The organism is Streptomyces sp. NPDC031497 (genome assembly GCF_055580905.1).
This window is the reverse complement of the sequence record NZ_JBVIKO010000042.1, coordinates 1-57,671: the sequence shown is the minus strand read 5'-3', so window position 1 is coordinate 57,671 and position 57,671 is coordinate 1. Positions and strand designations below refer to the sequence as shown.

At 70.9% G+C, this 57,671-nt stretch carries 45 protein-coding genes and 2 pseudogenes; 36 read left to right on the top strand and 11 right to left on the bottom strand.

Translation table 11 applies throughout. The features are described from left to right. Positions 1-73 precede the first annotated feature (73 nt). The 6 genes and pseudogenes from ACZ5K7_RS45850 to ACZ5K7_RS45825 all read left to right on the top strand — a co-directional run bounded on the left by ACZ5K7_RS45850 (position 74) and on the right by ACZ5K7_RS45825 (position 5,926). Positions 74-397: a hypothetical protein gene (locus tag ACZ5K7_RS45850; RefSeq protein ID WP_468924087.1), complete on the top strand. Its 324-nt coding sequence runs from the start codon at positions 74-76 to the stop codon at positions 395-397. After that, positions 396-767: pseudogene (locus ACZ5K7_RS45845) on the top strand (MMPL family transporter); the annotation flags it as partial. The gene ACZ5K7_RS45850 and the pseudogene ACZ5K7_RS45845, both read left to right, overlap by 2 nt. Continuing rightward, positions 745-1,320, top strand: a complete 576-nt coding sequence (locus ACZ5K7_RS45840) for a GNAT family N-acetyltransferase (RefSeq protein WP_468924084.1) — start codon at positions 745-747, stop codon at positions 1,318-1,320. The pseudogene ACZ5K7_RS45845 and the gene ACZ5K7_RS45840, both read left to right, overlap by 23 nt. A gap of 35 nt (positions 1,321-1,355) precedes the next feature. Then, positions 1,356-2,006, top strand: coding sequence for a hypothetical protein (locus ACZ5K7_RS45835; RefSeq protein WP_351711006.1), 651 nt, complete (start codon positions 1,356-1,358; stop codon positions 2,004-2,006). Between the two features lie 198 nt (positions 2,007-2,204). Then, positions 2,205-2,396 (top strand): hypothetical protein, encoded by a 192-nt coding sequence (locus ACZ5K7_RS45830; protein ID WP_351711008.1) that lies wholly within the window; start codon positions 2,205-2,207, stop codon positions 2,394-2,396. Between the two features lie 440 nt (positions 2,397-2,836). Further along, positions 2,837-5,926, top strand: a complete 3,090-nt coding sequence (locus ACZ5K7_RS45825) for a helix-turn-helix transcriptional regulator (protein WP_468924079.1) — start codon at positions 2,837-2,839, stop codon at positions 5,924-5,926. On the opposite strand, the gene ACZ5K7_RS45820 is transcribed toward ACZ5K7_RS45825, so the two are convergent. Both ACZ5K7_RS45820 and ACZ5K7_RS45815 read right to left on the bottom strand, forming a co-directional pair. Further along, positions 5,914-7,083 (bottom strand): PQQ-dependent sugar dehydrogenase, encoded by a 1,170-nt coding sequence (locus ACZ5K7_RS45820; RefSeq protein WP_468924076.1) that lies wholly within the window; start codon positions 7,081-7,083, stop codon positions 5,914-5,916. The two genes, ACZ5K7_RS45825 and ACZ5K7_RS45820, sit on opposite strands and share 13 nt — an antisense overlap. 132 nt (positions 7,084-7,215) lie before the next feature. Further along, on the bottom strand, positions 7,216-8,217 hold the full coding sequence (locus ACZ5K7_RS45815; RefSeq protein WP_468924073.1) for an aldo/keto reductase: 1,002 nt from the start codon (positions 8,215-8,217) through the stop codon (positions 7,216-7,218). A gap of 72 nt (positions 8,218-8,289) precedes the next feature. Here ACZ5K7_RS45815 and ACZ5K7_RS45810 point away from each other — a divergent pair, with 72 nt between their 5' ends. From ACZ5K7_RS45810 to serA, 6 genes are all read left to right on the top strand, one after another. Beyond that, complete coding sequence (locus tag ACZ5K7_RS45810) at positions 8,290-9,240, top strand: 2-hydroxyacid dehydrogenase (protein WP_468924070.1); 951 nt, start codon at positions 8,290-8,292, stop codon at positions 9,238-9,240. Between the two features lie 222 nt (positions 9,241-9,462). Continuing rightward, positions 9,463-12,681 (top strand): putative bifunctional diguanylate cyclase/phosphodiesterase, encoded by a 3,219-nt coding sequence (locus ACZ5K7_RS45805; RefSeq protein WP_468924067.1) that lies wholly within the window; start codon positions 9,463-9,465, stop codon positions 12,679-12,681. Positions 12,682-12,923: 242 nt separating this feature from the next. Continuing rightward, positions 12,924-14,774 carry an acetolactate synthase large subunit gene (locus ACZ5K7_RS45800; RefSeq protein WP_351711020.1) on the top strand — a complete coding sequence of 617 codons (1,851 nt, stop codon included), beginning with the start codon at positions 12,924-12,926 and terminating at the stop codon, positions 14,772-14,774. Positions 14,775-14,795: 21 nt separating this feature from the next. Further along, positions 14,796-15,320, top strand: a complete 525-nt coding sequence (ilvN, locus tag ACZ5K7_RS45795; protein WP_123973946.1) for an acetolactate synthase small subunit — start codon at positions 14,796-14,798, stop codon at positions 15,318-15,320. Positions 15,321-15,439: 119 nt separating this feature from the next. Next, complete coding sequence (ilvC, locus tag ACZ5K7_RS45790; protein ID WP_351711022.1) at positions 15,440-16,438, top strand: ketol-acid reductoisomerase; 999 nt, start codon at positions 15,440-15,442, stop codon at positions 16,436-16,438. A gap of 230 nt (positions 16,439-16,668) precedes the next feature. Further along, positions 16,669-18,258: a phosphoglycerate dehydrogenase gene (gene serA, locus ACZ5K7_RS45785; protein WP_351711024.1), complete on the top strand. Its 1,590-nt coding sequence runs from the start codon at positions 16,669-16,671 to the stop codon at positions 18,256-18,258. A 56-nt stretch (positions 18,259-18,314) separates the two neighbouring features. On the opposite strand, the pseudogene ACZ5K7_RS45780 reads toward serA, so the two are convergent. Next, positions 18,315-19,875: pseudogene (locus tag ACZ5K7_RS45780) on the bottom strand (MFS transporter). 98 nt (positions 19,876-19,973) lie between these two features. Between ACZ5K7_RS45780 and ACZ5K7_RS45775 the strand changes: the two are divergent. Together ACZ5K7_RS45775 and ACZ5K7_RS45770 are read left to right on the top strand one after the other, a co-directional pair. Beyond that, a complete protein-coding gene (locus ACZ5K7_RS45775) occupies positions 19,974-20,549 on the top strand; it encodes a TetR/AcrR family transcriptional regulator (RefSeq protein ID WP_351711028.1) in 576 nt (191 codons plus the stop codon). Between the two features lie 358 nt (positions 20,550-20,907). After that, a complete protein-coding gene (locus ACZ5K7_RS45770; protein WP_468924059.1) occupies positions 20,908-21,981 on the top strand; it encodes a hypothetical protein in 1,074 nt (357 codons plus the stop codon). 7 nt (positions 21,982-21,988) lie between these two features. On the opposite strand, the gene ACZ5K7_RS45765 is transcribed toward ACZ5K7_RS45770, so the two are convergent. Beyond that, a complete protein-coding gene (locus ACZ5K7_RS45765) occupies positions 21,989-23,284 on the bottom strand; it encodes a PucR family transcriptional regulator (protein WP_468924056.1) in 1,296 nt (431 codons plus the stop codon). Between the two features lie 142 nt (positions 23,285-23,426). Between ACZ5K7_RS45765 and ACZ5K7_RS45760 the strand changes: the two genes are divergently transcribed. From ACZ5K7_RS45760 to ACZ5K7_RS45745, 4 genes are all read left to right on the top strand, one after another. Beyond that, positions 23,427-24,353, top strand: a complete 927-nt coding sequence (locus ACZ5K7_RS45760; protein WP_351711034.1) for a proline dehydrogenase family protein — start codon at positions 23,427-23,429, stop codon at positions 24,351-24,353. Positions 24,354-24,427: 74 nt separating this feature from the next. After that, positions 24,428-26,059, top strand: a complete 1,632-nt coding sequence (gene pruA, locus ACZ5K7_RS45755) for an L-glutamate gamma-semialdehyde dehydrogenase (RefSeq protein ID WP_351711036.1) — start codon at positions 24,428-24,430, stop codon at positions 26,057-26,059. A gap of 105 nt (positions 26,060-26,164) precedes the next feature. Beyond that, on the top strand, positions 26,165-26,704 hold the full coding sequence (locus ACZ5K7_RS45750; RefSeq protein ID WP_351711038.1) for a GNAT family N-acetyltransferase: 540 nt from the start codon (positions 26,165-26,167) through the stop codon (positions 26,702-26,704). A 305-nt stretch (positions 26,705-27,009) separates the two neighbouring features. After that, the gene (locus ACZ5K7_RS45745) at positions 27,010-27,141 is read left to right on the top strand and encodes a hypothetical protein (protein WP_089098576.1); all 132 of its coding nucleotides are present in this window, start codon (positions 27,010-27,012) and stop codon (positions 27,139-27,141) included. A gap of 128 nt (positions 27,142-27,269) precedes the next feature. Here ACZ5K7_RS45745 and ACZ5K7_RS45740 read toward each other — a convergent pair whose 3' ends face one another. Then, positions 27,270-28,862 carry a purple acid phosphatase family protein gene (locus ACZ5K7_RS45740; protein ID WP_468924050.1) on the bottom strand — a complete coding sequence of 531 codons (1,593 nt, stop codon included), beginning with the start codon at positions 28,860-28,862 and terminating at the stop codon, positions 27,270-27,272. Between the two features lie 132 nt (positions 28,863-28,994). On the opposite strand from ACZ5K7_RS45740, the gene ACZ5K7_RS45735 reads away from it, so the two are divergent. The 4 genes from ACZ5K7_RS45735 (at position 28,995) to ACZ5K7_RS45720 (ending at position 33,849) form a co-directional block, all read left to right on the top strand. After that, complete coding sequence (locus ACZ5K7_RS45735; RefSeq protein WP_468924047.1) at positions 28,995-30,038, top strand: 3-isopropylmalate dehydrogenase; 1,044 nt, start codon at positions 28,995-28,997, stop codon at positions 30,036-30,038. Between the two features lie 250 nt (positions 30,039-30,288). Then, complete coding sequence (locus ACZ5K7_RS45730; RefSeq protein ID WP_351711044.1) at positions 30,289-31,377, top strand: branched-chain amino acid aminotransferase; 1,089 nt, start codon at positions 30,289-30,291, stop codon at positions 31,375-31,377. Positions 31,378-31,458: 81 nt separating this feature from the next. Further along, the gene (locus tag ACZ5K7_RS45725) at positions 31,459-32,532 is read left to right on the top strand and encodes a hypothetical protein (RefSeq protein WP_468924043.1); all 1,074 of its coding nucleotides are present in this window, start codon (positions 31,459-31,461) and stop codon (positions 32,530-32,532) included. Between the two features lie 15 nt (positions 32,533-32,547). After that, positions 32,548-33,849, top strand: a complete 1,302-nt coding sequence (locus ACZ5K7_RS45720) for a KamA family radical SAM protein (RefSeq protein WP_351711048.1) — start codon at positions 32,548-32,550, stop codon at positions 33,847-33,849. Here the strand turns inward: ACZ5K7_RS45720 and ACZ5K7_RS45715 are convergent. Next, positions 33,797-35,239 (bottom strand): cytosine permease, encoded by a 1,443-nt coding sequence (locus tag ACZ5K7_RS45715; RefSeq protein WP_468924039.1) that lies wholly within the window; start codon positions 35,237-35,239, stop codon positions 33,797-33,799. The genes ACZ5K7_RS45720 and ACZ5K7_RS45715 overlap by 53 nt on opposite strands. Before the next feature lie 156 nt (positions 35,240-35,395). Between ACZ5K7_RS45715 and ureA the strand changes: the two genes are divergently transcribed. The 8 genes from ureA to cimA all read left to right on the top strand — a co-directional run bounded on the left by ureA (position 35,396) and on the right by cimA (position 45,416). After that, a complete protein-coding gene (ureA, locus tag ACZ5K7_RS45710) occupies positions 35,396-36,103 on the top strand; it encodes an urease subunit gamma (protein ID WP_351711052.1) in 708 nt (235 codons plus the stop codon). After that, positions 36,100-37,812, top strand: a complete 1,713-nt coding sequence (locus ACZ5K7_RS45705; protein ID WP_468924034.1) for an urease subunit alpha — start codon at positions 36,100-36,102, stop codon at positions 37,810-37,812. The genes ureA and ACZ5K7_RS45705 overlap by 4 nt, the downstream gene beginning before the upstream one ends. Positions 37,813-37,839: 27 nt before the next feature. Then, the gene (locus ACZ5K7_RS45700; RefSeq protein WP_468924031.1) at positions 37,840-38,877 is read left to right on the top strand and encodes an agmatine deiminase family protein; all 1,038 of its coding nucleotides are present in this window, start codon (positions 37,840-37,842) and stop codon (positions 38,875-38,877) included. An 18-nt stretch (positions 38,878-38,895) separates the two neighbouring features. Next, positions 38,896-39,495: a TetR/AcrR family transcriptional regulator gene (locus ACZ5K7_RS45695; protein ID WP_351711058.1), complete on the top strand. Its 600-nt coding sequence runs from the start codon at positions 38,896-38,898 to the stop codon at positions 39,493-39,495. A gap of 121 nt (positions 39,496-39,616) precedes the next feature. Then, the gene (locus ACZ5K7_RS45690) at positions 39,617-40,906 is read left to right on the top strand and encodes a TolB family protein (RefSeq protein ID WP_468924027.1); all 1,290 of its coding nucleotides are present in this window, start codon (positions 39,617-39,619) and stop codon (positions 40,904-40,906) included. Between the two features lie 146 nt (positions 40,907-41,052). After that, positions 41,053-42,183, top strand: coding sequence for a TolB family protein (locus ACZ5K7_RS45685; RefSeq protein ID WP_468924024.1), 1,131 nt, complete (start codon positions 41,053-41,055; stop codon positions 42,181-42,183). A 37-nt stretch (positions 42,184-42,220) separates the two neighbouring features. Beyond that, a complete protein-coding gene (locus ACZ5K7_RS45680) occupies positions 42,221-43,522 on the top strand; it encodes an MFS transporter (protein WP_468924021.1) in 1,302 nt (433 codons plus the stop codon). 283 nt (positions 43,523-43,805) lie between these two features. Continuing rightward, on the top strand, positions 43,806-45,416 hold the full coding sequence (gene cimA / locus ACZ5K7_RS45675) for a citramalate synthase (RefSeq protein WP_468924018.1): 1,611 nt from the start codon (positions 43,806-43,808) through the stop codon (positions 45,414-45,416). Between the two features lie 56 nt (positions 45,417-45,472). On the opposite strand, the gene ACZ5K7_RS45670 is transcribed toward cimA, so the two are convergent. Further along, a complete protein-coding gene (locus tag ACZ5K7_RS45670) occupies positions 45,473-47,338 on the bottom strand; it encodes a ricin-type beta-trefoil lectin domain protein (protein ID WP_351711068.1) in 1,866 nt (621 codons plus the stop codon). A gap of 126 nt (positions 47,339-47,464) precedes the next feature. On the opposite strand from ACZ5K7_RS45670, the gene ACZ5K7_RS45665 reads away from it, so the two are divergent. Both ACZ5K7_RS45665 and ACZ5K7_RS45660 read left to right on the top strand, forming a co-directional pair. After that, positions 47,465-50,479, top strand: a complete 3,015-nt coding sequence (locus tag ACZ5K7_RS45665) for a glycoside hydrolase family 3 protein (protein WP_468924014.1) — start codon at positions 47,465-47,467, stop codon at positions 50,477-50,479. Between the two features lie 41 nt (positions 50,480-50,520). Continuing rightward, positions 50,521-51,888: a hypothetical protein gene (locus tag ACZ5K7_RS45660; RefSeq protein WP_468924011.1), complete on the top strand. Its 1,368-nt coding sequence runs from the start codon at positions 50,521-50,523 to the stop codon at positions 51,886-51,888. Positions 51,889-51,984: 96 nt separating this feature from the next. Here the strand turns inward: ACZ5K7_RS45660 and ACZ5K7_RS45655 are convergent, their stop codons facing one another. The 3 genes from ACZ5K7_RS45655 to ACZ5K7_RS45645 form a co-directional block, all read right to left on the bottom strand. Beyond that, positions 51,985-52,767: a serine protease gene (locus tag ACZ5K7_RS45655; RefSeq protein WP_351711074.1), complete on the bottom strand. Its 783-nt coding sequence runs from the start codon at positions 52,765-52,767 to the stop codon at positions 51,985-51,987. Positions 52,768-53,214: 447 nt separating this feature from the next. After that, on the bottom strand, positions 53,215-53,400 hold the full coding sequence (locus ACZ5K7_RS45650; protein ID WP_393841340.1) for a DUF397 domain-containing protein: 186 nt from the start codon (positions 53,398-53,400) through the stop codon (positions 53,215-53,217). Further along, on the bottom strand, positions 53,397-54,218 hold the full coding sequence (locus ACZ5K7_RS45645) for a helix-turn-helix domain-containing protein (protein ID WP_468924006.1): 822 nt from the start codon (positions 54,216-54,218) through the stop codon (positions 53,397-53,399). Before ACZ5K7_RS45645 ends, ACZ5K7_RS45650 begins: the two co-directional genes overlap by 4 nt. A gap of 112 nt (positions 54,219-54,330) precedes the next feature. Between ACZ5K7_RS45645 and ACZ5K7_RS45640 the strand changes: the two genes are divergently transcribed. The 3 genes from ACZ5K7_RS45640 to ACZ5K7_RS45630 all read left to right on the top strand — a co-directional run bounded on the left by ACZ5K7_RS45640 (position 54,331) and on the right by ACZ5K7_RS45630 (position 56,263). Beyond that, positions 54,331-54,738 (top strand): ATP-binding protein, encoded by a 408-nt coding sequence (locus ACZ5K7_RS45640; protein ID WP_468924003.1) that lies wholly within the window; start codon positions 54,331-54,333, stop codon positions 54,736-54,738. Positions 54,739-55,195: 457 nt separating this feature from the next. Further along, the gene (locus tag ACZ5K7_RS45635; protein WP_450973504.1) at positions 55,196-55,522 is read left to right on the top strand and encodes a hypothetical protein; all 327 of its coding nucleotides are present in this window, start codon (positions 55,196-55,198) and stop codon (positions 55,520-55,522) included. Between the two features lie 57 nt (positions 55,523-55,579). Beyond that, positions 55,580-56,263, top strand: a complete 684-nt coding sequence (locus ACZ5K7_RS45630) for a DUF899 family protein (RefSeq protein WP_468923998.1) — start codon at positions 55,580-55,582, stop codon at positions 56,261-56,263. Positions 56,264-56,373: 110 nt separating this feature from the next. On the opposite strand, the gene ACZ5K7_RS45625 is transcribed toward ACZ5K7_RS45630, so the two are convergent. Further along, the gene (locus tag ACZ5K7_RS45625; protein WP_468923995.1) at positions 56,374-56,973 is read right to left on the bottom strand and encodes a YceI family protein; all 600 of its coding nucleotides are present in this window, start codon (positions 56,971-56,973) and stop codon (positions 56,374-56,376) included. A gap of 493 nt (positions 56,974-57,466) precedes the next feature. Here ACZ5K7_RS45625 and ACZ5K7_RS45620 point away from each other — a divergent pair. Further along, on the top strand, positions 57,467-57,671 hold a 205-nt coding region (locus tag ACZ5K7_RS45620), incomplete at its 3' end, for a carboxyl transferase domain-containing protein (RefSeq protein WP_468923992.1).

The window sequence follows — 57,671 nt, the reverse complement described above, 5'->3', positions numbered from 1 at the left end:
CCAGCGGAAGCTAGCAGTTGTCGACATCGTTCGCAGCTGGTTTCCTCAGGTGCGGGCACTACGCTCGCCCGCCATGACCGGACACCCGGAATCCGACACCGCACCGGAGACAACCGAGGTGGAGGCCGCGGAGGACGAAGAGGATCCCTACGAGGACGCCCGTCGGGCCCGCTGGACCGCCACCGCGACCGGGGCCCTGCTGACCCTGATGGGCCTGACCGCCTCCCTGATGAGACTGGGCGGCGGCGTGCCCGCGCTGGTGCCGACGGCCTATGCCGTGGGCTCCGCCGTCTGTGTGGCCGCGGGGGCACTCGGGGCCCGGGGCCGTACCCGCAGAGCCCTGTGGCTGATGATCCTGGGGGTCATGGTCATGGCTCTCGGAGACCAGTTCGACTGAGGAGTGGCCGGCGACCGGCGGCGGGCGTACGCGGCGGGCGGCGGGCGTACGCCTCGGGTTCGCCGAGACCAGCCGGGTGATCGACTCGGCGGCCGTGATCATGATCTCGGTCCTCCTCGCCTTCGTACTCAGCGGCGACCGGATGATCCCCATGTCCGGCAGCGCGCCCGCCTCCGCCGTCGCCCTCGACGCCTTCGTGCCGCGCACCCTGGACGGCGCCAACCGGAGGCTGCCCCACACACCGGACCGCCGGCCGCCCCGGATCGGCATCGGGCCGCCCGAGTGCCGCGCCGCGCATGAGAGGCTCGAAGGGCTGGTCGAAGACGTGGTGGAACTGGAGAAGCACGATGTACGCGATATCCCTGGGTGACGACGGCGCCGAACTGCGCCCGCTGGAGCCCTGGCACGCCGAGGAGTTCCTGGCCCACCTGGAACGCGGGCGGGAGTTCATCGGACGGTTCATCGCCTTCGGCTCCAGGGAGACGGACGTGCCCTCCGCGCGGGCCATGCTCCAGCGGTACGCCGACCTGCGCGCCGCCGACACCGGCTCCCTGCACGGCCTGTGGCTCGACGGCACGCTCGTCGGCGGGGTGCTCTTCCTGAACTTCGACGCGGAGCACGGGAACTGCGAGGTCGGCTGCTGGCTGGAGCCGGCCGGCACCGGACGCGGACTCGTCACGCGCGCGATGCGGGTACTGATCGACTTCGCGGTCGAGCAGCGCGGCATCCACCGGATCGAGTGGGTCGCCGCCTCGGGCAACGTGCCCAGCCTGAACGTGGCCCGGCGGCTGGGGATGACCCGCGATGGCGTACGCCGCCAGGCGCACCCCTATGGTGGCCTACGGCACGACCTGGAGGTGTGGTCGATCCTCGCCCCGGAATGGCGTGAAGCACGCGCGCGTGCCGTAGAGAACGATCATTAAGAGACCTCTCAGACAGGATCCGTACGGTGCCGGACATGGGAACCAAGACAGCTGACGAGACCGGTGCCGAGACGGGCACCGAGGCCACGACCGACGAGGAGAAGGTGAGCGTCACCAAGGACGCCGACGATGTGACGGAGTCCAAGCCCGAGGCCGACGCCGGGGCCGAGCCGGAGGCGGCGGCCGCCGGGACCGAGGCCGACGGCGGCACGGACGCCGACCTCGACGCGGAGGACCTGGAGGACGACGCCGACTTTGCCGGAGAGCCGGCCGAGGACGAGGCCGAGGGCCCGTCAGGGGTCGGCCTGGGCGCCGCCGCCGTCGTCTCCGTGGTGCTCGGCCTGGTCTCCCTCACGGGTGGCTGGATCGGTACGGTGGCCGCCGCCCGCGAGACCCTCGTCGGCCAGCTCCAGACCTCGTCGACCGCGAGCGTCGCCACGCAGGTCAAGGAGGTCTACGGCGACGCCTGGCAGACCACCGCGCTGTGGGCCGGCGCGTTCGCGCTGGTGGCGCTGATCACCGGCGTCGTGGTGCTCGCCCGGCCCGCCTTCGGTGCCCCCGGCAGGCCGCAGGCGCCGTGGATCAAGTCTGTCGCCTGGGCGGGTGTCGCGCTTGGTGTCATCGGCCTGCTGCTGGCCGTCCTCAAGTACTCCGACGCGCTGCTCGGACTGCCCTCGACCAGCTGAGACAGCCCAGGTCGGAAGGGGCCTTAGGACGTCCGTAAGCACCTTATGGACGACCTGAGGCCCCTTACGCGCGTCCGGGGGCCGGCGGCCGTCCGAAGATGCGGAACTCTCCCGATGTGGCGGACCCCTCTGGGAGACGAAGGTGGAGACATCGCAAGAAGCGAAGCCCAACCACCGTCTGTCACAAGGGGAACCGCCATGTTCGAGCTCGAACTCCACGAGATCCGCGCCGCCGAACTGCGCCGGCGGGCCGACGACGCCCGTCTGGTCCGCGAGGCCGTCCGCTCCCGCCGGGCCGCCCGCCGCGAGGAGGCGGCCCGCCAGGCCGCCGTGCCGGAAGAAGTCCATACCGGCCGCCCCAGCCGACGCCGACTCCCGGGCACGGTGTGACCAGGAAGCCGGCCGGCACCGCCCACCCGGCAACCCAGAACCCGCCCGGGGACCCGACTGCGGGCTTGTCCGGGGACCCGACCGGGGGCTCGACCGGGGGTGTGGTCGGGGACCCGACGGCGGCCTCGGCTGGGGACCCGCCCGGGGACTCGACCCGGGGGCCGGCCGGGGACCCGGAGACCGGTGGCCGTACGGGGGTCGGCCACCGGTTTGCGGGACTGCCGTCGGCTCGCACGGCTTCGGGGCGTCTGCCGGTGGGCGGGACGCTGTCGGGGCGTGTGCCGGGGGAGGGCGGGCCGTCGGGGCGTGAGCCGGGGGGTGGGATGCCGTCGGGTGGTGTGCCCGTGGGGCGTTCGCCGCTGGGTGGCGCGTCTTGGGGTCGTATGACAAGCGCACCGGGGGTGTGGAAAACCGCTGCCGTCCGCTCCGAGCCGCATGCGATGCTCTGGCCTGTGGAAACCAGGTCCGTGAGTCCCGTGTTCGTAGGCCGCAGCGACGAGTTGGGGACGTTGAACGACGCGCTGGCCCGTGCCGAGGCCGCCGAGCCGCAGGCGCTGCTGCTCGGCGGTGAGGCCGGGGTCGGCAAGACCCGGCTGGTCGAGGAGTTCGCCGCGGCCGCCTGCCGCCGGGGTGCGGTCGTCGCGCTCGGCGGCTGCGTGGAGATCGGCGCCGACGGGCTGCCGTTCGCCCCCTTCTCCACCGCGCTGCGCGCGCTGCGGGCCGCGCTGCCCGACGAACTGGCCGCGGCCGCCGCAGGGCAGGAGGACGAGCTGGCCCGGCTGCTGCCGGAGTTCGGCGAGGCCTCCTCCGGTCGTCACGACGAGCAGGGCATGGCCCGCCTCTTCGAGCTGACCGCACGGCTGCTGGAACGGGTCGCCGCCGACCGCACGGTGGTCGTCGCCCTAGAGGACCTGCACTGGGCCGACGCCTCCACCCGCCACCTCCTCTCCTATCTGCTGCGCACCCTGCGCACCGGCCGGCTCGTCGTCCTCGCCACCTACCGCACCGACGACATCCACCGCCGCCACCCGATGCGCCCGCTCCTCGCCGAACTCGACCGGCTGCGTACCGTCCGGCGTATCGAACTCGCCCGTTTCAACCGGGAGGAGGTCGGCCGCCAGATCGCCGGCATCCTCGCCGCCGAACCCGACCCCGCCCAGGTCGACGAGATCTTCGAGCGCTCCGACGGCAACGCCTTCTTCGTAGAGGAACTCGCCGTCGCCGGGGCCGAGGGCTGCTGTACCGGGCTCACCGACTCACTGCGCGATCTGCTGCTGGTGCGGGTGGAGGCGCTGTCCGAGAGCGCCCAACGGGTCGCCCGGATCGTCGCCGAGGGCGGCTCCACCGTCGAGTACCGGCTCCTCGCCGCCGTCGCCCAGCTCGCCGAGGACGACCTGATCGAGGCGCTGCGGGCCGCCGTCGGCGCCAACATCCTCACCGTCACGCCCGCCGGCGACGGCTACCGCTTCCGGCACTCCCTGGTCCGCGAGGCCGTCGCCGACGACCTGCTCCCCGGCGAACGCTCCCGGCTCAACCGGCGCTACGCCGAGGCCCTGGAGTCGGACCCCGGGCTGGTGCCGGCCGACGCGCGCGTGACCCGCCTGGCCAGCTACTGGTACCAGGCCCACGACCCGGCCAAGGCGCTGCCCGCGGTCCTCCACGCCTCCGTCGTGGCCCGCCGCCGGCACGCCTACAGCGAGCAACTGCGGCTCCTGGAGCGGGCGATGGAGCTGTGGGACCCCGCTCCCGAGGAGATCCGCGCCGCCCTGCGCCCCGTCGACTACACCGACGTCTACCCTCCTTGCGGCTGCGATCCGGCCACCACACCGCTGCGCTATCTCGACCTGATGGCGGAGGCGGCGGTCGCGGGCCGCTTCTGCGGGGAGCGCGAACGCGCCCTGAAGATCACCAAGAGGGCGCTGCGGATGGTCGAGGACGAGGGGGATCCCCTGCGCGCGGCCTGGTTCTGGGTGCAGCGTTCCCGCCTGGTCCAGGATCTGGCCCGGGGCGACGGCTGGCAGGAACTCGGCAATGCCCAGGAGCTGGTGCGCGGCCTGCCGCCCTCGGAGGTGCACGCCGATGTGCTGGCCAACGTCGCCAACTGGTCCATGCTCCACGAACCCGGCCCCGAGGCCTTCGCCGCCGCCGAACGGGCCGTGGAGTACGCGCGGATGGTGGGCGCCCGGGAGATCGAGCTGAACGCCCGCATCACCGTGGGCTGTCTCATGGTCGACGCGGGCGATGTCGAGAACGGGATGGCGGAACTGCGCCGGGTCAAGGAGGCCGCCCTTCGGGAGGGCGCGGCCGGGGTCGCGGGCCGCGCCTACGTGAACCTGCCCTCCGAGCTGGACTCGGTCGGCCGCAGCGCGGAGGCGGTGCCCATCCTGCAGGAGGGCCTCGTCTTCGCCCGCAGGCACGGCCTGCTGGACTCCGAGGTGTGGATCTGGGGCAACCTCTCCGACTCGCTGTACGCGCTCGGCCAGTGGGACGAGGCCGCCGAAGCCGCGGCGGGCGCCCTCGGCTCGGCCGCCAGCGCCAAGCCCCGGGGCGCCGGCGCTCTGCGTCTCGCCAAAATCGCCCTCGCCCGTGGAGACGCCGCCGAGGCCGCCCGCCAACTCGCCATCGCCCACGAGCACTACGGCACCCACGACCCGATGCCCCAGGCGCTGCTTCCCGTCGCCCGGATCGCGATCGGCGTCGCCGCCGAGGAGGGCCGGTTCCTCGACGCCCGCGCCGAGCTGGACCGCGCCCTGGGGCGCGGCTTCCCGCCGGGCACCCAGCGCTACGGCTGGCCCCTGCTGCTGGCCGCCGCCGCTGCCGAGGCCGACGCACGCGCCCTGCCCGCGGGCGCCGACGGCCGGGCCGAGTTCCTCGACCGGCTCACCGAGGCCGTCCGCAAACTCACCACCGGTGCGCCCCTCTGGCTGGCGTACGAACGCTGGACCCGGGCCGAACTGCACCGTGCCCGGGGCACCGACACCGCCGCGCTCTGGTCGGACGTGGTCACCGACTTCGAGCGCCTGGACCGCCCCTACGACCTCGCCCGGGTCCGCCGCCGCCTCGCCCAGGTCCTGCTCGAGGAGGCGTCCGGCGAAGACGAGCGCGACCGCGCGACCGAACTGCTCCGGCTGGCCGGGGCGGTCGCCGGCCACCTGGGCGCCCGCCCGCTCGCCGACGCCGTCGCCCTGCTCGCCCAGCGCGCCCGGCTCAGCCTCACCACCGGCAGTCCACGCCGGGCCCTGGACCCCGCCGAGAGCCTCGGCCTCACCAGCCGGGAGCGGGACGTCCTGCGGCTGGTCTCGGCGGGCCGTACCAACCGCCAGATAGCCGAGGAGCTCTTCATCTCCCCGAAGACCGCCAGCGTCCACGTCTCCAACATCCTGGGCAAGCTCGGCGTCTCGGGGCGGGGAGAGGCGGCGGCGGTGGCCCACCGCCTGGAGCTGTTCCCGCCCGACCGCACCGACCGCACGGACCGGACCGACCGCACGGACCGCACGGACCGCGGTGCCACCGCCGGTCAGCGCACCTGAAGCTCCAGGATCCGGTCGTCGCCCGGCTTCGGCTTGCCGCGCCCGTCGGTGTTGCTGGTCACCAGCCACACCTTGTCGCCGCCCGCCGCGACGACCGTGCGCAGCCGGCCGTACTCGCCCTTGAGGAAGGACTGGGGTTCGGCGCCCGCGACGGTGCCCTTCAGCGGGATGCGCCACAGCCGCTGACCCTTGAGCCCGGCCATCCAGATCACGCCGTCGACATAGGCGATGCCGCTCGGGGAGGCGTCGTCGGTGTGCCACTGGGCGATCGGGTTCACGTACTTGGCGTCGGAGGACCGGCCCTCCGCGTTCGGCCAGCCGTAGTCGCCGCCGGGCTTGATGGCGTTCAGCTCGTCCCAGGTGTCCTGGCCGAACTCCGAGGCGAACAGCCGTTGGTCGTCGTCCCAGGCCAGGCCCTGCACATTGCGGTGGCCATAGGTGTAGACGGGAGAGTCGGGGAAGGGGTTGCCGGGGGCCGGTTCGCCCTCCGGGGTGAGCCGCAGGATCTTGCCGCCGAGGGAGTCCTTGTCCTGGGCGAGGCCCCGCTGCCCGCTCTCGCCGGTGCCGGCGTAGAGCATGCCGTCGGGGCCGAAGGCGATCCGGCCGCCGTTGTGGATGAACCCCTTGGGGATGCCCTTGAAGATCGTGTCGGGGGCGCCCAGCTGCTCCCCGGCCGGCTTGCCCTCGTCCCAGAGCATGCGTACGACGCGGTTGTCGGAGGCCGAGGTGAAGTACGCGTAGATCATGTGGTCCGAGGCGAAGTCGGGGGAGAGGGCGATGCCCAGCAGACCCCCCTCACCGGCCGCGGACACCCCGGAGACGGTGCCCAGCTCGGTCTTCTTCCCGGTCTTCTCGTCGACCTTGCTGATCGTCCCGTCGTCACGGTCGGAGACGAGCAGCCCGGAACCGTCCGGCAGCGGCGCGAGCCCCCACGGCGACTTCAGCCCCTCGGCGACCGTGCGCACCACCTTCACCGACCCCGTCGCGGGCGCGGCCGACTCGCTCGCCCCGGCGGACGCGGAGGCGCTCGCGGACGTACCCCGGGCCCAGGACGGCGCGGGCAGTTCCCCACCCCCGCCGCCGGAGGAACACCCCGCCACCAGCAGGAGCCCGGCAGCAACGAACACGGCGGTCACACCTCGACGTTGCACGATCATGATCCCTTCGACACACTCCACCGGCTCCTCCCTGCCGACGGTAGTGCAGCGCCCTATCAGGGGCGCGGGGAACTGCGCGACCAGCCACAACGCCGCCGCACCGAACCACGGGCAGATCACGGCAATTGACTGCTAATCCCACGATCCCTGTGCGGGAGGCAGCGAGCCCAGCTCGGCGACATCCTCTGCAGTCAGCCGAACATCCACCGCCCCGGCGTTCTCGGCCACCCACCGCCCCTGCTTCGCCCCCGGCACCGGCACCACATGCCGCCCCTGCGCCAGCACCCACGCCAGCGCCACCTGAGCCGCGGTGACACCGTCGCCCCCCTGCCGGCCCGCAACCCTCCGCAGCCCCGCCACGATCGGCTGGTTCGCCGCCATCATCTCCGCGGTGAAGCGAGGGTGCCGCGCCCGCAGATCGTCGGGCTCGAACCCCTCACCCGGCGTGAGCGTCCCGGTCAGGAAGCCGTTGCCCAGCGGCATCGCCGCCAGGAAACCCACGCCCCGCGCCTTGCACCACGGCAGCAGCGCCTCCAGCGCCTCCGGCGACCACACCGACAGCTCCGCCTGCACCGCGCTCACCGGAAACACCTGCTGCACCCGCTGCAACTGGCGCAGGGTCGCGTCGTGCAGCCGCGCGCCGGACCTGCGCCCCCCGCGCGCCCCCAGGGCGCACAGCCCCAGCGCGCGCACCTTCCCCGCCTGCACCAGCTCTGCCATCGCGCCCCAGGTCTCCTCGACGGGGACCTCGGGATCGGCGCGGTGCAGTTGGTAGAGGTCGATGACGTCGGTCTGGAGCCGCCGCAGGGACGCGTCGCAGGCGCGCCTCACATAACCGGGCCGGCCGTTCGCCACGATGTGCTGGTCGCCGACCAGCAGGCCCACCTTGGTCGACACGAAGGCCTCGGCGCGCCGCTCCTTGAGCACCCGCCCCAGCAGCAGCTCATTGGTGAACGGGCCGTACATGTCCGCGGTGTCCAGCAGCGTCACGCCCAGGTCCAGCGCCCGGTGCACCGCCCTCACCGACTCGTCACCGCGCTGCCGCGACCCGCTGTAGGCCCAGCTCATCGGCATGCACCCGAGTCCGACGGCCCCCACCGCGAGCGCCCCCGCGCCGATCGTCCTGCGCTCCACCAGCTCGTGAACCTCCTTCTAGAGCCCCCAACCTAACCTCTGCGCGCGCACTCCCTGACATAGCCTCCTGGCATGACCCAAGACGCATGGCTCCCCATCCCGCTGAAGGAGTTCCAGGGGCTCCCCGACGGGCTCAACTATCTCTTCTGGGACGGGGACCAGGACTTTCCCGGTGATCCCGCCGACTGCGCCGTGTATGTCGTCCCCTACACGAAGCCGCAGGAGGTGCGAGCGCGGCCGCTGCCGGAGATGCGCAACCTGCGCTTCATCCAGACCCTCACCGCCGGTGTCGACGACATGATCGCGGCCCGCGCCCTCATCGTCCCCGGCGTGCCGCTGTGCAACGCGCGCGGGGTGCACGAGGCGAGCACGGCCGAGCTCGCGCTCACCCTGACCCTGGCGTCCCTGCGCGGTGTCCCGGGGTTCGTGCGGGCCCAGCAGCAGGAGCACTGGGAGGGCGGCTTCCACCCCGCCCTCGCCGACAAGACCGTCCTCATCGTCGGTTACGGCGCCATCGGTTCGGCCATCGAGGACCGGCTCGTGCCGTTCGAGGTTGCGCGGGTGGCGCGCGTCGCGCGCTCCGGGCGCGCTTCGGCGCGCGGTCCTGTGCATCCGCTCACCGAACTGCCGCAACTGCTTCCGGAAGCCGATGTCGTCATCCTCGCCACACCGCTCACGGACACCACGCGTGGCCTGGTCAACGCGGAGTTCCTCGCGCGGATGAAGGACGGCGCACTGCTCGTGAACATCGCGCGCGGGCCCGTCGTGGACACCAAGGCGCTCCTCGCCGAGTTGGAGAGAGGCCGCCTCACCGCCGCCCTGGACGTCACCGATCCTGAGCCGCTGCCGGCCGGACATCCCTTGTGGCAGGCGCCCGGCGTGCTGATCAGCCCTCATGTCGGCGGTCCCACCTCGGCCTTCCTGCCGCGCGCCAAGCGGCTCGTCACCGACCAGTTGAACCGCTTCGTGAACCGAGAGCCGTTGCGAAACGTGATCCTTACGACGGGATCCACCGACAACTGACAATCGCAGCAACACGCGTGTAATCCGCTTCCGGTACGGTCCGCGACCTTCCGGGCGCGGTGTGTACGCGCGCAGCCGCTGATCGTCACGGAGCGTAGAGAAGCTATGTCCCTGAGTGACGAGACTGGTGTATCGTCCCGACAGGGGCTGCGCCGCGCACCGTTCGGCGCCGGGGATGGACATTTCAGATTTGTGAGGGGGGCGACGGGCGATGCACGGCCTATGGACGAACGATCCGACGCGGCGGAGCCGCCGGCGGCGACCCTGGCGCACAGCTGCGCGCAGACGCGGCCACCACACCAGCCATCACCACCACCGCAGGCACAGCGCACGCAGGAGGCACGCTCACCCAGCGCACCGGGACCCGAGGGATCCGGGAGCGGCGCGGACCGGGAGCATCCGGTGACAGCGTCGACACCTGTGACGACCACCCTCCCCGGAGCGCTGCGGGCACAGCCTCCGGCGGGGGCGCCGCACTCCCGGCCGCCGGCCACCGGCGGCGGGACCGGCGTGGTCCGCCAACTCGTCCTGGCCCTGCTCTGCGCGGGATACGCCGTCGGTTCCGCGTTCGACTGGGGCTCGAACCAAATCGCCCTGTTCATGGGCGACTTCGGTCTGACCGCGGCCGCCGGCACCGCCGCCGTGTCGTGCTTCTGCTACGCCCGCTGCCCACGGGTCCGCTTTCGACCCGCGTGGCTGCTGTTCGCCCTCTCCTCGGCGATGGCGGCCCTGGGCAACGCGGTCTGGGGGTGGTACGAGGTCGTGCTCCAGCGGCCCGTGCCCAGCCCCAGCTACGCCGACCTGTTCTTCCTGTGCTTCGCGCCGCCCGCCATCGTCGGTCTGCTGGTACTGGCCAAGCGGCCGATGACCAAGGCCGGGTGGATCTGCCTGGGCCTGGACGCCTGGCTGATCGGCGGCTCGCTGCTCACCCTGTCGTGGAGCCTCGCGCTCGCCCAGGCCGCCCGGCTCGACGGGCCCAGCGTCGCGCACACCGCGCTCTCGCTGGCCTACCCGCTGCTGGACATCGCCCTGGTCAGCATGGTGCTCGCGCTGCACTTCCGGCGCTCGCCGGGCAACCGCACCGCGGTGAACACCGCGATCGGCGCGCTCGCCCTGACCGTGATGTGCGACGCCCTGTTCACCTCGCCGCTGCTGCACAGCAGTTACCGCTCCGGCCAGCTGCTGGACGCGGGCTGGTTCGCCGGCTCGCTGCTGCTGGCGTACGCGCCCTGGGCCGCGCCCCGGCCGACGGGGGAGCCCGAGGGGCACACCCGCGTGGTCCACGAGCACGTGCCCGGCGGACGGGCCACGGTACCCAGGCAGGCGTCCGTCCCGGGCGGCGAGCCGGGCCGGTACCCGGCGGGCCGCCCCCTGGCCGGCTCGCTGGCCGCGCTCACCCCCTACCTGGCCGCCGCCGTGTGCACCCTGGGCATCCTCTACAACGTGCTGAACGGCCGCAGCCCGGACCATGTCGTCCTGATCACCGCCGGCTGTGTGGTCCTCGCGCTCGTGGTGCGCCAGGGCATCATGCTGCTCGACAACATCACCCTCACCCAGGAACTGGCGCATCAGGAGAACCACTTCCGCTCCCTGGTGCAGGGCTCCAGCGACGTCATCATGATCGCCGCACCCAACGGCATCCTCCGGTACGTCTCCCCGGCCGCCGCCGGGGTCTACGGACGGCCCGCCGAGGAGCTGGTCGGCTCCGAACTGGGCAACCTCATCCACCCGGAGGACCTGGGCTGCGTGGTGCACGAGGTGCGCCGCTTCCTCGCCACCGGCCCCCTGGAGGAGGCCACCACCCGTATCGAGTGCCGTTTCCGGTCCGGCGACGGCGGCTGGCTCAACGTCGAGTCCACCGTCAACCGGCACCACGGCGGCCTCATCTTCAACAGCCGGGACGTGACCGAGCGAGTGCGGCTGCAGGCGCAGCTCCAGCACAACGCCGAGCACGACCCGCTCACCGACCTGCCCAACCGCGCCCTGTTCACCCGGCGGGTGCAGCAGGCCCTGTCCGGCCGCCGTTCCTCCGACCGGGGCCCCGCCCTGCGGAACACGGCCGTGCTCTTCATCGACCTGGACGGGTTCAAGGCCGTCAACGACACGATCGGGCACCAGGCCGGCGACGAACTGCTCGTCCAGGCCGCGCGCAGACTCCAGGACGCGGTCCGCCACGGCGACACCGCCTCCCGGCTGGGCGGCGACGAGTTCGCGGCGCTGATCGTCGGTGACGGCACCCGTGACCGCAGTGCCCGGGAGCGGCACATCCTGGAGCTCGCCGACCGCCTCAGGGCCACCCTCTCGCAGCCGTACGCCATTGACGGCAACGATGTCCGTGTCAACGCGTCCATCGGTGTCGCCTTCGCCGAACCAGGTCTCGGCGCCGGGGAGCTGCTGCGCAACGCCGACCTGGCGATGTACCGCGCCAAGTCGGCCGGAAAGGGCCGCGTCGAGCTGTACAAGCCGCAGATGCAGCAGGACGTCGTACGCAAGGCGGAGCTGGCCACCCGGCTGCGGGCCGCACTGCACGACGGCGAGTTCGCGCTGCTGCACCAGCCCGTGGTGTGCCTGGAGAGCGGCCGGATCGACTCGGTCTCCGCACAGGCGCGCTGGCGCTCCTCGCAGGGGGTGCTGTTCACGCCGGCCGAGTTCCTGCGGGTCGCCGAGGACAGCGACAAGACCTCCGAACTGGACCGCTGGATCCTCCAGGAGGCGGTCGAACAGGCCGCCGAGCGGGCCGCCAACGGGCTCGTGGTGCCGGTCGCCGTCCGGACGTCCGCCCGGCGGCTGCTCGACCGGTCCTCGCCGCTCGGCTCCGTGGAGGCCCTGCTGACCCGGCACGGGCTGCCGTCGGGGGCGCTGGTCCTGGAGCTGTCCGACACCGACCCCAGGGTTCCGCTGGACGAGCTGGAGCGGCGCCTGACCGCGCTCAGCCGGCACGGTGTCCGGATCGCGCTGGACGGCTTCGGCAGCGGCTACGCGGCGATCACGGCCCTGCGGAAGCTCCCCGTCGACCTGCTCAAGCTCGACCGCAGCCTGGTCGAGGGGGTCGTCGAGTCGCCCCGGCTGCACAAGATCACCAGTGGGCTGCTGCGGATCGCCGGCGATCTCGGGCTCCAGTCGGTGGCCGAGGGCGTGGACCTGCCCGAGCAGGTCACGGCGCTGCGCGAGATGGGGTGCACGCACGGGATGGGCATGGCCTTCTCCGGCCCGGTGGACGAGTACCGGCTGCGCCGGGCCCTCGGTTCCGGTCACTATCCGGTGCCGCACGGACCGGCCGAGCCGGCGTTCGCGGGCGCCGCCGGTGGCGAACGGGCCATGGACAGGGGCGCGGGGGTGTACACCGGTGGTGTGCCCGCGGTCGCCGGCGGGATGACCGCCGTGTTCGGAGGCGGCAGTGCCCTTCGCTCACATAATGAGACTCCCGTCCCACCCACTTGACACGTGGTGCGCGTCAGAGGGAGGGTCAGTTCCATGCGCACCCGAATTCTCGTACTTGGACAGCGCGTCGGCTGAGCTGGGAACCACCGGAGAAGGATCCGGAACCCCAGCGACCACACCGGCGCGCTCCCCTCGCTTGCCTTTTGGCACGAGGGGTTTTTTGTTGCACCAGCACCAGACGTACGGCGGCAGAAATCCGTACGAACCTCGCAAAAACCCTCAGCATCGAGAAGAGAATGCCGATGACCGAGCAGGCCCCGGGGGCCCACCATCCGCAGCCGCGGCCCCGTTCCGGAGGACAGCAGTCCGCGCCCGTCGAGCACGTCACGGGTGCGAAGTCCCTCATCCGCTCCCTCGAGGAGGTCGGCGCTGACACGGTATTCGGCATCCCCGGCGGCGCGATCCTGCCCGCCTACGACCCGCTGATGGACTCCACCCGGGTGCGCCACGTCCTGTGCCGGCACGAGCAGGGCGCCGGTCACGCGGCCACCGGCTACGCGCAGGCCACCGGCAAGGTCGGCGTCTGCATGGCGACGAGCGGCCCGGGTGCGACGAACCTGGTGACGCCGATCGCGGACGCGCACATGGACTCGGTGCCGCTCGTGGCGATCACCGGGCAGGTCGCGTCCTCCTCGATCGGCACGGACGCCTTCCAGGAGGCGGACATCGTCGGCATCACCATGCCGATCACCAAGCACAACTTCCTGGTCACCAAGGCCGAGGACATCCCCCGGGTCATCGCCCAGGCGTTCCACATCGCCTCCACCGGCCGTCCCGGCCCGGTGCTGGTCGACATCGCCAAGGACGCCCTCCAGGCGAAGACCACCTTCTCCTGGCCGCCGGTCATGGACCTGCCGGGCTACCGCCCGGTGACCAAGCCGCACGCCAAGCAGATCCGTGAGGGCGCCAAGCTGATCACCTCAGCGAAGCGGCCCGTCCTCTACGTCGGCGGCGGTGTCCTCAAGGCCGGTGCCACCGCCGAGCTGAAGGTCCTCGCCGAACTCACCGGAGCGCCCGTCACCACCACCCTGATGGCGCTCGGCGCATTCCCCGACAGCCACCCGCTGCACGTGGGAATGCCGGGTATGCACGGTGCGGTCACCGCCGTCACCGCGCTGCAGAAGGCCGACCTGATCGTCGCCCTCGGCACCCGCTTCGACGACCGCGTCACCGGCAAGCTGGACAGCTTCGCCCCGCACGCCAAGATCGTCCACGCCGACATCGACCCCGCGGAGATCGGCAAGAACCGCGCCGCCGACGTGCCGATCGTCGGGGACGCCCGCGAGGTCATCGCCGACCTGATCCAGGCGGTGCAGAAGGAGCACAGCGAGGGCCACCAGGGCGACTACACCGCCTGGTGGAAGGACCTCAACCGCTGGCGCGAGACCTACCCGCTGGGCTACGACCTGCCCGACAACGGTTCGCTCTCCCCCCAGCAGGTCATCGAGCGCGTCGGGCAGCTCGCTCCGGAGGGCACGATCTTCGCGGCGGGCGTCGGCCAGCACCAGATGTGGGCCGCGCACTACGTGCAGTACGAGAAGCCCGCCACCTGGCTGAACTCCGGCGGCGCCGGGACCATGGGCTACGCCGTCCCGGCCGCCATGGGCGCCAAGGCCGGACAGCCCGGCCGGACCGTCTGGGCGATCGACGGCGACGGCTGCTTCCAGATGACCAACCAGGAACTGACCACCTGCGCCCTGAACAACATCCCGATCAAGGTCGCCATCATCAACAACGGCGCCCTCGGGATGGTCCGCCAGTGGCAGACCCTCTTCTACAACCAGCGGTACTCCAACACGGTCCTGCACTCCGGGCCCGACGACGTCAACCCGGACGCCCGCGGCACCCGCGTCCCCGACTTCGTCAAGCTGTCGGAGGCCATGGGCTGCTACGCGATCCGCTGCGAGTCCCCGGACGACCTCGACAAGGTCATCGAGGAGGCCAACTCCGTGAATGACCGCCCGGTCGTCGTCGACTTCATCGTCCACGAGGACGCGATGGTGTGGCCGATGGTCGCCGCCGGCACCTCAAACGACGAGATCATGGCCGCCCGGGACGTCCGCCCCGACTTCGGCGACAACGAAGACGACTGAGCGAGAGAGACGTAAAAGACCATGTCCAAGCACACGCTCTCCGTTCTGGTGGAGAACAAGCCGGGCATCCTGGCCCGGATCGCCGCGCTGTTCTCCCGGCGGGGCTTCAACATCGACTCGCTGGCCGTCGGCGTCACCGAGCACCCCGACATCTCCCGCATCACGATCGTGGTGAGTGTCGAAGCCCTGCCGCTGGAGCAGGTCACCAAGCAGCTCAACAAGCTCGTCGAGGTGCTCAAGATCGTCGAGCTGGAGCCGGGTTCGGCCGTTCAGCGGGAACTCGTTCTGGTGAAGGTGCGCGCCGACAACGAGACGCGCTCCCAGATCGTCGAGATCGTCCAGCTGTTCCGCGCCAAGACCGTCGACGTCTCCCCGGAGGCCGTCACCGTCGAGGCCACCGGCAGCAGCGAGAAGCTGACCGCCATGCTCAAGATGCTGGAGCCGTTCGGCATCAAGGAGCTGGTGCAGTCCGGCACGATCGCGATCGGCCGCGGCGCCCGCTCGATCACCGACCGGTCGCTGCGCGCACTCGACCGATCTGCGTAAGGCTGGAAACGGGCGGCCGACGGCTGTCGGCCGCCCGTATGCCGAGACCCCGAGACTTCCCTTCCGCCCGCCGTCATACGGTGGGACGCACCATCCGCACACCAAGGAGAGAACCCAAAGTGGCCGAGCTGTTCTACGACGCTGACGCCGACCTGTCCATCATCCAGGGCCGCAAGGTCGCGGTCATCGGCTACGGCAGCCAGGGCCACGCCCACGCCCTGTCGCTGCGTGACTCCGGTGTCGACGTGCGTGTCGGTCTGCACGAGGGCTCCAAGTCCAAGGCGAAGGCCGAGGAGCAGGGCCTGCGCGTGGTGACCCCGGCCGAGGCCGCCGCCGAGGCCGACGTCATCATGATCCTCGTTCCGGACCCGATCCAGGCCCAGGTCTACGAGGAGCACATCGCCCCGAACCTGAACGACGGCGACGCCCTGTTCTTCGGCCACGGCCTGAACATCCGCTTCGGCTTCATCAAGCCCCCGGCCGGCGTCGACGTCTGCATGGTCGCCCCGAAGGGCCCGGGCCACCTGGTGCGCCGTCAGTACGAGGAGGGCCGCGGCGTCCCCTGCATCGTGGCCGTCGAGCAGGACGCCACCGGCAACGGCTTCGCGCTGGCCCTGTCGTACGCGAAGGGCATCGGCGGCACCCGTGCCGGCGTCATCAAGACGACCTTCACCGAGGAGACCGAGACCGACCTGTTCGGTGAGCAGGCCGTCCTGTGCGGTGGTACGGCAGCCCTGGTCAAGGCCGGTTTCGAGACCCTGGTCGAGGCCGGCTACCAGCCGGAGATCGCCTACTTCGAGTGCCTGCACGAGCTGAAGCTGATCGTGGACCTCATGTACGAGGGCGGCCTGGAGAAGATGCGCTGGTCGGTCTCCGAGACCGCCGAGTGGGGCGACTACGTCACCGGCCCGCGGATCATCACCGACGCCACCAAGGCCGAGATGAAGCAGATCCTCGCCGAGATCCAGGACGGCACCTTCGCCAACAACTGGATGGACGAGTACCACGGCGGTCTGAAGAAGTACAACGAGTACAAGAAGCAGGACTCCGAGCACCTGCTGGAGACCACCGGCAAGCAGCTGCGCAAGCTGATGTCCTGGGTCAACGAAGACGCGTGAGCCCCAGGTGACAGGGCCGGGGCGAGCCGCCCCGGCCCCGTTGTCCGCCCCGTCGAATCTCGGACGGGTGATCCTTCCGCAGAGGCGCAGGACGACCACCACCACGCCACTAGACTGCCGTACTACATACGCGTCAGGCCCACAGCGTCGTGCGTCTCCACGCGGCTAGCCAACCTCCACCGCCAGCGGCCGTCGGGACGGCCGTCCGCATTGGACTTGTGAGGACTCACGTGAGCTCGAAACCTGTCGTACTCATCGCTGAAGAGCTGTCGCCCGCCACCGTCGACGCGCTGGGCCCGGACTTCGAGATCCGGCACGCCAACGGAGCAGACCGAGCCGAGCTGCTCCCGGCCATCGCCGACGTGGACGCGATCCTGATCCGCTCCGCCACCAAGGTCGACGGCGAGGCCATCGCCGCGGCCAAGAAGCTGAAGGTCGTCGCACGAGCCGGCGTCGGCCTGGACAACGTCGACGTCTCCGCCGCCACCAAGGCCGGCGTGATGGTCGTCAACGCCCCCACCTCCAACATCGTGACCGCCGCCGAACTGGCCTGCGGTCTGCTGCTGGCCACCGCCCGCAACATCCCGCAGGCCAACTCGGCGCTGAAGAACGGCGAGTGGAAGCGCAGCAAGTACACCGGTGTCGAGCTCGCCGAGAAGACCCTCGGTGTCGTCGGACTCGGCCGCATCGGCGCCCTGGTCGCGCAGCGGATGTCCGCCTTCGGCATGAAGGTCGTGGCGTACGACCCCTACGTCCAGCCTGCCCGGGCCGCGCAGATGGGCGTCAAGGTGCTGTCGCTGGACGAGCTGCTCGAAGTCTCCGACTTCATCACCGTGCACCTGCCGAAGACCCCCGAGACGGTCGGTCTGATCGGCGACGAGGCGCTGCGCAAGGTCAAGCCGTCGGTGCGGATCGTCAATGCCGCGCGCGGTGGCATCGTCGACGAGGAGGCGCTGTACGCGGCGCTCAAGGAGGGCCGGGTCGCCGGTGCCGGCCTCGACGTCTACAGCAAGGAGCCGTGCACCGACTCCCCGCTCTTCGAGCTGGACCAGGTCGTCTGCACCCCGCACCTCGGTGCCTCCACCGACGAGGCCCAGGAGAAGGCGGGCATCGCGGTCGCCAGGTCCGTCCGCCTCGCCCTCGCGGGCGAGCTGGTCCCGGACGCGGTGAACGTCCAGGGCGGCGTCATCGCCGAGGACGTCAAGCCGGGCCTGCCGCTGGCCGAGCGCCTCGGCCGTATCTTCACCGCGCTCGCCGGTGAGGTCGCGGTCCGCCTCGACGTCGAGGTCTACGGCGAGATCACCCAGCACGACGTGAAGGTGCTGGAGCTCTCCGCGCTCAAGGGTGTCTTCGAGGACGTCGTCGCCGAGACCGTCTCCTACGTCAACGCCCCGCTGTTCGCGCAGGAGCGCGGTGTCGAGGTCCGCCTCACCACCAGCTCGGAGTCGGCCGACCACCGCAACGTCGTCACCGTGCGCGGCACCCTCGGCAGCGGCGAGGAGGTCTCGGTCTCCGGCACGCTGGCCGGCCCGAAGAACCTCCAGAAGATCGTCGCGGTCGGCGACTTCGATGTCGACCTCGCGATCGCCGACCACCTGCTGGTGCTGCGCTACGAGGACCGGCCGGGCGTCGTCGGCACCGTCGGCCGCATCCTCGGCGAGGCGGGTATCAACATCGCCGGTATGCAGGTCGCCCGGTCGATCGCGGGCGGCGAGGCGCTGGCCGTGCTGACCGTCGACGACACGGTTGCCTCCGGTGTGCTGGCCGAGGTCGAGGCGGAGATCGGGGCCACCTCGGCTCGTTCGGTGAACCTGGTCTGATCTTTTCCCACCCGTCCACCCGACTCGGTCGGCTGGAGGGCTGGACTCGTTCGTCCTCAAACGCCGGACGGGCTGACAAAGTCAGCCCGTCCGGCGTTTGCATGGTCACCTTCTCCGCAGCGTCACCCCCGCCCCCACCGCTGCCAGCGCCAGCAGCACCGCCCCCGCGATCGCCGCCCCCTGCATCCCGCCGGTGAACGCCTCCCGTGCGGTCCGCAGCAGGGTCTCTCCCGCGGGCTCCGGCAGCCGGCCCGCCGTGGCCAGCGCGCCGCCCAGCGTCTCGCGGGCCTCCGCCGGAGCCGTGGCCGGCATCCGGTGACGGTAGACGGCCGTGCCGATCGACCCCAGGACGGCCATGCCGAGCGCCCCGCCGAACTCCGTGCCGGTCTCCAGCAGTGCGGAGGCCGTGCCCGCCCGTTCCACCGGCGCGCCGGTCATCGCGAGGTCCGTCAGCTGGGACATGATCGCGACCATCCCGCAGGCGAGGACGCCGGCCCCGGTCAGCACCAGCCACAGCGAGTCGGTGCCGACGAGGGCGAGCAGGACGAACCCGCCCGCCATGGCCGTGAAGCCACCGGCGACGACGTGGCCCCGGTCGACGCCCCGCTGGACCAGCTGTGCCGTGAGCGGACCGGCGGCCCCGATGAAGACCGAGGGCAGCAGGCTCCACAGCGCGGCCTCCAGGGGGCCCTTGCCGAGCACCGCCTGCAGATACTGCGTGGTGAAGATCGCCGAGCCCATCATGGCCAGCGAGGCGACCAGGCTCAGGACCAGCGCCGGCGTGAAGCCGTGCCCCTTCAGCAGGGCCGGCGGGATCAGCGGAGAGGCGCTGGTGCGTTGGCGGTGGACGAAGAGCGCGGCGAAGAGCAGGCCGACGGTGGCCGAGACGACGTACAGCGGGTGCCAGCCCTCGGAGGGGATCTCCTTCACGCCGTAGATCACGGGGAGCACGGCGGCCATCGACAGCGGGACGCTCAGCCAGTCGAAGCGGCCGGGGGAGGGGTTCCTGGACTCGGGGAGCAGGATCGGGCCGAGCACCAGCAGCATCACCATCGCGGGCAGGTTGACCAGAAAGACCGAGCCCCACCAGAAGTGCTCCACGAGGATCCCGCTCATCACCGAGCCGAGTGCGATGCCGCCGGTCATCACGCCGGACCACAGGCCGATCGCCTTCGCGCGCTGGCCGGGGTCGGTGAACATCGTGCGCAGCAGGGCCATCGTGGACGGCATCAGGGTCGCGCCGCCGAAGCCGAGGACCGCGCGGGCGGCGATCAGGGTCCCGGCGCTGTCGGCGTACGCGGCGAGCAGCGAGGCGCCGCCGAAGGCCGCGGCGCCGATCAGCAGCAGTCGCCGGCGGCCGATGCGGTCGCCCAGCGCGCCCATCGTCATCAGCAGACCGGCCAGGACGAAGCCGTAGATGTCCAGGATCCACAGCTGCTGGGTGCCGGTCGGGCGGAGGTCGGCGCCGATCGCCGGGAGGGCGAAGTACAGGACCGAGACGTCCATGGAGACAAGGAGCAGCGGCAGCATCAGCACGCCGAGCGCGGTCCATTCGCGGCGCCCCGCACGGGAGTTGGTCTCGGGTGTGCTCGTGGTCGTGCTCGTCGGGTTCGTCATGCCAAGGAATGTACGGGCGTCTTAAACGCTTGTCTAGAACGCTTGTGTAAGTCATGCGTCTAGGACGGTTGTATGGATCCCGGGGTAGGCTGGCCGGCATGGGACACCGTGAGGATCTGCTGGAAGGCGCCAAGCGCTGCCTGCTGGAGAAGGGGTTCGCGCGGACGACGGCGCGCGACATCGTCAAGGAGTCGGGGACCAACCTCGCCTCGATCGGCTACCACTACGGCTCCAAGGACGCGCTGCTCGCGCAGGCCTACATCGCGCTGGTGGAGGAGATGTCCTTCGAGGGCGGCGACGGGGGGCTGACCGGAGCGCCCGGCTCCCTCGAACGGTTCCGTGAGGTGTGGTCGAACATCGTCGACAGCATGCGCGGGCCCGGCTCACTGTGGCGGCTCAGCGTGGAGATCGTGACGATGGGCGATCAACTGCCGGAGGTGCGCGACCAGTTGGCGCGCGCCCAGCGCGAGGGCGGCCGGGGGCTGACCTCGCTGCTGATGGGCGTACCGGAGGAGGAGGTCTCCGACGAGACCGCCGACACCCTGGGCCGCTTCTACATGACCCTGATGTCCGGCCTCATCTCCCAGTGGACCTTCGACCCGAAGACCGCGCCCGACGGCGAGGCGCTCACCGAGGGCCTGCGTCAGATCGTCGAGGCCGCGACCCGGAGCTGACCGGGCGTCAGCCGAGGGTGTACGCCCCGCAGCAGCCGGACGGCCCCGCCGGCCGGCACCGCGAGGACGAGCGGTACGGCTGCGAGGCGACCCGGCCGACGGCGTGACCCGGGACGTCCGCTCATCTCCGCCATGCCCTCCGTGTTCGCCGCGCTGCCTGATCGGGCACCCCGTGCTGCCCTGCGGGATCTGGTGTCCGCCGGCGCCGACGGCTATCGACGTATGGAGAACCGTTTCTGATCCCGGCGGAAGGTACCCCATGCACGCTCACGGCGACACCGGTGCGCGAGAGACCCGGAAGGAGCGCTCACCGGTCCGGCCGTCCGTCCGTCAGGACCGGTCGCCGTCACCCGGCCTGATGGACTTTCGGCACACGGCGGGCAACGCCGCCGTCGTGGAGATGCTCCGCCGCACCGGGCAGTCCTCCGGCCCTGACGGGCCGTCCGTGCAGCGCCAGACGGACGGGAAGGAACTGGTCATCCAGGGCGACGACGGTGCCACGACGGTCCGCTCCGCCTCCGACCTGCTGGTGTGGCTGATGAGTCACCCGACGCGTCCGGCGCCGAAGAACTACGCCGAACCCGACATCCTGCGCCGGGTGCTGGCCCGGCTGGAGACGTCCGGAGGGACCGTCGACCACGGCACGGTCTGGGCCGCGGTCCGCGCGGTCGTCGCACGGACGGTGACCACCGCCAGTAGTAGCAGTAGCAGCAGCGACAGCGACGGCGAAGGCGGGTTCTTCCGCTCCGCCCCGACCCGGCGGGACAGCGACAGCAGCAGTGACGAGGAGTCGGAGACCGCGTCCCAGACGGGCGAGGACTGGGATGCGGGGCACTGGGACACGGACGAGTACGGCATGGCGGAGCCCGCGGAGTTCCGGCGCGAGATGCCCGGGGACGACGTCGCCGAGCAGCAGCGGGCGCTGAGCCGGACGCTGTCCGGCTACCGGCTGGTGGGTTTCCACGGCACCAACGCGGAGAACGTCGGCGGCCTGATCATCGACGGCCCCGACGTGGCCCGGATCGCCACCGGCCACGGCATCGGCAAGGGCCGCGGCTTCTATGTCGCCCCGGTCGTCGGACCGCCCGGCGGGAAGTCCCCCGGCACCTCCGGAGCGAAGAAGGAGGCCAGGATGTGGGGGAAGTTCCTGGTCGCCGTCTATGTCGCCGACGATGTCCAGGTCGGGGAGCACTACGACGAATCGGACGACGGGTTCGCCTTCGAGGGCGGCGGCTCGGCCGCCGGCGAGCCGGTGATGACCTTCCACGGCTCCGACGAACTCGTGGTCCCCGAGGAGCTGTTCGGCAAGATCAAGCTGGTCCGCAACGTGGACGACGTGGCGATGCCGACGGCCCCCCGGCAGGCCGGGGCGGTCGCCTACGAGGACGGCGTCAGCGGCTACAGCAAGGCCCCGGGCAAGGGCCGCAGATAGCCGGCGGTCACAGCCGCGCCCTCTTCAGCGCCATGTGCAGCACCAGCCGGTCCTCCCCGTCGTCCAGGTCGAGTCCGGTGAGCTGCTCCACGCGGGACAGGCGGTAGTACAGGGTCTGCCGGTGGATGCCGAGGGCCGCGGCCGTCCGGCCCGCCTGGCCCGCGCAGTCCAGGTACGCCTCGGCGGTGCGGGCCAGTTCGCGGTGGGCCGGGGTGAGCAGAACGGCCACCGCCGGGTCGTGCGAGGCATCCGGCGGCAGCGCGGTCAGCAACCGGTACGGGCCGATGTGCGCCCACTCGGCGACCGGCCCGAACCGGGGCTCGGCCAGCGCGGCGCGGGTGGCCGCGGCGGCCTCCTGCCAGACCGTGCCCAGTTCGGCGAGGCCGGCCCGGGGCTCGCCCACCCCCGCGGCGCAGCCCCGCGCCGCCGCGGCCGCGCCGGTGAACCCCGCGGCGACGGCGGCGGCCGTGCGCGCCCCGGCCCCGCGTGCCGACGCCGACCGGGCCTCCTGCGCCTCCCTGAGCAGCCGCGCGGCGGCCGTCAGGGCGGGGGTGGCCGTGTCCGTGCTGCGCAGCCGGACCAGGACGGCCAGGCTGTGGCCGCTGGTCCCCCACGGCAGCGTGCACAGCGCGGTGGCGTGCGGGACCGTACGCGGGGACGGGGCGTCGTCCGGGTCGGCGGACGGCCAGGGGGCGACACAGACCATCGTGTGCGGGCCGTCCGCACGGGCGCCGAGGGCGGTACGGAACTCGGCCACCGCCATGTCCCGCTGCCAGCCGCGCTCCGCGACCAGCACCGCCCGCAGCTCCCGGCCAAGACCCGCCCCCGCCTGCGCCTCGTCCGCGAGCAGCGCGCCGATCCGCCCCGCCACCTCCATGGCGGCGGCCAGCTGGGCGTCCGTCGGACCCGGATCGTCGTCCAGGAGCCAGACATAGCCGAGGACGACACCCCGATGGCGTACCGGCAGACAGATCCTGCCCCGGTACACCCCCGCCTCCGGCGTCGGCGGGATACGGACCGGCCCGGTCGCCCGGGTGATGCCGAAGCTTTCGAACCAGGTGCGGACCGCCGCGGTGGAGCGCCGGGTCAGGATCGAGCGGGTCCGGACCGGGTCCAGCTCCGACGGATCGAGGTCGCCCTCACTGTCGTACGCCCCGAAGGCGAGCAGCTCGAAGTCCCGGTTCTCCAGGGTCGCCGGGACGCCCAGCAGCTCGGAGATCTCGTCGACCAGCTCCTGGTAGTCACCCTTGAATTCGGACGTCACCCGGGCATTCTCCCGCAATTCCCGAACGCCTTCATACATCTGTCTGAGATCTCCGGCACGGATGCGTGACAGCTGTCGATGGCTCACGATCGGAGAGATCCCTAACTTTCACGGTGGTTCTCCGTGCCGTATCCACACCGTCGGATCGCGGCCGTTCTGGCATGTGTTGTGGAGGTGCCCCGTGCTGGGTCCCGTGATTCTCGCCGCGTCGCGCAGCGACCGGATACGACGCCTTATCTCGGCGGCCCCGGTGACGAAGCAGGTCGTCGACCGCTTCATCCCCGGTGAGTCGGTCGACGACATCGTCCCGATCGTCGAGGAGCTCACCGGCCGCGGCCTGGAGCTGACCATGGACGTCGTCGGCGAGGACATCACCACCCCGGAGCAGGCCACCGCCGCCCGGGACGCCTACCTGGCACTCGTCGACCGGCTGCGCGGGCTCGGCCTCGGCGAGCGCGTCGAGATGTCGGTGAAGCTGTCGATGTTCGGACAGGCGCTGGAGGGCGGCCACGAGCTGGCCCTCGCGAACGTCCGTCCGGTCGTCGAGGCCGCCGCCGCCATCGGTACCACCGTCACCCTGGACGCCGAGGACCACACCACCCTCGACTCGATGTTCGCCATCCACGAGGAGCTGCGGAAGGACTTCCCGGAGACCGGCTGCGTCATCCAGGCCTACCTCTTCCGCACCGAGGCCGACGCCCGCCGCCTGGCCGCGGCCGGCAGCCGGGTCCGCCTGGTCAAGGGCGCCTACAAGGAGCCCGCCGAGGTCGCCTACCAGCAGAAGCACGAGATCGACAAGGCGTACGTGCGGATCCTCGGGACTCTCATGGAGGGCGAGGGGTACCCGATGGTCGGCTCCCACGACCCGCGCCTCATCTCCATAGCCCAGGAACTCGCCCGGCGCGCCGGGCGCAAGCCCGACGAGTACGAGTTCCAGATGCTGTACGGCATCCGGAGCGACGAGCACCTGCGGCTTGCCGCCGAGGGCCACCGGATGCGTGTCTACACCGCCTACGGCACCGACTGGTACGGCTACTTCATGCGGAGGCTCGCGGAGAAGCCGGCGAACCTGCGCTTCTTCGTCCGCTCCATGCTCAGCAAGGGCTGAGGCGTACCCTTCCCGCCCGCCCTTCTCCCGCCCGCCCGGCAACACCCGCTCACGTACAAGGAGCTACGGATCTCATGGACGCTGTGACCCAGGTCCCCACCCCCGTCAACGAGCCGGTGCACGGCTACGCCCCCGGCTCGCCCGAGCGCGCCCGCCTGGAGGCCAAGCTCAAGGAGCTGGCCGACAACCCCATCGAGCTGCCGATGACCATCGGTGGCGAGAAGCGGCTCGGCGGCGGCGAGCAGTTCCAGGTCGTGCAGCCGCACCACCACAAGTCCGTCATCGGCACCGGCCGGCACGCCACCCAGCAGGACGCCCGGGACGCGATCGACGCGGCCCTCGCCGCCGCGCCCGCCTGGCGCGCGATGTCCTTCGACGACCGCGCGGCCATCATCCTGCGCGCCGCCGAACTGCTCTCCGGCCCCTGGCGCGAGACCATCGCCGCCTCCACCATGCTCGGCCAGTCCAAGACCGCCCAGCAGGCCGAGATCGACAGCCCCTGCGAACTGGTCGACTTCTGGCGGTTCAACGTCCACTACGCCCGGCAGATCCTCGCCGAGCAGCCCCCGGCCAACTCCCCGGGCGTCTGGAACCGGATGGACCACCGCCCGCTGGAGGGCTTCGTCTACGCGATCACGCCGTTCAACTTCAGCGCGATCGCGGCCAACCTGCCCACCGCGCCGGCGCTGATGGGCAACGTGGTCGTGTGGAAGCCGTCGCCGACCCAGACCCACGCGGCCGTCCTGCTGATGCGCCTGCTGGAGGAGGCCGGGCTGCCCAAGGGCGTCATCAACCTCGTCACCGGTGACGGTATCGAGGTCTCCAAGGTCGCCCTCGTCCACCGCGACCTCGCCGGCATCCACTTCACCGGCTCCACCAAGACCTTCCAGCACCTGTGGAAGACGGTCGGCAACAACATCGAGAAGTACCGCACTTACCCGCGCCTGGTCGGCGAGACCGGCGGCAAGGACTTCGTGGTCGCCCACCCGTCGGCCGACCGCGCGGTCCTCAAGACCGCCCTGACCCGCGGTGCCTTCGAGTACCAGGGCCAGAAGTGCTCGGCGACCTCCCGCGCCTACATCCCGGCGTCCATCTGGAACTCCGGCTTCAAGGAGGAGTTCGCCGCCGAGGTCGAGTACCTCACCATGGGTGACGTCACCGACCTGTCGAACTTCATCGGCGCCGTGATCGACGACCGTGCCTTCGCCAAGAACAAGGCCGCGATCGACCGCGCCAAGGAGGACCCGACCTGCACGATCGTCGCGGGCGGCTCCTACGACGACTCGGTCGGCTACTTCGTCCGCCCGACCGTCGTCGAGTGCTCCGACCCGGAGAACGAGGTCTTCCGCACCGAGTACTTCGGCCCGTTCCTCGCCGTGCACGTCTACGAGGACGACCGGTACGACGAGATGCTGACCCAGATGGAGTCGGTGTCCGAGTACGCGCTCACCGGCTCGGTCATCGCCGGCGACCGCGCGGCGGCGGCGTACACGATGGAGAAGCTGCGGTACGCGGCCGGCAACTTCTACATCAACGACAAGTCGACCGGCGCCGTCGTCGGCCAGCAGCCCTTCGGCGGCGGCCGTGCCTCCGGCACCAACGACAAGGCCGGCGCCCCGCAGAACCTGCTGCGCTGGACGCTGACCCGCGCGATCAAGGAGACCCTGGTCGCGCCGACCGACTACTCCTACCCGCACATGGGCTGACCCACGGCCCACCCGAGCACGGGCCGGGAAGCCTGACCCACGAGCAGGCTTCCCGGCCCGTTCCCATGTGCGGGCCGACCGGACGTCCCGTACGACACTTGGGCCATGTCTCTCCGTGTCGCTCATACCGCCGATCTCGGTCCCGCCGACCTCCGGGCCGCCCGCGGCCTGCTCCACGACGCGTTCGGCGGGGACTTCGCCGACAGCGACTGGGAGCACGGTCTGGGCGGCCTGCACGCCCTCGTCCACGACGACGAGGGGCTCGCCGCCCACGGCTCGGTCGTCATGCGCCGGGCCAGGCACCGCGGCCGCTGGCTGCGCGTCGGCTATGTCGAGGCCGTCGGCGTCCGGCCCGACGCCCGCCGCCGGGGTCTGGGCGGCCAGGTGCTGGCGGCCCTTGAGGGAATCGTCGAGCGGGCGTACGACTTCGGTGCGCTGTCCGCCAGCGAGGACGGCGCCCGGCTCTACACCGCCCGGGGCTGGGGGCGTTGGGCCGGTCCGGTCTGCGCGGTCTCCCCGGCGGAGGGGATCGTGCGCCTGCCGGACGAGGAGGGGGACGTGTACGTGTGGCCCGGCCTCGCCGGGGACGTCCTCGACCCCGCCCACGAGCTGGTCTTCGACTGGCGGGACGGCGATGTCATGTAACCCGTCCGTCTCCTGGGTGACATCCGTCCCGGTGGTCCCATCCGCCCCAGCTGTCAAAAGCCCAGCTCACAGCCGTCTGCCCCGGTGCGCCGTCTCAGATAGTAGGAAGCCCAAGTAATTGTGCAGACAGAAGCGGGCCGCTCCCTTACTTTTGTAGGAGCCGAACGTCTCGCTCGATCAAGCGAATGGCGGTCGTGAGCCGGGCACCGTGCAGGCAACCCCTGCGGCACCGCGCTCCCCGCCCCTTCCGGCGTCTCGTAACCCCCCATTGCCGTACTCCATGTATGTCGAAGGAGTCGATTCCCATGGCCGAGACGACCGTCCGCCGCCGCGTCCGCCACGTGTCCCGGACCAGCGAGTCCGAGCGCAAGAACGCCGCCGCCGCCCTCCAGCGCGCCCTCGACCGCCGCGACAACGGCGGCGAGACCGGCCACTGAACCCACCTGGGAAGCGCCGGTAACACGTGTAACACCCCCTTGACCGGGAGCCGCACCCGCACGGAGTACGGCGCGGCCGGGACAGCCGCGCCGTACTCCGGGGACGCGCCTCGGGACGTACTCCCGTGTCAGCCGCCCCGCCGTATCTCGAAGTGGTCGATCCGCGCCCCGCTCTGCGCCAGCGCCGACACCCTCAGCCTCGGGGTGGTACCCGCCTCCGCCTCGACCTTGAGGAAGGAGAAGCCGGTGTACCGCACCCGCGACCACTCCACGGTCTCCGCCACGTTGTGCTGCCCCTCGGTCCAGTGGAAGCTGCGCACCGCCCCGTGCCGGGTGACGTGCCCCTCGTAGCTGTCCCTGACCCCGGACGGGAACGAGTAGAGGTCCCGCCCGCCGCCGCCCGCCGTGACGTACACGATCCCGTCCCGGGTCGGGTCGGTCGAGCCGCCGACCGGGACCGCACGGCCGACCCCGCCGCCCTGCACCGCGTCCGTGCGCTCGTAGACGTGGTTGTGCCCGTTGACGACCAGGTCCACCTGGTACTTGGTGAACAGCGGCTGCCAGGCCGCCCGGATCCCGCCGTCGGAGGCGTGCGCGGACGTCGAGTACGCGCAGTGGTGGAAGAAGACGACCACGAAGTCCACGCCCGGCGCCGCCCGCAGCTCCTTCAGCTTCTTCTCCAGCCACGCCGTCTGCCGGCCGCCGCTGTAGCCGAGGTTGGCGGGGATCTCGTACGACACGTCGTTGGCGTCCAGCGCCACGAAGCCGACGTTGCCGTAGGTGAACGCGTACACGCCCGGCGCGCCGTGCGGGTCGAAGCCGTTGTCGGGAAGGGCGAAGCGGGCGTACTGGCCGCCGTAGCCGTCGGGGGAGTACCAGGCCTCCATGTCGTGGTTGCCGGTCGTCACCATCCACGGGACCGACCGCGCCACCGGGTCGTTCTGGCGCAGGAACCGGTCCCACTCCCGGGCGTCGTAGCCGTCCGAGGTACGGCCGGAGCCGTTGCCGTCCGCGTAGCAGATGTCGCCGGCGTGCAGGTGGAAGGCCGGGTTCTGCTTCAGCAGCGCGTTGTCGTTGGCCCTGCCGGCCTGGCTGACGCCCTGGTCGCCGAAGGCCGTGAACACGAACTTCTCCGGGCGTGCGGGCGCGGTGCGGAAAGAGGCGATGGTGGCGCGGTGGTGGGGGGCGGCCGGGTCCCAGCCCTCGCGGCCGACGCCGTAGTAGTACGTCGTACCGGGGGTGAGGCCGTCCAGGGCCGCGTGCACGTAGTACTGCTCGACCACCGGGCGCACCCCCCGCACCCCGGGTGTGTGCAGATGCCGGATCTCGGCGCCGACCCGCCGGCCCAGGTCGTCGGGGCGCGTCCCGATCCGCACGAACGGCTTCCGCACCGCGAACGGCACCTGCCAGGAGATCCGCATCCGCGTCCTCGGGTCGGCGCCGAAGGCGAGATGGCGGCCGAACGGCACGACGGCCGCGCCCCGGATCGCCGAGGTGGCCGGCGCTGGGTCCGCCGACTTCTTCGCACAGCCGGCGACCAGACTGCCGCCCGCCATGGTGCCCGCCACCGCGCCCGCCGTCACCAGGGTGCGGCGGCTCACCAGCCGGCCGCGCAGGTACTCGTACTGCTCGGCCATGCTCATCCGGGCGGCGAGCCGTGGCGGAATGCCGAAGTCGGGGACGGGGGGTCCGGGGGGTGTCCCCCTGGAAGGTGCAGTCATAGGGGGGAACGTGCCCAGCGCAGGCCAACACCGGTCACACGTACGGGTGAACGCCAGTTGACGGAACGACGCGCGGTGTCCGTATGGCGGACAGATCGTGTCATCCCATGGGACGGGGAGTAGGGTGCCGACATGTCTCGCAGCATCGATCTCGCAGTGATCCCCGGTGACGGCATCGGGCAGGAAGTCGTGGCCGAAGGCCTCAAGGTCCTCTCCGCCGTCCTCCCGGAGGACGTGAAGCTGGAGACCAAGGAGTACGACTTCGGCGCTCAGCGGTACCACGCCACCGGTGAGACCCTCACCGACGCCGACCTCGACGCGCTGAAGAACCACGACGTCATCCTGCTGGGCGCGATCGGCGACCCCAGCGTCCCCTCCGGCGTCCTGGAGCGCGGCTTCCTGCTCAAGCTCCGCTTCGCCTTCGACCACCACGTCAACCTGCGTCCGTCGAAGCTGCTCCCGGGTGTCGCCACCCCGCTGGCGGGCGAGCCGCAGATCGACTTCGTCGTGGTCCGCGAGGGCACCGAGGGCCCGTACACCGGCAACGGCGGCACCATCCGCAAGGGCACCGAGCACGAGGTCGCCACCGAGGTGTCCGTCAACACGGCCTACGGCGTGGAGCGGGTCGTCCGGGACGCCTTCGCCCGCGCCCAGGCCCGCCCGCGCAAGAAGATCACGCTGGTCCACAAGAACAACGTGCTGACCTTCGCCGGGCACCTGTGGACGAACGTCTTCAACCGGGTTGCCGAGGAGTTCCCCGAGGTCACCACGGACTACATCCACGTGGACGCGGCCACCATCTACCTGGTGACCGACCCCGGCCGGTTCGACGTCATCGTCACCGACAACCTCTTCGGCGACATCATCACCGACCTCGCCGCGGCCGTCTCCGGCGGCATCGGCGTCGCCGCGAGCGGGAACATCAACCCGTCCGGCGAGTTCCCCTCGATGTTCGAGCCGGTCCACGGTTCCGCGCCCGACATCGCCGGCCAGGGCAAGGCCGACCCCACCGCCACGGTCCTGTCCGTCGCCCTGCTGCTCCGCCACCTCGGCTACGAGGCCGAGGCCGCCCGCATCGACGAGGCCGTCACCGCCGACCTCACCGAACGTCAGGGCAAGCCCGCCCGCTCCACCTCGGAGATCGGCGACGCGCTCGCCGTACGAGTAGCCGGCTGACCCGCCGCGCCGCCGATCACTTCGAAGCCGCCGGGTCGCACACGCGCCCGGCGGCTTCCCCCTGTCCGCCGCCGGGTGCCACCATCAACCCCGGGTCCGCATTCACCCCGATTCCGTTCATCCCGGCCCCCGCGCGATAATCGAACGCGGAGCCGCGCTGTGAGGGAATGCTCGGACGTCCAACCACTGGACACCGGCGTACGGGCGTGAGCGCGGCCCATCACTACAACCGGTGAAGGACTAACCACTCATGACGACGCCCACGATCGAGCTCAAGCCGTCCGCGCACCCGCTCGCCGCCGCCGAGCGCGAGGCGATCCTGGCCAGCCCCGGATTCGGCCGCCACTTCACCGACCACATGGTGACGATCAAGTGGACCGAAGGCCGCGGCTGGCACGACGGCCAGCTCGTCCCGTACGCGCCGATCCCCCTCGACCCGGCGACCAACGTCCTGCACTACGCCCAGGAGATCTTCGAGGGCCTGAAGGCCTACCGCCACCCGGACGGCTCGGTCGCCACCTTCCGCCCCGACCAGAACGCCAAGCGCTTCCAGCGCTCCGCCCGCCGGCTCGCCATGCCCGAGCTGCCGGTGGAGACCTTCATCGAGGCCTGTGACCTGCTCGTCCAGCAGGACAAGGACTGGGTCCCGGCCCACGGCGGCGAGGAATCCCTCTACCTGCGCCCCTTCATGATCGCCACCGAGGTCGGCCTGGGCGTCAAGCCGGCCAACGAGTACCTCTTCCTGGTCATCGCCTCCCCGGCCGGCGCCTACTTCCCCGGCGGGGTCAAGCCGGTCTCCATCTGGGCCTCCGAGGACCGGGTCCGCGCCGTCCCCGGCGGCATGGGCGACGCCAAGACCGGCGGCAACTACGCGGCCTCCCTGCTCGCCCAGGCCGAGGCCGCCGCGCAGGGCTGCGACCAGGTCTGCTACCTCGACGCGGTCGAGCACAAGTGGGTCGAGGAACTCGGCGGCATGAACCTGTACTTCGTCTACGGAGACAAGATCGTCACGCCGACCCTCAGCGGCTCGATCCTCGAAGGCGTCACGCGTGACTCCCTCCTCACGGTCGCCCGTGACCTCGGCTACGAGTCCGAGGAGGCCCGGGTCTCCATCGAGCAGTGGCAGCGCGACTCGGAGAACGGCACCCTCACCGAGGTCTTCGCCTGCGGCACGGCGGCCGTGATCACTCCGGTCGGCACGGTCAAGCGCAGCGGCGCCGAGTGGCGGCAGTCGGGCGGCGAGCCGGGCGAGGTGACCATGAGGCTCCGCGAGGCGCTTCTCGACATCCAGCGCGGCAAGGTGGCCGACAAGCACGGCTGGATGCACGAGCTCGGCTGACCGGTCCCCGGCCGTCCGTTCGACGCGTATCGCCTCCCCCGTACGGGTATCACCTCACTCCACACGGGGGAGGGAACACGCGTGAGCGGACGGTCGCCGATGCCACGGCTGCGCTGGCTGATGCGGACCTTACGGACACCGCGCCGCCCGCAGAGCCTCACCGTGCTCGGACTGCTCACCGCCGTCGCGGCCGTGCTGCTGTGGCGGGCCTCGACGATGGACAACTACGGGCAGAACCTCGCCCTCAACCTCGGTACCGACATCGTCGGCGTGGTCGTCACCGTCTTCGTCATCGGCCCGCTGATATCCCGGGCCCAGGAGGGCCGCGTCCGCGAGCACACCCGCCTCGACTACGAGTGGTTCGCCGCCCAGGTGTACGGCTCGACGTCCAACGTGAAGGTCCTCGACACCTTCTCCAACCTGTTCGGCCCGCAGTTCTCCGAGCGTCTCTTCCGCGGCGTCAGATCCGCCACCGCGAGCGGCGCCCGCGTCCAGATCCTGCTGCTCGACCCCGACTCCCTCGCCGTCATCCTGCGCGGCCGCGAACTGGGCGAGCAGAGCGCCGACATCCGCCGCGACATCATGCGCAACCTGCGCACCCTGGACGCCTTCGCCCGCCGCCTGGACGACACCTCCCGGCATCTGCTGGAGGTACGGCTGTGCTCGACCTCCCCCGGCGTCACCCTCTACCGCTGGGACGAGCGCTGCCTGGTCTCCTTCCTGACCGTCGGCCGGCTCTCCGGCGAGGGCGTCCAGCTGGAGGTCGCGGTCCGCTCCCCGCTCGGCACCTTCGTTGAGCAGCGCTTCGACGAACTGTGGGAGCAGGGCAAGCCGATGGAACGCTTCACCAGGCTCCCCGTCACCCTGGTCGACGCCACCGACGGGAGACGGGAGTTCGTCTGCCGCTTCGTCTTCCTCGACGACCGCCTGTACGTCGCCGCGCCCGACCTCGTCACCTATCTGGCCCGCCGCCGACTGGACCAACTCAGCGCGTACAGCGAGGCGCTGACCGGGACCGGGCCGCACGAGGTGATCGTCGTGGACGACGAGAGCGAGCTGCACCGGCGGCTCATCCACCACTTCGGGGAGAAGTACGATGCGCACGCGGCCGCCTTCGTGGAGTTGCGGCCGTCCACGGTCCTGGTCACGGAATAGAGGGCCCCGCCACACATGTGTTCAGCGCACCACCCCCGTTTCCGCGCCTTCACGCCCCGCGACCTGGACGGCCTGCTGCGGCGGGTCTCCCTGACGGACGATCAGCGGCTGGCGATGCGGGCGGTCTCCTCGGTCCTGCCGTTCCGCACCAACGCCTATGTCGTCGACGAGCTGATCGACTGGTCGGCGGTGCCCGAGGACCCGGTCTTCCGGCTGACCTTCCCGCAGTCCGGGATGCTGCCCGGGCCCGACGTCCGCCGGATGGCCGGCCTGCTGGCCCGTCAGGCGCCCCGGGCCGAGGTCCAGCGCGCCGCCCACGAGATCCGGATGCGGCTCAACCCGCACCCCTCGGGCCAGCTCGACGCCAACGTCCCCGTGCACGAGGGCCGCCGCCTCACCGGCCTCCAGCACAAGTACCCGGAGACCGTGCTGGTCTTCCCGCGCCAGGGCCAGACCTGCCACGCCTACTGCACCTACTGCTTCCGCTGGCCGCAGTTCGTCGGCGAGGCCGACCTGCGCATCGCCACCGACGACATCGCGGCCACGACCGCCTATCTGCGCGCCCACCCCGAGGTGAGCAGCGCCCTGATCACGGGCGGCGACCCCCTGGTCATGAGCACCGACGTGCTGCGCCGCTACGTCGAACCCCTCCTGGAGACCGACACGGTCCGCTCGGTGCGCATCGGCACCAAGTCGCTCGCCTTCTGGCCGTACCGCTTCACCACCGACCGTGACGCCGACGACCTGCTCCGCCTCTTCGAGCAGGTGGTGGCGAGTGGCCGGCACCTCGCGCTGATGGCCCACTTCACGCATCCGCAGGAGCTGCGCCCGCCGGTTGTACGGGAGGCCATGCGCCGGGTCCGGGACACCGGTGCCGTGATCCGCTGCCAGGGGCCGCTGGTGGCCGGGATCAACGACAGCGCGGCGGCCTGGGCCGAGCTGTGGGAGGAGACGACCACGCTGGGCGCGGTCCCGTACTACCAGTTCGTGGAGCGGGACACCGGCCCCCAGGGCTACTTCGCCGTCCCCCTGGCCCGCGGCCACGCGGTCTTCCGGGACGCCTACGCCCGCGTCTCCGGCCTCGCCCGTACCGTCCGCGGCCCGGTCATGTCGGCGATGCCCGGCAAGGTCTGCGTGGACGGCGTCGCCGAGGTGAACGGCGAGAAGGTCTTCGTCCTGCACCTGATCCAGGCCCGCGACCCTGACCTGGTGGACCGCCCGTTCTTCGCCGCCTACGACGAGGGCGCCACCTGGTTCACCGACCTCAAACCGGCGTTCGGGGCGAGCGAGTTCCTGCCGGGGCTGGGGCCGGGCTGACCGGCACGACCGGACGGCGAGCCGTGAGCGCCAGGTAGACCAGGCCGCCGGTCAGGCCCGACAGCAGGAAGGAACAGTCCACCCCGCCCGTCAGTGACAGCAGCGGGCCCTCGTACGACGGGAGTGAGACCGCCAGCAGGCCGACTCCGGCGCCCAGGGTCCAGGAGACGACGGCCCGGATGTTCCAGCCGGCCCGGTACCAGTAGATCCCGCCGTGCGAGCGGCGGTTGAAGACCTGGAGGGCGTCCGCGTCGTACCGGCCCCGGCAGCGGACGAAGCCGATGAGCGTGATGACCGCCCAGGGGGTGCCGATCGCCGTCAGCAGGAGCACGAAGGACGTCATCGCGGACTGCGCGTTCCAGGCGTAGTGGCCGACGAAGACGCAGGCCGTGGCGACGATCGCGACCGTGTAGGTGGCGCGGGCGCGGGACGCGCGGGGCAGGATCGCGTCCAGGTCCAGGCCCATCGAGTACAGCATCAGGCCCGCGTTGCCGACCGAGCCCGCGGAGGCGGAGAGCAGCAGCGGGACCAGGTACCAGGCGGGGGAGGCCGACACCAGCGGGCCCGCGTACTCCGTCGCCGCCCGCGCCGCGTACGCGGTGAACGTGCCGAACAGCTGCGGCACCAGCAGGCCCAGGACCAGACCCAGCCAGGTCGCGTGCAGGACCCGGCGGGAGGAGTGCCGGGCGGGGGAGATGTAGCGCGTGTAGTCGCCGAGGAGGGTGATGAAGGCGACCGGGCCCGACAGCCCCGCCGCGACCGCCGCCAGACACCAGGTCGGCCAGAAGCCGCCCAGCAGATAGCCGCCCGCCTCCGGAAGCGGAGAGGTGGTGAAGTGCGGGGCGTAGGCGAAGATCCCGAGGATCAGGAGGGCCGTCATGCCGATGGCGAGGACCTTGGACATGGCGAGCAGGACGCGGTAGCCGTAGACCGCGCCCGCCACCGTCGCCGCCGCGAGCACCGCGTAGACCACGGCGTACGACACCCCGTCCGCGGGCAGTCCGAACAGCCGGCCCAGCACGCTCACCATGACGTCGCCGCCGATCCACACGGTCAGCGCGGTGTAGCCGAGGGCAAGGAGCAGGCCCACCACCGAGCCGACCAGCCGCCCGCGCACCCCGAACTGGGCGCCGGAGGAGGTGGAGAGATTGGTGCCGGTGCGCAGCGAGACCAGGGCCAGCGGGGCCGTGAACACCGTGCCGACCAGCGTGCCCGCCACGACCGCGCTCACCGACGCCCACCAGCCGAGCCCGAAGGACGGCGGCAGCCAGCCGAAGATGATCACGCCGAGGCAGAGGTTGGAGCCGAGCAGGATCGAGACCAGGTCCTTGGGCCCGCTGGTGCGTTCCTCGTCCGGGATGGTGTCGACTCCGCGCTGTTCTATCGGCATGGCTGGTCTCCTTCGACGGCCACCTGAGACGTATGGCTGAGAGTTAGAGCGACGTTCAATGTGGGTGACCAGGCGGTTGATGTCAATGGTTCCCTTCTCGTAATCCGGCATTTAGAGTGGTGTTCTAAGTGCAGGAAGCGAAGGAGGTACCGGGACGTGCGACTGACCCCCACGGAACGTGACCGGCTGCTGCTCTTCGGAGCCGCCGAGCTGGCCCGCGCCCGCCGCGCCCGGGGCCTCAGGCTGAACGTGCCGGAGGCCACCGCGCTGATCGCGGACACCGTCTGCGAGGCCGCCCGGGACGGCAGGCGGCTCGCCGAGGCCGTCGAGGCGGCCCGCTCCGTCCTCGGCCCGGCCGACGTGCTGCCCGGTGTCGCCGACGTCGTCACCGAGGTGCATGTCGAGGCCGTCTTCGACGACGGGTCGAGGCTCGCCGTGGTCACCGACCCGATCGGAGGCGGGGGACTGGGCGAGGACGCGCCCGGCGCGCTGCTGCCGGGGCCCGAGCACGCCGACCCGGAGGCGGTCGTACGGCTGCCCGTGACCAACACCGCGACCGTCCCCGTCTCCGTCACCTCCCACTTCCACTTCTTCGAGGCCAACCCGCGCCTCGACTTCGACCGTGCCGCCGCCTACGGCCTGCGGCTCGCCGTGCCCGCCGGCTCCTCCGTGCGCTTCGGGCCGGGGGAGTCCCTGGAGGTCGGCCTGGTGCCGATCGGCGGCGCCCGGGTCGCCATCGGCTTCGCCGGCCTGGTCGACGGGCCGCTGGACGCGCCCGGCGCCCGCGAGGAGGCGCTGCGCCGCGCGGCCGCCTGCGGCTACCTGGGCGTTCACGACATCCGCGACCAGGAGGCAGACCGATGAGCCGTCCCGGAGGGCACCCGGCCGAGGCCCGCCGCCTCACCCCGTACGAATACGCGGCCACCCACGGCCCCCGCGCCGGCGACCGGGTCCGCCTCGGCGACTCGGGGCTGGTGATCCGCGTCGAGGGCGACTCCCAGCGCTACGGCGACGAGTTCCTGGCCGGTTTCGGCAAGACGGCCAGGGACGGGCTGCACCTCAAGGCCGCCGCCGTTCGCGAGACCTGTGACGTCGTGATCAGCAACGTCGTCGTCATCGACGCCGTGCTCGGGATCCGGAAGGTGTCCATCGGCATCCGCGAGGGGCGGATCTGCGCGATCGGACGGGCCGGGAACCCCGACACCCTCGACGGCGTCGACGTCGTGGTCGGCACCGGCACCTCGATCATCTCCGGCGAGGGGCTGATCGCCACCGCCGGGGCCGTCGACACCCACGTCCACCTGCTGTCGCCGCGCATCATGGAGGCCTCGCTGGCCTCCGGCGTCACCACGGTCATCGGGCAGGAGTTCGGCCCGGTGTGGGGCGTCGGCGTCAACTCGCCCTGGGCGCTCAAGCACGCGTTCAACGCCTTCGACGCCTGGCCGGTCAACATCGGCTTCCTCGGACGGGGTTCGTCGTCCCACGCGGCCCCCCTGGTGGAGGCGCTGGCCGAGGGCGGGGCGTCCGGCTTCAAGGTGCACGAGGACATGGGCGCCCACACCCGGGCGCTGGACACGGCCCTGCGGGTCGCCGAGGAGCACGACGTCCAGGTCGCCCTGCACAGCGACGGGCTGAACGAGTGCCTGTCGGTGGAGGACACCCTCCGGGTGCTGGAGGGCCGCACCATCCACGCCTTCCACATCGAGGGCTGCGGCGGCGGACACGTACCGAACGTCCTGAAGATGGCCGGCGTCCCCAACGTCATCGGCTCCTCCACCAACCCCACCCTGCCCTTCGGCCGGGACGCGGTCGCCGAGCACTACGGGATGATCGTCTCCGTCCACGACCTGAAGACCGACCTGCCCGGCGACGCGGCCATGGCCCGCGACCGGATCCGCGCCGGGACCATGGGCGCCGAGGACGTGCTGCACGACCTGGGCGCGATCGGCATCACCTCGTCCGACGCGCAGGGCATGGGCCGGGCCGGGGAGACCGTCCGCCGTACCTTCGCCATGGCCGGCAAGATGAAGGCCGAGCTCGGCGCCCCGGACGACGGCCACGACAACGAGCGCGTGCTGCGGTACATGGCCAAGCTGACCATCAACCCGGCGATCGCCCACGGGCTCGCGCACGAGGTCGGCTCGATCGAGGTCGGCAAGCTGGCCGACATCGTGCTGTGGTCGCCCGAGTACTTCGGGGCCAAGCCGCAGCTCGTCCTCAAGTCCGGCTTCCCGGCCTACGGCGTGACCGGCGACCCGAACGCGGCCACCGACACCTGCGAACCCCTGGTCCTCGGACCCCAGTTCGGGGCCCACGGGGCGACCCCCGCCGACATCTCGGTGGCCTTCGTCGCCCAGGCCGCGCTCGACCAGGGCAACGACACGATGCCCACCCGGCGCCGCCGGGTGGCGGTCCGCGGCACCCGTGGCATCGGCCCCGCCGACCTGCGGCTCAACTCCCGTACCGGAGCGGTCGACGTGGACCGGCGCACCGGCCTGGTCACCCTCGACGGCGAGCCTCTGCGCTCGGAGCCCGCCGACTCCGTCTCCCTCAACCGCCTGTATTTCTTGTAAATGTCACAGTCTGTAAGGACCCCCACCATGGACAAGGCTGCCGCCGACGGCTTCCGGATGCCCGCCGAGTGGACCCCGCACGAGCGCACCTGGATGGCGTGGCCGGGTCCCAACCCCACCTTCGACGACCCCGACGACCTCCTCGCCGCCCGGATGGCCTGGGCCTCGGTGGCCCGCGCGATCCTGCGCTTCGAACCGGTGACGATGGTGTGCGGCCCCGGTCAGTCGGCGGCCGCCCAGGCGCTGCTCGGCCCGGGCGTCGACACCGTCGAGCGCGAGCTGGACGACGCCTGGATGCGGGACATCGGGCCCACCTTCCTCACCAACGGGCGTGAACTGGCCGCCGTGGACTGGACGTTCAACGGCTGGGGCGCCCAGCACTGGGCCCGCTGGGAGCACGACGCGAAGATCGCCGGGTGTGTCTCGGACCTCGCGGGCGCGAAGACGTACGCCTCGAAGCTGGTGAACGAGGGCGGTGCGATCCACGTCGACGGCGAGGGGACCGTCCTGCTGACCGAGACCGTGCAGCTCGGGCCCGAGCGCAACCCCGGGTGGAGCCGCGCGGAGGTCGAGGCGGAGATCCACGCGATGCTCGGCACCCGCAAGGCCGTCTGGCTGCCCCGCGGCCTCACCGGCGACTACCCTCCGTACGGCTTCGGGACCCTCGGCCATGTCGACATCGTCGCCGCCTTCGCCCGCCCGGGAGTCGTGGTCGCGCACTCCCAGCCGGACCCCGCGCATCCCGACCACGAGGTGACCAAGGAGGTCATCGGCCTGCTGCGGTCCCAGACGGACGCGCGCGGCCGCACGCTGGAGGTCGTCGAGGTCCCGGCCCCGACCGTCCTGGAGGCCGACGGCCACTGGGCCGACTACTCCTACATCAACCACTACCTCTGCAACGGCGGGGTCGTGCTCTGCGGCTTCGACGACCCGCGCGACGAGATCGCCGCCGGGATCTTCCGCCGTCTCTTCCCCGAGCGGACGGTGACCCTGGTGGACGCCCGTACGATCTTCTCCGGCGGTGGCGGCATCCACTGCATCACGCAACAGCAGCCGAAGATCTAGCAGTACGAGGAGCAGCACATGGCCGGTGGGCGCAGACAGGCCCCGCCCCGCGAGGACGTGCTCGCCGCCGCCATGGACATGATCGCCGAGCGCGGTCTGGAGAAACTCACCATGGCCGCGCTCGGCCACGAGGTCGGCATGAGCAGCGGCCATCTCCTCTACTACTTCCGCTCCAAGGACGAACTGCTGCTCCAGACCCTGGAGTGGAGCGAGGGCCGGCTGGGTGCCGAGCGCGGCCGGCTGCTCACCCGCCGCGGCACCGCCCGCGAGCGCCTCGACGCCTATGTCGACCTGTATGTCCCCGTCGGCCACCGTGACCCGCACTGGACGCTCTGGCTGGAGGTGTGGAACCGCTCGCAGAACGCCGACGAGGCCGCCCGCGACCGCCAGGCCGCCATCGAGGGCGCCTGGCACCGCGACCTGGTGGCCCTGCTCGCGGAGGGCATCTCGCGGGGCGAGTTCCGGCCCGTCGACGCCGACCGCTTCGCCGCGCGGCTGCGCTCCCTGCTCGACGGCTTCTCCATCCATGTGGCGATCGGCCTGCGCGGCACGGACCGGGCACAGGTTCTCGGCCATGTACGCGAGTTCCTGGAAGCGGATCTCCTCGCGGACGCGTGACCTTCCGACCCGGTTGTACGCCATATGGGCGATTGACCCGGGTTGTGTGGTGCGGTTGCATCCCGTTGAGCCCTCGGCACGGGCCGGGGGCACGGGGAACGACACGATTCCGGGGGTAATCATGTCCACAGTCACACGCGGGCACTTAGCCGTCGCCACCGCGCTGGGCGGTGCCGCACTGCTCGCGCTCACAGGAACCGCGGCCCCGACCGCCGCCGCGACCGCCCACGCGCCACGCACCGAACGGGTCAGCAAGGCCACCGACGGCACCCAGGCCGACGCCGCCTCCGCCGCCCCCGCGCTGAGCGCCGACGGCCGCTACGTGGCCTTCACCTCGGCCGCCGGCAACCTGGTCCGCGGCGACCGCAACGGCGTGGCCGACGTCTTCGTACGCGACCTGCGCACCGGCCGCACCGAGCGGATCGCGAAGGGCCCGGCGAGCACCCCGGCCCTCAGCGGCGACGGCCGCTACGTCGTCTTCGCGACCTCGGCCGCGCTCGCCAAGGGCGACGACAACGGTGTCGCCGACATCTACCTCTACGACCGCCGCACCCACCGAACGGAACGCATCAGCAAGGGCCACCCCACCGACTGGCTGGCCAACTCCTACCCCGCGATCAGCGCGAACGGCCGGGTCGTCGCCTATGCCACCTCGGCCCCGGACGCCGCGCCAGGCGACACCAACGAACGCGCCGACGTGATCGTCCACGACCGCCGCACGGGCCGTGACCAGCTGGTGCAGTACACCACTTCGGGCGTGCTCGCCGACGCCGACGCACTCTTCCCGTCCCTCAGCGCCGACGGCCGCTACGTCACCTTCGACACCCCGGCCCAGCTGGACCCGGCCCAGGTACAGACCTCCAAGACCAGGACGGTCTACGTCCGGGACCTGCGTACGCAGACCACCGAGCAGATCAGCCGCCCCACCCGGTACGCCTACAAGAACTACGCCGACGACTCCTCGATCAGCGGGAACGGCCGCCTGGTCGCCTTCGAGTCCAGCCTCTATTACCTGGTCCCCGACGACACCAACAGGCAGCCCGACATCTTCGTCTACGACCGGACCCGGCAGGCCACCGTCCGCGTCAGCACCGCCGCCGACGGCACCCAGGCCGACGGCCCCAGCCAGGACCCGAGCCTGAGCGCGAACGGCCGCTACGCGGCGTTCACCTCGACCGCCGGCAACCTGGTCCCCGGTGACACGAACGGCGTCGCCGACATCTTCGTCAAGGACCTGAGGACCGGCGCGATCACCCGCGTCAGCCTCGGCACCGGCCAGGCCGACGGCGCCTCGTCCGCCGCCGCCCTGAGCGCCGACGGCAAGGCGGCCGCCTACGCCTCGACGGCCACGAACCTCGTCCGGGGCGACACGAACGGCGTCGCCGACGTCTTCGTACGGAAGACGAGGTGACAGGACACCGAGCCGACGCCGAGCCGACGCCGAGCCGACGCCGAGCCGACGCTGGGCCGTGTCCGTCGGCCCCGCCGGCACGTTCGCCCCGCCGAGTTCAGCTCCACGTCCACCACCGATCAGCACACCACCGGGGGATCACCGCCTTGAACGTCCGTACCCGCACCGCCCTCGCCGCCGCCCTCGCGGCCGCCGCCCTGGCCGCGACCGGGGCGACGGCCGTCGCCGCGCCCGCCGCGGCCCCGCGCACCGAACCGGTCAGCGTCACGCCCTCCGGGGCGGCGGGCGACGGCCCGTCGACCGGTGCGGTCGTCAGCCGCGACGGCCGCTACGTCGCCTTCTCCTCGACCGCCACCGACCTGCTCCCCGGCGCCCCGCACGGCGGGGTCTTCGTCCGTGACCTGACGACCGGAAAGCTCACGCACGCGGCCGACGGCACCGACCCGTCGCTCAGCGCCGACGGCCGTCGCCTCGCCTACACCGCGGGCACCGGCCTGCGTCTCCTCGACCGCCGCACCGGCCGCACCGAGCGCCTGGACACCGGCCTCCCGGCGGGCTTCGGCGCGGGCTCCCACGCCCGGCTGAGCGGCACCGCCCGCTACGCCGTCTTCACCGCCACCAGCGACGCCGACGGCCCGGTCGTCTTCCTCCGCGACCGCGACAAGCACACCACCGAGCGGATCAGCCCGCCGAAGCCGACCTGGGAGCCGCGCAGCGCCGGCGCCCCGACCGTCAGCGACGACGGCCGCCGGATCGTGTACCAGTACACCTACTCCAACGGCCCGCGCGGCGACGACTGGAGCGACATCTGGCTCTACGACCGCGCCACCGGCAGGCGCACCCAGATCGACCGCTCCACCGACGGCTCGCCCACCACCCGCGAGTCCCTGAACCCGGCCCTCAGCGCGGACGGCCGTACCGTCGTCTTCGAATCGGCCGACACCCATCTGGTTCCGGCCGACACCGACAACAGCTGGAACGTGTTCGTCCACCACATCGCCACGGGCGTCAACGACCGTATCCAGGGCTACGGACGGGACGCGGCGGTCAGCGCCGACGGCCGGTACGTCACCCTCACCACCCACGAGGGTTCCGCATACCCGCTGTACATGAGCGACTTGAGGAACCACAGCCGTGTCCTGGTCGCCGAGGAGGGGCGGGCGGCTCCCGGCGGGGTCACGGGCGGCCGTGTCGCCTTCACGTCCTACGACGGCACCCTCAACCCGCACGGGGACACCAACAACGAACAGGACGTCTTCGTCCGGCATTTGCAGTAAAGGAATCTCATGTTCCCCCGCCGGGCAGGAACGGCCCATGGGACGACAACACTGGAAGAAGATCTGGGTCGGTTCGGCGGGCAACATGGTCGAGTGGTTCGACTGGTTCGTGTACGCGAGCTTCGCCACCTACTTCGCCGGGGCGTTCTTCCCGAGCGGAAATCCCACCGCACAGCTGATGAACACCGCCGGCATCTTCGCCGTCGGGTTCTTCATGCGCCCGGTGGGCGGCTGGCTGCTCGGCCGGGTCGGTGACCGCAAGGGCCGCAAAGCGGCCCTGACCCTCACCGTCACCCTCATGTCGGTGTCCGCGCTCCTCATCGCCGTAGCCCCGACCTACGACGTGGCCGGCTACGGCGGAGCCTTCGTGCTGCTCGTCGCCCGCCTGCTGCAAGGCCTGTCGGTGGGCGGCGAGTACGCGGCCAGCGCCACCTACCTCACCGAGGCCTCGGACCCGCGCCGGCGCGGCTTCGCCTCCAGCTTCCAGTACGTGTCGATGACCGCGGGCCAGATCGCCGGCCTCGGCCTGCTGATCGTCCTCCAGCACACCCTCTCCGACACCGCGCTGCACGACTACGGCTGGCGCATCCCGTTCGTCGTCGGCGCGCTCGGTGCCGCCGTGGTCTTCTACCTGCGCCGGACCATGCTGGAGACCGAGGTCTACGCGGAGGACACCTCGGACACCGCCGAGCGCGGCACCCTGCGCGCGCTGTGGCGGCACCGGCGGGCGGCGTTCCTGGTCGTCGCGCTGACGATGGGCGGCACGGTCGCCTACTACACGTACACGACCTACCTCACGAAGTACCTCTCCAACTCCGCGGGCCTGTCCAAGGAGACCGCCACCCTGGTCTCCTTCACCGCGCTCACCGTCTTCGCCTGCCTCCAGCCGCTCGCCGGTGCCCTCTCCGACCGCATCGGCCGCCGCCCGCTGCTGATCACCTTCGCGGTCGGCTGCACCGTCCTCACCGTGCCGATCCTGACCCTCCTCAAACACGTGAACGGATACTGGCCCGCTCTCGGCCTCTCCCTGCTCGCCCTCGTCATGGTCACCGGCTACACCTCGATCAACGCCTGCGTGAAGGCCGAGCTCTTCCCGACCGGCGTGCGCGCCCTGGGCGTGGCCCTGCCCTACGCCCTCGCCAACGCCCTGTTCGGCGGAACGGCGGAGTACATCGCCCTGTGGTTCAAGAACGCCGGGATCGAGTCCGGCTTCTACTGGTACGTGGCGGGCTGTGCCGCCGTATCGCTTGTGGTGTACGTCACCATGCGGGAGACGAAGGACCTGGATCTGGCACGGATGAGGTCTCAGGATCCATCCACCGTGACGACCGCATCCTGAGACGGTCGGTGAGCCGGGGGCGGGTTGTGCCAGACTTCCCCCGTGCTCTCGTTCGCCATGATTATTGGCAGCAGGCGCGCCGGTCCGCAGTGACCACCACGTACGACCAGGTACGGGTGGCCATCGTCGTCCTCGACCCGCGCGCAGACCTCTCGCACCCGCGAGGGGTTTTTTCGTTTTCCGGCCCACCTTCAGCCGGAAGGCCAGCGCGAGGGACCATGGAGGGACGGTGGAGCCGGTCATTCCGGTACGACCGAGATTCGACATCAGGAGCCTAGTGACCATGACCGAGACGGCAACCAACGAGCTGGACGACTCGTTCCACGTCTTCGACACCACGCTGCGCGACGGTGCGCAGCGCGAGGGCATCAACCTCACCGTCGCGGACAAGCTGGCCATCGCACGGCACCTGGACGACTTCGGCGTGGGCTTCATCGAGGGCGGCTGGCCGGGCGCCAACCCCCGGGACACCGAGTTCTTCGCCCGCGCCCAGCAGGAGATCGACTTCAAGCACGCCCAGCTGGTCGCCTTCGGCGCCACCCGCCGGGCCGGTGCCAAGGCGGCGGAGGACCCGCAGGTCAAGGCGCTGCTGGAGGCCGGTGCCCCGGTGATCACCCTGGTCGCCAAGTCCCACGACCGCCACGTCGAACTGGCGCTGCGCACGACCCTCGACGAGAACCTGGAGATGGTCCGCGACACGGTGTCCTTCCTGAAGGACCAGGGCCGCCGCGTCTTCGTCGACTGCGAGCACTTCTTCGACGGCTACCGCGCCAACCCCGAGTACGCGAAGGCGGTCGTCCGGGCCGCCTCCGAGGCGGGCGCCGACGTGGTCATCCTCTGCGACACCAACGGCGGCATGCTCCCCGCCCAGGTCAACGCCGTGGTCTCCACCGTCCTCGCCGACACCGGCGCCCGGCTCGGCATCCACGCCCAGGACGACACCGGCTGCGCGGTCGCCAACACCCTGGCCGCCGTCGACGCCGGCGCCACCCACGTCCAGTGCACGGCCAACGGCTACGGCGAGCGCGTCGGCAACGCCAACCTCTTCCCGGTGGTCGCCGCCCTGGAGCTCAAGTACGGCAAGAAGGTCCTGCCCGACGGCCGGCTGCGCGAGATGACCCGCATCTCCCACGCCATCGCCGAGGTCGTCAACCTCACGCCCTCCACCCACCAGCCCTACGTCGGCGTCTCGGCCTTCGCCCACAAGGCCGGCCTGCACGCCTCCGCGATCAAGGTCGACCCGGACCTGTACCAGCACATCGACCCCGAGCTGGTCGGCAACACCATGCGCATGCTGGTCTCCGACATGGCCGGCCGCGCCTCCGTCGAACTCAAGGGCAAGGAACTCGGCATCGACCTCGGCGGCGACCGCGAACTGGTCGGCCGGGTGGTGGAGCGGGTGAAGGAGTACGAGCTCAAGGGCTACACCTTCGAGGCCGCCGACGCCTCCTTCGAACTCCTCCTGCGCGCCGAGGTGGAGGGCAAACGGCGCAGCTACTTCCGCGTCGAGTCCTGGCGGGCCATCGTCGAGGACCGCCCCGACGGCACCCACGCCAACGAGGCCACGGTCAAGCTCTGGGCCAAGAGCGAGCGCATCGTCGCCACGGCGGAGGGCAACGGCCCGGTCAACGCCCTCGACCGGGCCCTGCGCGTGGGCCTCGAAAAGATCTACCCGCAGCTCGCCAAGCTCGACCTGGTCGACTACAAGGTCCGCATCCTGGAGGGCAAGCACGGCACCGAGTCCACCACCCGGGTCCTGATCTCGACCTCCGACGGCAGCGCCGAGTGGTCGACGGTGGGCGTCGCGGAGAACGTCATCGCCGCCTCCTGGCAGGCCCTGGAGGACGCGTACACGTACGGCCTGCTCCGGGCGGGCGTGGAGCCGGCGGAGTAACAGCGGTGAAGCCGGGGGCTGGGCTCACAGCCCCCGGCTCGTTCCGCCGTACCGCCTTACTGCAGATGCCACTTCTGGTTCGCGGCGCCCGTGCACGTCCAGATCTGGGCCCGTGTCCCGTTCGCCGACGAGTTGCCCGTGACGTCCAGGCACTTGTTCGCCGCCGCGTTCACCACGTCACCCGTCGACGCGTTGTACGACCACTGCTGTGCCCCGGTGCCGTTGCAGTCGTACAACTGCACCTTCGCCCCGTCCGCCGTGGAGGCCGACGTCACGTCGAGGCACTTGCCGAGCGCGCGGACCGAGCCGTCGGACTGCACGGTCCACTGCTGGGCGGTGGATCCGTTGCAGTCGTAGAGCTGCACGGCCGTACCGTTCGTGCTCGAACCGCCCGCCACGTCCAGGCACTTGCTCGCGAGCCCGACGAAGGCGCCCGTCTGGCTGCCGCCACCCGACTGGGTGCCGGACCAGGTGAAGGTCGCCGAGGTCTTGCCGGGCAGTGAGTAAGTGGCGTGCTGGGAACCCCAGTTGATGGTGACGGTCTTGGCGGCGGACGAGTCGTTGTAGGCGATCAGCGCCTTGGACCCGTCCGGGTTGCGCCAGGCCACGTTCGGCACGGCGCTGGACGCGGTGGAGGCGATCCGCTGCGCGCCGGGCCGGACGAACTTGGTCAGGTGCCCCATCGTGTAGTACTCGACCGTGTAGTCGACCGTGCCGCTCGCCCCGTCCCCGTTGTGCACGGTGATCAGCCCGGTGCAGGTGCCGCAACCGCCGTTGTGCGGGCCCATGTTCTGGTCCACGGCCAGCGACCACTTCGTCACCGACTTCGCCCAGTTGCGGGTGTAGTCGATGATGTTGTTCATGTCCTCGCGCTGCTGGTTGGCGATCCAGGTGCCGCCGGAGTGCTCGGTGCCGAAGGCGTCCAGCGTGGGGTACTGGTTGTGGACGGTGGTCTGCTTGTTGATGTCACCGCCGTAGCCGTGCCAGGCGATCCCGCCGAAGTTGGGGTGGTTGCGGATCGCCGAGTCGTCGACGCTCGCGGCCGCGTAGGAGTCGTACACGTCCCAGTTCCAGTCGTGCGCGAGGACCTTGGTGGAGAGCCCGGCGGCCTGGAGCTTCGGCAGCAGTTCGCTCTTGAGGAAGTACTGCAGGCCCGAGGCGTTCCAGCTCATCGACGGGTAGCCGGAGCAGCAGGTCGGCTCGTTCTGCGGGGTGACGTAGGAGACCTTCACGCCCTGCGCCTGGTAGGCCTGGAGGTACTTCACGAAGTACGAGGCGTAGGCCCCGTAGTCCTCCGACTTCAGCCAGCCCCCGTTGAGCGAGCCGCTGTCCTTCATCCAGGCCGGAGCCGTCCATGGCGAGGCCATGACAGTCAGAGAGGGGTTCAGCTGGAGCGCCTGCTTGGTGAGCGGGACGACGTCCGCGAGGTCGTGGGAGATGGAGAAGCTGTTGAGGTTCGGGTCGGTCTGCCCGGCGGGTATGTCGTCGTACGTGTACCCGTACCGGGCCAGGTCCGAGGCGCCCATCGGATTGCGCAGGAACGACAGTCCGATGCCGTCCGTCGGCGAGAACAGCTTCTGCATGGTCGCGTTCCGGGTCGCCGCCGACAGCGCCCCGCTGCTGTTCATCAGCCAGGCCGCGGTGTCGGTGAAGGACGCGCCGCCGCCGGTGAAGGTCTGGTAACGGGTGTTCTCGTCGACGGTGATGTTCTCGCCGCTGCCACCGCTGCCGGACTGGAAGGCGAACGGCGTCTGCGCCTGGAGTCCGCGGGTGACATGGCGCCCGCCGGAGTCGTCGGTGGTGGTGAGGTACGCGGTGACCTGCTCGCCGGCCGCGTGCGCGGACGGCGCGACCGCGCCGAGGCCGGCCACGGTGAGCAGCCCGGCCAAGAACAGCCGGACCGTGTGGGGGGTGGTTCTCATGGACACATCGCCCTTCCTGACGGATGTCTTGACGGGGGTGCGAGCCGTTAGTTAACTCACGTCGTGATCTAAGCCATGAGTGAACTGTGAGAGCCCTGAGTGAACCAGAGAGTCGAGGGAAGGTCCATGCCAAGAGCCGCCCTGCTCGTCTCCACCGCCCTACTCGCAGCCCTGATGCCCCTGTCGGCGGCCCGCGCCGCCGACGACCCAGCCCCCACTCCCGTCGACCGCTTCGAAGGCGAGGTCCCCTTCGCCGCCCAGCCCGCCGAGGGCATCTTCACCTGGGGAGGCGACAGCGACGACCCGCCCGCCCTCCAGCTCGCCGACCGCGCCGACGCCCCCGAGGGCACCAAGGTCCTCTCCGGGACGTACAACATCAGCGGCTACGGCGGCTTCACCCACGACTTCGCCGCCACCGAGCCCGCCCACGACTGGTCCGCCCACAAGGGCATCCGCTTCTGGTGGGACGGCCAGGACAACGGCAAGAAGATCAACTTCGAGATCAAGGACGGCGGCGCCAACGGCGAGGCCTCCGAGCTGTGGACGACGTCCTTCACCGACGACTTCTCCGGCTGGAAGCAGGTCGAGATCCCCTTCGGTGACTTCGTCTACCGCACGGACTACCAGCCCGTCGGCGGTATCGACCACGTCCTCGGCCTGACCCAGATGTGGGGCTACGCGCTCACCCTCCCCGTCGGGCTCCAGGGCCATTTCGCCATGGACGACGTGGAGTTGTACGGCAAGGCCGATCAGGCCCTGCGCGCCTCCGTCACCACGGACGCGGCCGTCTACCCGGTCCAGGAGGGCCGTACCGCCTCCGTCAAGGTCTCCCTCGGCACCACCGGCTCCGCCCCCCTCGACGAGCCCGTGACCGTCGCCTACGAGACCGCCACGACCGGCACCGCCGACTCCGGCAAGGACTACACCCCGGTCTCTGGCACCCTCACCTTCCCGGCCGGTACGGTCTCCGGGGCCACGCAGACCATCAAGGTGCGCACGCTCAAGGACCGGTCCGGCGAATCGGCAGAGACCATCCCGCTGAAGCTCACCGTCACCGGCGCCAAGGCCCCCGCCGAGACCCCGCAGGTCGTCATCGACGCGCACGGACTGCCGTATCTGGACAGCAAGTTGCCCGTGAAGGAGCGGGTCACCGACCTCCTCTCCCGGATGTCCCTGGCCGAGAAGGTGGGCCAGATGACCCAGGCCGAGCGCGGTGCCGTGGGCAACGGCGGTGACGTCGCCGCCTACGACCTCGGCTCGCTGCTCTCCGGCGGCGGCTCCACTCCCACGCCCAACACCGCCGCGGCCTGGGCGAAGATGATCGACGGCTTCCAGCTCCGGGCGCAGGCGACGCGGTTCCAGATCCCGCTGATCTACGGCGTGGACGCGGTGCACGGCCACAACAACCTCGCCGGCGCCACGATCATGCCGCACAACATCGGCATCGGCGCGACCCGCGACCCCGGGCTCGCCGAGGACACCGGCGCGGTGACGGCCGCCGAGGTCCGCGCCACCGGCATCCCCTGGGACTTCGCCCCCTGCCTCTGCGTCACCCGTGACGAACGCTGGGGCCGCTCCTACGAGTCCTTCGGCGAGGACCCCGCCCTGGTGAAGTCCATGGAGACGATGATCCAGGGCCTCCAGGGCCGGGCCGACGGACGTGACCTGAAGGACGACGACAAGGTCCTGGCCACCGCCAAGCACTTCGTCGGCGACGGCGGCACCGAGTACGGCTCCTCCACGACCGGGTCGTACACGATCGACCAGGGCGTCACCAAGGTCACCCGGCAGCAGCTGGAGGCGGTCCACCTGGCGCCGTACCAGACCGCGGTCGACCGGGGCATCGGCACGGTCATGCCCTCGTACTCCTCGCTCGACATCCTCGGCGACGGCCAGGGCCCGGTGAAGATGCACGCCCGCGCCGACATGATCAACGGGGTGCTCAAGGGCCGGATGGGCTTCGACGGCTTCGTGATCAGCGACTGGAACGCCATCGACCAGCTCCCCGGCGACTACGCGGCCCACGTCAGCACGTCGGTCAACGCGGGCGTCGACATGATGATGGTCCCGTACAGCTACCAGGACTTCACCAAGACCCTGACCGACGAGGTGAACGCCGGCCGGGTCAGCGAGCAGCGCGTCGACGACGCGGTCTCCCGCATCCTCACCCAGAAGTTCCGGCTGGGCCTGTTCGAGCACCCGTACGCCGACACCTCCGGCGCCTCGAAGATCGGCTCCGCCAAGCACCGGGCGGTGGCCCGGCAGGCGGCCGCCGAGTCGCAGGTCCTGCTGAAGAACTCCGACAGCGTCCTGCCCCTGAAGAAGTCGCAGAAGGTGTACGTCGCCGGGTCCAACGCCGACGACCTCGGCAACCAGACCGGTGGCTGGACCATCACCTGGCAGGGCGCCTCCGGCACCCACACCACGGGCACCACCATCCTGCAGGGCATGAAGAACGCCGGCGGAGACGTCACCTACTCCAAGGACGCCTCGGCGCCGACGAGCGGCTACGACGTGGGTGTGGTCGTCGTCGGCGAGACCCCGTACGCCGAGGGCATCGGAGACGTCGGCAACGGCAACGACCTGGCGCTGACCCCGGCCGACCAGGCCGCCGTGGACAAGGTGTGCGCGGCCATGAAGTGCGCGGTGCTGATCGTCTCCGGGCGCCCGCAGCTGATCGGCGACCGGCTCGGCGAGATCGACGCCCTGGTGGCGTCCTGGCTGCCGGGCACCGAGGGCGACGGCGTGGCCGACGTGCTCTACGGGAAGGAGGCCTTCACCGGCCAGCTCCCGGTCACCTGGCCGAAGTCCGAGGCCCAGCTGCCGATCAACGTGGGCGACGCGTCGTACGACCCGCAGTACCCGTACGGCTGGGGTCTGACGACCCTGAGCAAGCCGTCGAAGGGCGGCGAGGCCACCCTGCGGGCGCTCGGCGTCGCGGCGAAGGCCGCGGAGCGGACGGGCGCCGCCTCGGCCGGCCGGAAACTGGTCACCAAGGCGCGGCTGCTGGTGCAGGCTGAGATCGGACAGTCGATCACGGCAGCCGTCTCGAAGCCCTTCGCCGACGCCGACCACCTGCTGCTGACCGGCGAGTACGCGGCGGCGGTGGAGAAGCTGACGGAGGCGTACGAAGCAGCATAAGAAATGACTGGTTATGGGAGGCTTCGGGTAAATTGCGAAACATGAAGGCCGTGCTACGGACCCGGACCCGAAGCCTCCCAGGCCTGCTGCTGGCCCTGCTGGTGATCGCCCTCACGGCGTTCGCTCCGCAGGCCACGGCGGCCACCGGTGTCTCGACGATCGCCGACGCCCTGCGCAAGAGCCCGGTGTACGTCGACCCGGCGGCCGCCGCCCAGCTGTCCACGGCCGAGGCCGACACCCTGGCCCGGCAGATCAAGGACGCGAACAAACCCCTGTTCATCGCCGTCCTGCCGGCCGACTACCCCACCGCGGACCTCTTCACGAACCTGCGCACCGCCACCGGCATCACCGGCCTGTACGCCGTCCGGCTCGGCGACCGCTTCGACGCCCGCGCCGACTCCTCGGTCCTGCCCCGGACGGCCGTGCAGAACCTGGTCACCAGCGTCCAGGGCGAGAAGGCGAACACCCAGCTGACCGACTTCACGAACCGCGCCCTGACCAACCTCGGCGGCAAGGCACCCGCGTCCTGGGGCGGCGGCAGCGCGGACGGCTCCGGCGTCTCCACCACGGCGCTGATCACGATCGGCGCGGTGGTCGTGGCCGGCGGAGCGGGCGCCTACGCCCTGGTCCGCCGCAACCGCCGGCGCCACCAGGAGGAGCAGCGGGCCGCCCTGGACCGGCTCCGGGTGGTCGTGGACGAGGACATCACCGCCTTCGGCGAGGAACTGGACCGCCTCGACTTCCACCCGGCCGAGCCGGGCGCCGACGACGCCATGCGCGCGGACTACGAGCGCGCGCTGAACGCCTACGACCAGGCGAAGCAGTACATGGCCGACGCCCGGGGACCGGAGGACGTGCGCGGGGTCACCCAGGCCCTGGAGGACGGCCGCTTCTCGCTGGCCCAGCTGGCCGCCCGCCGCGAGGGCCGCCCGCTTCCCGAGCGCCGCCCGCCGTGCTTCTTCGACCCGCGGCACGGCCCCTCGGTCACCGACGCCACCTGGACCCCGGCCGGCGGCTCGCCCCGCGAGGTGCCGGTCTGCGCGGCCGACGCCACCCGGCTGGCCGACGGCCGCGACCCGGCGATCCGCGAGGTCGACACCGACCAGGGCCGCCGCCCCTACTGGGACGCGGGCCCGGCCTACGGTCCCTGGGCGGGCGGCTACTTCGGCGGCGGCATCCTCCCCGGCCTCCTCATCGGCACGGCCCTGGGCGGCTGGATGTCCGCCCCCGCCTACGCGGCCGACTACGGCACCGGTTACGGCGACTTCAACACCGGCGGCTACCAGGGCGGCGACGTGTCGGGCGCGGACTTCGACCCGGGCGACTTCGGGGGCGGGTTCGGGGACGGTGGGGGAGGAGACTTCGGCGGCGGGGGCGGCGACAGCGGCGACTTCGGCGGCGGTTTCTGACGTACGGGGCACGGGCCCGGCACGTGGCGGCGCCGGACCCGTGCCCGTGGCTGTGCTACAAGGCGTACGAGGCGTACGAGGTGTACGAGCCGTGAGTCAGAGCGTGGCCGCCGCCGCGGCGATCGCGGAGGCGAAGGTCGAGACCTCGGAGTAGACACCGGGGGCGTTGGCCCGGGCGCAGCCGATGCCCCAGCTGACTATGCCGACCTGGATCCACGCACCGGCGTTGTCCCTGCGGAACATGGGTCCGCCGGAGTCGCCCTGGCAGGTGTCGACGCCGCCCGCCGCGTAGCCGGCGCAGATCTCGTCGGTCGCGACCAGGCCGCTGTAGCCGCTGTAGGAGCGGCAGGTGGCGTCGCTGACGAACGGCACGGTCGCCTTGAGGAGGTAGCGCTGCTGGGCGCCGCCCTCGGAGGCCGAACCCCAGCCGGCGATGGTGAAGGTGCCGGTGTTGTACGTCGTGGTGGTGGCGATGGGCAGCGTCGCCAGGTTGATGGGCGAGGCGAGCTTGATGAGCGCCCAGTCCTTGCCGTTGCCGTTGTAGCCGGGGGCCCGGTAGACGTAGGTGGACTTGACCTGGACCCGGCCGGTGGTCGACTGGAGGTCCACGACACCGGCGGTGGCCGTGATGCTGGTGTTGGCGCCGGTGCCGCTCACACAGTGCGCGGCGGTGAGCACGATCTGCGGGGTGTAGAGCGCCCCGCCGCAGCCCATGGAGAGCCGGACCATGAACGGGAACTCGCCCTGCGCGGCACGGGTTCCGCCGACGACGGGCTGCGGGGCGGCCTGCGCGGCGGAGACGGGCTGAAGGCTGACGACCGCGAGGACGGCCGCACCGGCGAGGGCGCATCTCCTGAGCGCCTTGAGGAGCTTCTTCACGTGATGCCTTCCGTGGAGGTGGGGAGTATGTGACATGCGCATGCCAAACAAGACATCACGAGGGCCGCCGTAAAGGAAAACCCATGTACTGGCATGAGCTCGTCAAATTCTGTTGCTGGATTATGGGAACGCTGTGAGAGCTCACACAAGGGGTGTGATCCGGCCACACCTACGAGGACGGCGCCCCGGGCATCGCCGGCAACGGCAGACGCCTGCCCGGGATGCAACCCGAGCGCGACCAGCGCCCGCGCGTCGACGAATGCACCGAACCTCCCCCACCAGTGCCCGTCGTCCCCCCTCCCGCACGCGAGTTCCCACCGCACCTCGTCGATCACGAAGGGCATCCGGTCGATCCCACGCTCCCGCAGTCAACCGTGCGCGGCGGCAAGGGGAGTCGGACGCCCCGGCAGGTTCAGGTACGAGGCGACGAGGACCCAGTCGATCTGCTCAGCGGGCGAGGCGCTCGAGGAAGTCGCTCCAGGCGGAGGGAGAGAGGGTGAGCATCGGTCCGGCGGGGGTCTTGGAGTCGCGGACGTGGATGGCGGAAGTGTGTGAGGCGACCTCGACGCAGTTGCCGCCCTCGTTGCTGCTGTAGCTGGACTTGAACCAGGCAAGCGACGCTGCGGTGTTCATGACTCTCCTAGCAGTCCATTCAAGTAGCGCACGCTCTCCTCGGGCGAGAGGGCCTGCGACCGCAGCATTCCATACTTGTGGTGATAGTCGCTGACCTCGTCGGGATCGTCGACGAGAAAGCTCGCTCGCTGTACCTCCAGGTAGACGAGGTAGTTGTGCTCGGGTGTCTCCAGTAGTGTCATGGGGCCCGCGAGCCCCGCATGCGGCATGCGGTTCATGGGCATGATCTGCACGCTCATGTGGATGGGTTCGGTGTACTCCAGGATCTGGCGGACCTGTGCCCGCATCACTTCACGGTTGCCGACCTCTCGCCTGAGGATGCTCTCCTCCAGGATGAAGTGCCCCACGGGCGGGCGGTCCCGCTGCCAGATCAACTGCCTTTCCATTCGGGCGTTGACCCATTGCTCGGCCGTCTCGGTCCCGAGCGCGGGATAGCGGGAGTCAAAGGTGGCGCGGCAGTATTCCCTGGTCTGGAGCAGTCCAGGCACCAGCTGGATCTCGTACGACAGAACTCCCAGCGCTTCCTGCTCGTGATCAATGAGCCCCTGCGCGAACTGGACGATCCGCTCCCGCACCGGCATCTTCGCCACCAGCACGCCCAACGCCCCGCCCGTTCCCAGCAGTTCGTCGAACTGCTCCGCCCGATCCGGCTGAAGGGCAAGCCGCCCCTGCTCGACCGAGCCCACCGTGTCGACATGCAGGTTGGCGAGTTCGGCGAACTGCTCCTGTGTGAGCCGGGCCTGTTTCCGGTAGTGGGCGACGAGCGCTCCGACCGCGTGCCACGAACCGACCTTCTTGGGCTTCCTCGCCACGTGCATGCGTGTCCCTTTCCCCCGTGCCCGCCCGAACCGCTCGTAGTGGACTCGTAGAAGTCAGAACTACGACTTCACTCACTGATCCATGGTAATCACTCACAGTGACACTCGCCTCATGAACCCCGAACCTCAACACCCCCACATCCGCGAGGCGTTCTACCGCCGGGACCGCAGATCCGTCGGCGTGGCCCGCGACTTCACGCGCACGGTCCTGGCCGACTGGGAGGTCGGCCCGCGCGCGGACGACGTACTGCTCTGCGTGAGCGAACTGACCACCAACGCCGTGCTCCACGGCGTACCCCCGGGCCGCGGCTTCCGCCTCCGGCTGACCCTGCACCCCGACGGAGTCCTCCGCACCGAGGTCCACGACAGCGGCCCGGGCGAACTCCGCTACGGCGACATGTCACCGGACTCGGAACACGGCCGGGGCCTGCTGCTGGTCAGCCTGCTCGCGGACAAGTGGGGGGTGGGGGAGCGGGAGCCGGGGAAGGTGGTGTGGTGCGAGTTCGCGGTGCGGGAGTGACTACATCTGAGCGTTCCGACGAGCCTTGGCGGCCTTTTCGGGGACCTGGGCCCGCTCGTATGCCTCGGCGCTGGCGGTCCAGGCCGCTTGCGCGTCGAGGGCTTTGCCTTGCCGTTCATGAAGACGTGCGATGTTCCAGCGGACTCTGCCCACGTCGTACCACTCACCGAGCCGGCAGATGGTGGTGCTCCGCCTTTCCCACCGCAGGTCCGTGGAACGTGGCCTTCTGAAAGTCGATGTGATCGTGACTGTCCATCGGATTCCCCGCAGCTCTCTGCCCCCTTGAGTACTGCTCATCTTGGACCACGGCATCTGACGACCTCGGTGGAAAGCGAGTGGCTGACCGGCCGTCTCTGTCCGGTGAGTGACCGCTCCCGCCCGCTCTCGTCAAGGGAAACGTACTTCCGGGAAACGTGCTTCCCGAAACCACTTCGCGGCTCCGGAGACTTTCGGGGGCATGCCGATCGATGTCTCGTACGGGACCGTCCCGGACCAGGCGGAGCGCACCGGACACGAGATCGACGTGGTTGTCCGAGGTGCTGTGGGCCAGGACAGCGGAGTCCTGCTCTCCCTGGGAGAGGCCAAGTGGGATCAGGTCATGGGCCTGGGGCACCTGGAGCGGCTGCGTCACGTCACCGCGCTGCTGGCCGGGCGTGGTGTGGACATCTCCGCCGTCCGGCTCGCCTGCTACAGCGGAGCCGGGTTCACCGACGACCTCCGGGCCGTGGGTGAACGGGGCGAGGTGGTGCTGGTCGACCTGGCGCGTCTCTACGAAGGTGAGTGAGCCAGGTCACCGGCCTAGACTTGAGGCCCGGGAGGGGCCCCACTCCAGGAGGACGCGATGGTGCGGCAGACGAGGCTGGCCGGGGAGTCCGGGGAGTATCTCGGTGCCCGCGAGGAGCTGCGGCTGGCCGAGATCGAGCTGATGCGGCGCCGGGAGGAGGTCGCGGCGCTGCGCCGGGCGCTCCCGCAGGGGCCGGCCGTCGACGACTACGTCTTCCTCGAAGGGCCCGGCGACCTCGGCGCCGGTGACACCCCGGTCCGTGAGGTCGCGTTGAGCGAGCTGTTCACCGCTCCCGAACGCCCGCTGATCGTCTATCACTTCATGTACGGCAAGCTCCAGACCAGCCCCTGCCCGATGTGCAGGATGTGGATCGACGGCTACAACGGCATCGCCCACCACGTCGCCCGGAACGCGGACTTCGTCATCGCAGCGGCCGCCGACCCGCCCACCCTTCGTCGGTACGCCCGCGATCGCGGCTGGCATCGGCTGCGGCTGCTCAGCTGTGGTGACAGCACGTTCAAGTACGACCTGGGCAGTGAGGACGAGGACGGCGCCCAGGACTCCACGGTCTCCGTCTTCACCCGCGACGGCGACGGCACGGTCCGGCACACCTACTCCGCCCATCCGCGCATGGCCGGCGACATCCAGGAGCGCGGCATCGACCTGCTGACACCCGTCTGGCACCTCCTCGACCTCACCCCGCGAGGGCGCGGCGACTGGTACCCGACCACCGACTACTAGGGCCCAGGACACACGCAGGAGTCCGGAGACGGCCGAGCGCCCGCCCTCAGGGGAGTCGAGGGCGGGCGCTCAGCGGGCGTGATCGGGGCCGGCGGTCCGGCGCCGTGGGCTCACGCGTTCTTGATCGCGGAGATGTCGAAGTTCAGCTTGATCTTGTCGGAGACGAGCACGCCACCGGTCTCCAGCGCCGCGTTCCAGGTCACGCCCCAGTCGGAGCGCTTGATCTCGGCCTTGCCCTCGAAACCGACGCGCTCGTTGCCGAACGGGTCCTTGGCAGCGCCGTTGAACTCCAGGTCGATGGTGACCGGCTTGGTGACACCGAGGATCGTGAGGTCGCCGGTGATGCGGTAGTCGTCGCCGCCGAGGGCCTCCGCCTTGGTGGAACGGAAGGCCATCGTCGGGAACTCGTCCGTCTTGAAGAAGTCCGCCGACTTCAGGTGACCGTCACGGTCCGGGCTGCCCGTGGTGATGCTCTCCATCTTGATGTCGAGGGAGGCGGTGGACTTCGCCGGGTCCGCGCCGTCCAGGTGCAGCGAGCCCTCGAACTCCTGGAAGCTGCCCTTGACGTTGGTGACCATCGCGTGCCGGGCCACGAAGCCGAGCGTGGTGTGCGCCGGGTCGATCGTGTAGTCGCCGGTCAGCGTGGCCGTGTCGGCACCGGGGACGGTGGCGGCGGTGGTGTCGTCGTTCTTGCGGCCGAAGATGCCCATGACGTGCTCCTTGTGGGGACGGGTCGCGGCCTGGGAGCGGTGGCTGCCGAAGGCGCGGACCGTTGATGTTTAACGTTCAACGAACTCAACGGCGCCCACCGTAGCCCTATTCCGTACAACCTTCAACATCATCCGTTCCTGTGTCGCGCTTATTACGCAGCGTAACGTCGTGTGTGCCGGACCGCGACGTGACGGGAGGGTGTGGCGAGAGTGCGGGTTAGGCTCGGTGGTGAGCGGGTCACGCTGCGGACGAAGCGGCCGACGGACCCGCCGTCCGGGGGCCCCTTCACTCCGGGGGTGGTATGGGCCACCGGCGAATGTGAGGCGCGTCTCAGGCGTCGCCTTTGTGGCACCCCTACAACGCCACAGCCCTCTGAGCAGTCGGAACGGCTGCATGTCGTTCTGGTTCTGTTCACTGGTTCCAGGAAAACGGGTCGGAGACTGTACGGAGTCGACGTCTCGTAATCCTTGGTGTCCTTCGTAAGGTCGCTACATGACCGTTTTGGAAGAGACGACGGGTGAGCCCACCGGTGAGCCGACGGACGCACGCGGGCGGGTCGCCGAGCTGCACGAGATCCGTGCGGTGGCCGTGGCGGGGCCCAGCGAGAAGGCGACCGAGGCGCAGCATGCCAAGGGCAAGCTGACGGCCCGGGAGCGTATCGAGCTGCTCCTGGACCCGGACTCCTTCCAGGAGGTCG

Coding starts and splice junctions, on each gene's coding strand:
- ACZ5K7_RS45850 (WP_468924087.1), top strand. CDS start 74: ATGACCGGACACCCGGAATCCGACACCGCACCGGAGACAACCGAGGTG.
- ACZ5K7_RS45840 (WP_468924084.1), top strand. CDS start 745: ATGTACGCGATATCCCTGGGTGACGACGGCGCCGAACTGCGCCCGCTG.
- ACZ5K7_RS45835 (WP_351711006.1), top strand. CDS start 1,356: ATGGGAACCAAGACAGCTGACGAGACCGGTGCCGAGACGGGCACCGAG.
- ACZ5K7_RS45830 (WP_351711008.1), top strand. CDS start 2,205: ATGTTCGAGCTCGAACTCCACGAGATCCGCGCCGCCGAACTGCGCCGG.
- ACZ5K7_RS45825 (WP_468924079.1), top strand. CDS start 2,837: ATGCTCTGGCCTGTGGAAACCAGGTCCGTGAGTCCCGTGTTCGTAGGC.
- ACZ5K7_RS45820 (WP_468924076.1), bottom strand. CDS start 7,083: ATGATCGTGCAACGTCGAGGTGTGACCGCCGTGTTCGTTGCTGCCGGG.
- ACZ5K7_RS45810 (WP_468924070.1), top strand. CDS start 8,290: ATGACCCAAGACGCATGGCTCCCCATCCCGCTGAAGGAGTTCCAGGGG.
- ACZ5K7_RS45805 (WP_468924067.1), top strand. CDS start 9,463: ATGGACGAACGATCCGACGCGGCGGAGCCGCCGGCGGCGACCCTGGCG.
- ACZ5K7_RS45800 (WP_351711020.1), top strand. CDS start 12,924: ATGACCGAGCAGGCCCCGGGGGCCCACCATCCGCAGCCGCGGCCCCGT.
- ilvN (WP_123973946.1), top strand. CDS start 14,796: ATGTCCAAGCACACGCTCTCCGTTCTGGTGGAGAACAAGCCGGGCATC.
- ACZ5K7_RS45775 (WP_351711028.1), top strand. CDS start 19,974: ATGGGACACCGTGAGGATCTGCTGGAAGGCGCCAAGCGCTGCCTGCTG.
- ACZ5K7_RS45770 (WP_468924059.1), top strand. CDS start 20,908: ATGGACTTTCGGCACACGGCGGGCAACGCCGCCGTCGTGGAGATGCTC.
- ACZ5K7_RS45765 (WP_468924056.1), bottom strand. CDS start 23,284: ATGTATGAAGGCGTTCGGGAATTGCGGGAGAATGCCCGGGTGACGTCC.
- pruA (WP_351711036.1), top strand. CDS start 24,428: ATGGACGCTGTGACCCAGGTCCCCACCCCCGTCAACGAGCCGGTGCAC.
- ACZ5K7_RS45750 (WP_351711038.1), top strand. CDS start 26,165: ATGTCTCTCCGTGTCGCTCATACCGCCGATCTCGGTCCCGCCGACCTC.
- ACZ5K7_RS45745 (WP_089098576.1), top strand. CDS start 27,010: ATGGCCGAGACGACCGTCCGCCGCCGCGTCCGCCACGTGTCCCGGACC.
- ACZ5K7_RS45740 (WP_468924050.1), bottom strand. CDS start 28,862: ATGACTGCACCTTCCAGGGGGACACCCCCCGGACCCCCCGTCCCCGAC.
- ACZ5K7_RS45735 (WP_468924047.1), top strand. CDS start 28,995: ATGTCTCGCAGCATCGATCTCGCAGTGATCCCCGGTGACGGCATCGGG.
- ACZ5K7_RS45730 (WP_351711044.1), top strand. CDS start 30,289: ATGACGACGCCCACGATCGAGCTCAAGCCGTCCGCGCACCCGCTCGCC.
- ACZ5K7_RS45720 (WP_351711048.1), top strand. CDS start 32,548: ATGTGTTCAGCGCACCACCCCCGTTTCCGCGCCTTCACGCCCCGCGAC.
- ACZ5K7_RS45715 (WP_468924039.1), bottom strand. CDS start 35,239: ATGCCGATAGAACAGCGCGGAGTCGACACCATCCCGGACGAGGAACGC.
- ACZ5K7_RS45705 (WP_468924034.1), top strand. CDS start 36,100: ATGAGCCGTCCCGGAGGGCACCCGGCCGAGGCCCGCCGCCTCACCCCG.
- ACZ5K7_RS45700 (WP_468924031.1), top strand. CDS start 37,840: ATGGACAAGGCTGCCGCCGACGGCTTCCGGATGCCCGCCGAGTGGACC.
- ACZ5K7_RS45695 (WP_351711058.1), top strand. CDS start 38,896: ATGGCCGGTGGGCGCAGACAGGCCCCGCCCCGCGAGGACGTGCTCGCC.
- ACZ5K7_RS45690 (WP_468924027.1), top strand. CDS start 39,617: ATGTCCACAGTCACACGCGGGCACTTAGCCGTCGCCACCGCGCTGGGC.
- ACZ5K7_RS45680 (WP_468924021.1), top strand. CDS start 42,221: ATGGGACGACAACACTGGAAGAAGATCTGGGTCGGTTCGGCGGGCAAC.
- cimA (WP_468924018.1), top strand. CDS start 43,806: ATGACCGAGACGGCAACCAACGAGCTGGACGACTCGTTCCACGTCTTC.
- ACZ5K7_RS45670 (WP_351711068.1), bottom strand. CDS start 47,338: ATGAGAACCACCCCCCACACGGTCCGGCTGTTCTTGGCCGGGCTGCTC.
- ACZ5K7_RS45665 (WP_468924014.1), top strand. CDS start 47,465: ATGCCAAGAGCCGCCCTGCTCGTCTCCACCGCCCTACTCGCAGCCCTG.
- ACZ5K7_RS45660 (WP_468924011.1), top strand. CDS start 50,521: ATGAAGGCCGTGCTACGGACCCGGACCCGAAGCCTCCCAGGCCTGCTG.
- ACZ5K7_RS45650 (WP_393841340.1), bottom strand. CDS start 53,400: ATGAACACCGCAGCGTCGCTTGCCTGGTTCAAGTCCAGCTACAGCAGC.
- ACZ5K7_RS45645 (WP_468924006.1), bottom strand. CDS start 54,218: ATGCACGTGGCGAGGAAGCCCAAGAAGGTCGGTTCGTGGCACGCGGTC.
- ACZ5K7_RS45640 (WP_468924003.1), top strand. CDS start 54,331: ATGAACCCCGAACCTCAACACCCCCACATCCGCGAGGCGTTCTACCGC.
- ACZ5K7_RS45635 (WP_450973504.1), top strand. CDS start 55,196: ATGCCGATCGATGTCTCGTACGGGACCGTCCCGGACCAGGCGGAGCGC.
- ACZ5K7_RS45630 (WP_468923998.1), top strand. CDS start 55,580: ATGGTGCGGCAGACGAGGCTGGCCGGGGAGTCCGGGGAGTATCTCGGT.
- ACZ5K7_RS45625 (WP_468923995.1), bottom strand. CDS start 56,973: ATGGGCATCTTCGGCCGCAAGAACGACGACACCACCGCCGCCACCGTC.